Below are 56935 nucleotides of genomic sequence, written 5' to 3'. Positions count from 1 at the left end.
GGTCGGCACGCTGCTGATGCCCGTGCTGTCGGCATTCATGCGCGAGTATCCCGACGTGCAGCTCGACATCGACTTCAGCGACCGCATGGTCGACGTGATCGAAGATGGCTTCGACGTCGTGCTGCGCACCGGCGACGTCGTCGATTCGCAACTCACGATGCGCACGCTCGGACACTACACGCATCTGATTGTCGGCTCGCCGCAGTATCTGGCGCGGCACGGCGTGCCGGCCGCGCCCGAGGCGCTCGCGGCGCACGCGTGCCTGCAGCATCGTTTTCCGCGATCGGGGCGCTTGAGGCGTTGGGCATTCGTCCGCGAGGGGGCGGTATTCGACGTGGAGCTTCCGTCCACCGCGATCGCAAGCGCGGTGGAGCCGCTGATCGCGCTCGCCGAGCAGGGCCTGGGGCTGACCAGTGTGCCTGATTTCGCGGTGCGCACCCAACTGGCGGACGGATCGCTGGTGGCCGTGCTGCGTGAATTTACCGCCGACCGGATTCCGGTTCGCGCGCTTTGGCCTTCCGGGCGGATGACGCCGCCGAAGGTGCGAGCGTTCGTCGATTTCGTGAACCAGCATCTGTTTCCCACGGCGTAGCGCGGGAAAGCGGGATGGGGCGGATACGGAAGTTGATTTGATGAATCCGGCAGGCAGGCAAGCAGGCCGGTGGTCGAATCAGTGTTGTTCGACTTCGGCAACGACCGGCGGCCGCATCGCCGGGCCCGGCTCGGCATCGAAGTACAGGCGCACAGGCCGGTAACGGCGCAGCAGGCCGGCCATGCCGCGCAGGCTCAAGCGCACGCCGCCGTACGCGATGACAAGCCCGATCAGCACGGCCGCAATCGCGTCGAGACGCGACGACCCGAACCAGACGCTCGCGATGCCGACGGTCGCGACCAGCGACGACAGCGCGTCGGCTCGCACATGCCACGAAGCGGCGGTGAGAACGGGCGAGTCATTGCGTCGTGCCTGCTGGGCCATCCAGCGGTACAGCAGGCCGCGGCTGATCAGCGAGAAGATAGCGATGCCGAGCGCAACCAACGCTTGCGGCCCGGCAACGGGCTGCCAGTCCTGCGTACACAGCGCGATGTCGATGCCCGCCGCGATCAGCACCATGCCGACGCCCGATAACGTAACGTGCTCGATTGCGTCGCTCTTCCTCGCGCTGCGGGAAGAAACGTTGAGACGGCACAGCCAGCACGCGGCGAGGAGCATGACGTCGACACCGATGTCGGTCATCGCATGGACAGCGTCGGCCAGCAATCCGGACGAGTGGGCGGCATATCCCGCGCTCCCCTGCACGATGGCAAGAATCGTGTTGAGCACGGCGCTCGCCATGATGACGCGTGCCGTTCCGTCACGCGACCCATGCCCGGCTTCACGCATCGTCTCTCCAGCTTGGGGCGGAAAGTCGCTACGATAGGGCCGCTATATTTCTCTGATGTGACGGCCGTTCAGACCCCTGGCCGGATGGCGGCGAGATTCCGGCCGGTCGGGCACAGCGATCGATGCTTTTGCCGCGCCCGGTATTTTCGCGAACGTCGCGTCGCTAGCCGATACTTAGTTTGAATGTTCGTGACGCTCCGGCTGCCGCAAATCCATTGAACTTGCGACAGCCGGAGCGGTGAATCGGGGGCGGCAGTCCAAACGAAGCGGTGTCGGACGAATAGCAGCCGCGGTTTTTCAACATGTCGAAGCACTGCAACCGCGAACGCTAAAGCGCAAACCATTCAAGGCCCGAAAAACGGCACGCAAAAACTTGCGGGGCCGGTGCAGCCGGGTTCCCAGTTCGCGCGTTGCGGCGGCGCGGGCGTCGTGCCGCATGCGCCGAGTTGCAGCAATACGGCGCAGGCGAGCAGGGGCGGGAACACGCGTATCGGGTGGCGACGGCCGTGCATATTCCACGTGGTCAGCAGGAAGAACCCGCGTGATGCGGTCGGGTGATGCAGCGCGTCGTTTGCCATGATTGCCTCGCTTGCGGGCGGCCATGCGTGATCGATTCATCTTAGGCCGCGGCGCTTTCATTGAAGGTCTCGTTGCAAGTGCTCCGCATGCGTTTGCGGAGCCGCTGAAACCGGCGATAGCCGCCCGAATTCGGGAAAAACTCCTGCCTGGTTTCGTTGTCAACCTTGACCACAATGCGCACACTTGATTGGGGGCGTGCGCCGCGGATGTGCTGCTGCGCGTCAAGCCGGCCGAGTCGTTGCGGCTGGCGTCCCGCTCCAAGAACAACCGCTGGAGACACTTCAATGCATCGCACAACAAAAAGCGCGGCTGCCGCGCTATGCGCCATGACCGCGCTCGCCGCGGCCGCGGCCTACGCCTCCGCTGCGCCGATTGCGTACGTCACGAGCGAGACGAACGGCGTCGGCGTCATCGATCTCGGCAGCATGGCGCTCGAAAAAACCATTCCGCTTGGCAACAGCGGCCCGCGCGGCCTGAGCCTGACGGCCGACGGCAAGCGTCTGCTGGTCGCGGGGAAGACCGGTGAACTGATTGTGATCGACACGTCGACCGGTGAAGTGGTCGAGCGCGTGAAGATCGGCAAAAACCCTGAGTTCGTACGCGTGCACCGTGGCTTTGCCTACGTCACGTATGAGCCGGGCGAAAGCGGTCCGCCGCCCGAAGCGACGCAAGGCGGCAAACCCGCGCAGGAAGGCGGCAAGCAGGCAGGCAAGGGCGGCCACGACGATGACGACGCCAACAGCCCACCAGCCGAGATTGCGATTGTCGACCTGAAGACGATGAAGGTGATCCGTTCCGTCGTCAGCGGCCACGAGACCGAAGGCGTCGAATTTTCGCCGGACGGCCGCGAGATGCTCGTGACGAACGAGGGCGACGACACCGTGTCGGTCTATCGCACCGGCACCGGCAAGCTGCTGCGTGCGCTGAAGCTCGATGCGGGGTCGCGCCCGCGCGGTATCAAGATGTCGCCGGACGGCAAGCAGTATGTCGTGACGCTCGAGAACACCAGCAAGTTTGTCGTGCTCGATGCGGTGAGCCTCAAGCCGGTGAAAACCGTCGACACCAAGCTCGGCCCGTACGGCGTCGCGTTCGATCCGAGCGGCAAGCATCTGCTGATCGCGGCCGCGCGGGACAAGACGCTGCAGGTGTTCGATGCGAAGACCTATGAGCACGTCGCCGATGTGCCGGTCGGCCAGCGGTGCTGGCACTTCAGCTTCACGCCGGACGGCAAGAAGCTGATGCTCGCGTGCGGCCGCTCGAACGCGGTCTATGTGCTCGACGCGACGAACTATCAGACGGTCGGGCAGATCGGCAACTTGCCGCTTGCGTGGGGCATCGTCACGTCGCCGCCTAGCTCGGGCTCGATCGAATCGACGAGATAAAACCTGTGATGCGGGCGGTCGCGCCGCCGCCCGCTACGCTTTCGTCAAAGTCTGCTTGTCGCGTCAATCCCACGCGTAGCGCATGCCGACCCAGAACCCGCGCGGTGCGCCCAGGCCGAGAAACTGCTCGTTGGTGATGTCGTCCGGGCTGAACGTATGGTTCGGCCCGTTGAAGAAGTTCTGGCCGAGCACCGCGAAGGTCGCATAGCGTTTGTTCAGCAGGTTCTGGATCGAGCCGAACACCTGGAAGTGTTTCGTGATGTTGTAGGTTGTGTCGAGATCGATCAGAAAGTAGCCGGCAATCGTGCCGTTCACATCCTGATTGTCTTCGTCGCCGCGCGCGAAGATGTTGCTGCGGTAACTCAGATTGGTGCCGATATTCCACTTCGCCGTTGCCGCATAGTCGAAGCGAACCTTCACCGTGTTCTGCGGAATGCCCGGGATGCGGTCGCCAGAGTGCACGGTGATGTTGCCGTCGCCATCGGCGCTGGAGTTGCTCGCGCTGCTTTCGGTCCACGTCGAGCGGTAAGTCGCATTCACGTAGCTATAGCTCGCGCTGACGCCCAGCGGTCCCCATTGCGTGCGCCCGGCCAATTCGAAGCCTTGCCGGCGCGTCTTGCCGACGTTCTGGAAAAAGCCGAGCGTGCTCGATGCGCCTTCGCTGCTGACGAACTGGATATCGTCGTCGAGCGTCGTGCTGAACGCGGCGGCGCTCCACGATGTATTGCTGCCGAGGCGTCCGCGCGCGCCGACTTCGAAAGTCTTCGAAATGACCGGCTTTAACGACGGGTCCGCAATGAAATCGTTCGGCAGCGAGCAGGGCGCCGCCGGGTCCGCGCACGCGAGCTCGATCGAGGTCGGCGTGCGCATCCCCTCGTTATAGGTGAAGTACGCGGTGAAGGCCGAAGTCGGGTTCCAGTTGATGCCGACGGCGGGGTTGAAGCGCGAGAACGTATGCCGGCCGTCGAGCAGCGGCTGGATGCCGCTTTCGTCGCCGATCACGGCGCGCGCCCAGTTGTAGCGGCCCGCAAAGGTCATCGACCATTCATCGGTGAACGAGAAGGTATCGGTGAAATAGACGCCGTAGTTTTCGTTGCGCGTCTTTGCGTCGGTCTGCTGGACGAACGGCCCGTCGCCGATGGTGGCGCGCGTGTCGGTGAAGAACGCGTCCTGCGCCGACTGCGTGAAGTGCGAGTTCGCGAGATCCGCGGCCGCGCCGACGACAAACTGGTTGTTCTTGCCGAACAGTTTCTGCAGAAACGTCATTTGCAGGCTCGCGCCGTAGCTGTCCGTGACGATCACCGATTGCGCATTGGTGGCCGGCGGTTCATCGTCGTCGTCCGGGTCGAAGTCGTCGTTCACGTTGCTGCTGGTGTTCACGTTCCGATAGTGCCGGTAGTACAGGTTGCCGCTCAACTGGATGTCCGGCGTGAAGTAGTGCGAGCCGTTGATGGTCAAGTAGCCGAGCTGGTTTTCGTTGGTGTCCGGGAACGTGTACGCCTGCGACCAGTTGCTCAGAAACGAGCGCGGAATGGTCTGCGAGCCGTTCAACGTGTTGTCGGCGCCGCCGGCCGATACGGAGATTGTCGTCGACGAATCCATGTAGCGCAGCTTGCCGAACGCCTGGCGCAAGCGGCTCGAGTTGTGGTCGGCCCAGCCGTCGTCGTTGGTGAGGTTGGCGGTGAAGTAGTAGTCGAGAGGCGAGTCGCCGATCACGCCGCCCTGCTGGATCTGCGCGACTTTGCGGCCCCACGAGCCCGCCTGGATTTCCGCTTCGCCGCCGGGGTTCGACCTGCCGTTCTTGGTCGTCACCGCGATCGCGCCGCCGAGCGTGTTCAGGCCGAAGGTCGGATTGGAGCCGGGAATCAGCTGAATTGTCTGGATCGCGGCCTGCGGAATCAGGTCCCAGTTCACGACGTCGCCGAACGGTTCGTTGACGCGCACGCCGTCGAGAAACACCGACAGTCCTTGCGGTGTGCCAAGCACCGGCGACGCGGTGAAGCCGCGATAGTTGATATCGACCTGCCACGGGTTGCCTTGCGCGTCGTTGATGTCGACGCTTTGCAGGTTGCTCGCGAAGTAATCGGTGAGCGTGTGCGAGTTCTGCTGAACGAGGTCGCTGCCGCGGATCGTCTGCACGTTCGCCGGCACCAGCTGGAGCGGCGTGCCGATGCCGACGAGCGGTGTCGTGCCGATCACGAGGATATTCGGCAGGACCGTTTCCTCGGTCGAAGACGCATCAGCTTGCGCGGTTTGCTGCGGTGCGTTCTCGACCGCTTGCGCATTCTCCGGCGCGTTGCCGCTTTGCGCAGCCGCAGCCGCAGCGCTCGCCGCGGCGGACCCGGTTGTGCCGCCTGCGGCGCCTTCCGTCTGTGCCCATGACGAGCTTGCCGCGAGCGCGGCGAGCACCGCGCCCACCGACAGCCGCAAGGCGGCTCGGGGTTTTAACGTCTGCACGCGCGGCACTTTACGTGGCATGGTGGTCATCGTTGCCGTCTCCAGCATTGTTCTTTTGAGCAGGTATTGCACGCGTCACGAAGACCGGTTGCGGCGCCATCGGATTGCCTCGGCACATGGACCGCGCTTCGTTGCATCAAGCGTCGCACGGCTGCGCGCGAATGCGCACGGGAAGATTTCCCGAAACTTTCAGGAAGCCTTCCTGAACGTCAGGATTGCAGTGCGCAGCCCGTCATACGATGAGTAGAATCGGTTTCTGATACCACCCGGCACAGCAATGCATCCCGTGAAAATGGTTCGCTCAGGCGTGTCACGGTCGTCCCTTTCCTCGTCGCGGTTCAACTCCGCTACGTGGCGCGATAGTGCGTGTGTGCTCGTGCTCACGATGCTTACCGCGGTGCTGTGTTCGCTGTTCGATGTCAGCGAGCTCGCGTACCGCTGGACACGCCGCGCCGAGCGCTTCCAGCTCGATGAACTGCCGGTCACGCTTTGTGTGCTGGCTGCGGGGCTTGCGTGGTTTGCGTGGCGCCGCTATCGGGAATCGCAGCGGGAACTCGCGCACCGGCGTGCGCTGGAAGAACAGGCGGAGCGGCTGCTCGCCGAGAACCGCCGTCTCGCGACGCAGGCGATCGAAGCGCAGGAAGCGGAGCGCCGGCATCTCGCGCGCGAGTTGCACGACGAGCTTGGTCAATATCTGAACGCGATTACGCTCGATGCGGCGCGCATCCGCGATCTATCGTCGGCACGCGAGCCGGAAATTCACCGGGTCTCGCTCGCGGTGATGCAAAGCGCAAGCTTCGTGTACCGGCAGATCGGCGGGATGATCCGCCGGCTGCGTCCGATCGGCCTCGACGAACTCGGCTTGCCGAGCGCGGTCGAGCACTGTGTGGACGGTTGGCGCACGCGGTTGCCGCATGCATCGTTCGCGTTGACCGTCGACGGCGACTTCACGGGCCTCGCGGATGCGCTGAACGTCACGCTCTACCGGCTCGTGCAGGAGGCTTTGACGAATGTGTCGAAGTTCGCGCGTGAGTCGCGAGTCGAAATCTATCTCGTGCGCACGCCGGCCGATGGCGAGCGTCACGGCGAAATCGTCGTCACGGTTGCCGATGATGGACCGGGCGCCGACTTATGGCAGCCGCGCGCGGGGCTGGGGCTGATCGGCATGCGCGAACGCGTCGAGTCGCTCGGCGGCGAGTTTCATCTCGCGAGCCGTCCGGGCGACGGCTTTATGCTCTGCGCGCGCCTGCCGTGTCAGGCCGGCGTGCCTGAACCGAGCGGCGCACCCAGCGACGAGCCGAGTGCGCCGATCGAACCTCCGGACGCGGTCAGATCGGAGAACTGAAGGCCGAGCCGGCTCGCCATTTGCGCGAGCTGCACGCCATTGTTCGCTCCGAATTTCTGGCGAATTGCCGACTGGTGGTTCGCAACGGTTTTCTGGCTGAGCCCGAGCCGCTCCGCGATAACCGGCAGCGTATAGCCCTGCACGAGCAGCCGCAGCACCTCGAACTCGCGCGCGGACAACTGGCGTCCAGGCGGCCCTTCGCTGAACATGGTCCGCAGTGCGAGCGTCTGCGACACGTCGGTGCTCAGATAGCGCACGCGGCGCGCGACTGCCCGCACCGCTTCGACCAGCACCTCCGGCGCGCTCGCCTTGGTCACGTAACCGCTCGCGCCGGCGTCGAGTGCACGGCGTACAAACAGGCTTTCCTCATGCACGCTGAAAATCAGCACGCGTGCATCGGGCGTGCGCGCGATCATCCGCCGCATCGCTTCGATTCCACTCGCGCCGGGCAGCGCGAGGTCCATCACCACCACATCCGGTTGCAGCGTGCAGAAACGCTGATACGCCTGCGCGGCGTCGCCTGCCTCGCCGGCCACGCGCACGTCGGGGCTCAGTTCGAGCAGGCGCCGATAGCCTTCACGCACGACGGCGTGATCGTCGACAAGCAACACGGAGATATCGGTGGGGGTCATCTGCGCGCTCCCTGATCGCTGGTTTTATCCGTCGCGGCGGGCGTTGGTGTGTTCGGTTGGCCGCTTATTTGCCCGCTTATTTGCCCACTGAGTTTTCGCGAATTCGCGTCGTTGCGGAAAATCACCGGCTGTTCATCGGGCGCGAGCGCCACGCCGCCGCCGGCGCCACGTTGGGCGGCTTCGCGCACCACACGCACGACCGATTCGTGATGCGGAGATTTGTCGCATACCGGGTCCGCATTGGCCGGATCCTGCGTCAGCAGATACGCCTGGCAGCGGCAGCCGCCGAGGTCGAGGGTCTTCTCCTCGCAACTGCGGCACGGTTCCTTCATCCAGTCGAAGCCGCGGAATCGATTGAACGCGTCGCTTTTGTGCCAGATATCGGCAATCGACATGTCGCGCACGTTCGGGAATGTGAGCCCCGGCAGCGAACGCGCGGAATGGCAGGGCAGCGCGGCGCCGTCCGGCGCTACGCCGAGAAACACCGACCCCCAGCCGTTCATGCAGCGTTTCGGCCGCGTTTCGAAGTAGTCGGGCACGACGAAGAAGATCTTGCAGCGGTTGCCGATCTCCTTGCGATACCGTTCGACGACCGCTTCGGCTTCGCGCAACTGCTCCTCGGTCGGCATCAACTGCGCGCGGTTCGTGTGCGCCCAGCCGTAGTACTGCGTGTTCGCGAGTTCGAGATATTCGGCGCCCATCGCGAGCGCCATATCGATGATCTTGTCGACGTGCGGCAGGTTGTAGCGGTGCAGCACGCAGTTGAGCACCATCGGAAAACCGTGTGCCTTGATCGAGCGCGCGACGCGGTTCTTCAGGTCGAAGGTGCGCGTGCTGCTGAGGAAATCGTTGAGTTGCTGTGTCGAGTCCTGAAACGACAGCTGGATATGGTCGAGGCCGTTGTCTTTCAGTACGCCGAGCCGCTTGTCGGTGAGGCCGACGCCCGATGTGATCAGGTTCGTATAGAACCCGAGCTGGCGCGCCTCGGCGACCAGTTCTTCGAGGTCGTCGCGCAGCAGCGGCTCACCGCCGGAAAAACCGAGTTGCGCGGCGCCGAGCGCGCGCGCTTCGCGCAATACGCGCAGCCATTGCGCGGTATCGAGTTCGCTCTGCTGGTCCGTGTAGTTCACCGGGTTGTAGCAGAACGCGCAGTGCAGCGGGCAGCGGTACGTCAATTCCGCGAGCAGCCACAGCGGCGGCCCGATGCCGGACTGCGCGGTGTGCTCGGGCATATGTTGCGCCGCAACCGAAAGATCAGTCATGCTGCTGCTCCAGCCAGCCGCGCTCGACGGCATGGGTGATAAACGTCTCGACCTCGGGCGCGATGCCGGTCGTGTTGAAGGTGCGTTCGAGATCGGCGACGATCGCCGCGACGTCGCGCGTGCCGTCGCAGCGCCGCAAAATCTCGGCCGCGCTTTGATTCAGTTTCACCATCCCTTCCGGATAGAGCAATACGTGCGCGTCCTGGGCGGGTTCCCACTGCATGCGGAACAGCCGGTTCAGTTTCAGGCGCGCGGCGCCTTGCTGCGAGTCGTGTGTAGCGGGGTTCGCGGGGTTTGTGTCGTTCATACCGGAAAGGCCTTTTCGATCGCGTCGAGCATCGACCACAGAATGTCGAGCTTGAATTGCAGGATGTCGAGCGCGCGTTCCTGCTGCTCGCGCGTACGGAAATAGTCGAGCGTGACCGCCAGCCCGTGTTCGACGTCGCGCTGCGCAAGCGAGATGCGCGAGCGGAAATAGCTGAGGCCGGACGACTCGATCCATTGGTAGTACGTCGGCCACGTCGACAGGCGGTCCTTGTGAATTTGCGGCGCGAAGATTTCGGTGAGCGACGAGCACACCGCTTCCTGCCACGGCGCGCGGCGCGCGAAGTTCACATACGCGTCCACCGCGAAGCGCACGCCGGGCACCACATGTTCGAGCGACCACAGTTCGTCGCGCGACAGGCCGACCGCGTCGCCAAGGCGCGCCCAGGTCTCGATGCCGCCTTCGTCGTCGCCATAGCCGTCGTGATCGAGAATGCGCAATACCCAGCGGCGCCGCGTTTCGCGGTCCGGGCAGTTCGACAGCACCGCCGCGTCCTTCAGCGGAATGTTGATCTGGTAGTAGAAGCGGTTCGCGACCCAGCCGCGAATCTGCTCGCGCGAGCAGCCACCGCTATTCATCTTCACGTTGAACGGATGATGAATGTGATAAGCCTGCCCTTTCGCGCGCAACTGCGCTTCGAATTCGTCGCGGGTCCATGCCGCGCCGGAATCAGGTGTGCGTGGGTGGGGGGCGCGTGTTGCGCTTGTGCTGTTCATCCAGGGTACCCTTGCTTCGTCTGTTCAGAGTTCGAAAGTCATGCCGTCGCGCGCGACTTCGATGCCGTGCTGCGTGAGCGTGTGCCGCTCGGGCCCGTCGTCGATCAGAATCGGGTTCGTGTTGTTGATGTGGATCAGCACCTTGCGCGCGCCGGGGCGATCGAGCGCATCGAGCACGTCGATCATGCCGCCCGGGCCGGATTGCGCGAGATGGCCCATATCGGCCGCGGTCTTCTTCGAGAGGCCGAGTTCGATCATTTCGTCGTTGGTCCACATCGTGCCGTCTACCAGCAGCAGGTCCGCGCGGCGCATCGCGTCGCGCACATGCGGTTCGAGCGCGCCGAGGCCGGGCGCGTAGAACGCGCGCTTGCCGGAATCGATGGCCGTCAGCAGCAGGCCGATGTTGTCGCCGCGTTCCGGCGCGGTGCGGTGCGGCGAATACGGCGGCGCCTTGCTCGATAGCGGCAAGGCTTCGATGCGCACGCCGGGCAGCGCGGCAATTTCGAGCGGCGCCGCATCGAGCGCGATCGTATGGCGCTCGATGCCGCAGTAATGCGAGAGAATCGACGCGACCGGAAAGCCCGTCGACAGGTCTTGCCAGACCGCGTCGGTCGCGTAGATGGGCAATGGCGCGTTGTGTTCACGCAGCATCAGCAGGCCTGTGACGTGATCGATTTGCGCGTCCATCAGCAGCACCGCGGCGATGCCGGTGTCGCGCGCATGACGCGCGGGCTGCAATTCGGGATTCGCGGCGAGCTGCGCGAGGATGTCCGGCGATGCGTTGATCAGCAGCCACGCGTCGCCGTCGACGCTCACCGCAAGCGACGACTGCGTGCGCGCCTGCGCCGCAATCGTGCCGTTGCGCACGCCGGTGCAGTTACGGCAATTGCAGTTCCATTGCGGAAAGCCGCCGCCCGCCGATGAACCGAGCACTCTGATTTTCATCGTCCGTTCCAACGTTCGTTGTGTGCCCAACCAGGCGCAAACGTCATATCTATCAAGGTAGCATTCTCCGCATCAATCCGTCTTTGTCGACCAGCTGGTGCTTGAGCGCGCCGGCGATATGCAGCACGACCAATGCGATCAACACCCACGCGGCGATCTCGTGAATCGTGAACCAGAAATGGCGCAGTTCCTTGTCGTCCCATCCCCACTGCGGCAGCAACACGCCCCAGAAACGCGTGCCGTATTTGTTGAACGACGAGCCCAGATAGCCGGTCACCGGCATCACCACCATTGCGACGTATAAAAGGCCCTGCGTAGCGCTCGCGGCGGCGCGTTGCCACGCTCGCATCGGCGGCATCGGCGGTCTGCCATAGACCATCCGCGCCACGATGCGAATCAGCACAAGCAGGAAAATCGTCATGCCCAGAGACTTGTGAAAGTTGATCAGCGACGACTTGAAAGCCAGGCCGCGCGGCAAACCGACCATATACAGCCCGATTGCGATCATCGCGATGATCGCGACGCCGATCAGCCAGTGCAGCACGATCAACGGCCGCGAGAACCGTTCGCTCGTGGCGCTGCGCGTGTGTACCGCGTCGCCCGTCTGTGTTGCGTTCATTGTTTGTCTCCCAGCCATACCGCTTTGTTCTTTGCTGTTTTGGTGCATTGCGGGGCGCCGGAGTTCATTTCCGGAGCGCGATCCTGGGGTTCATCCTTTGTGTTCAGTGTGCCCCCGACCCGCGTGTGCTTGCGATCAGCAATTCCCCGCGTCCGTCTACCGCAAGATCGCCCGACAGGCGGCGCGGCAGCGCGCGCGCATCGAGCGTGAAAAACGGCGCGAGCGCCGTGTTCAGCGCCGCCGCGCCTGTCGTCGCGAGCGGTTCGCGCAGTGCGGCGAGCGCGCGTGCGAACAGCGCCCAGAACACGTCGAAACCGCGGCCGCCCTCGGCAAACGTGGGCGGCATGCGTTCCGGTTCGCGCAAAAGGAACAACGTGCCGCGCCGCATGCCATACGCATGGTGCGCGCCGATGCGGCCTGCAATACCGATCGTTCCGGCGACGAGACGCGAGGCGGCAAAATCCCCCGCATCGCCGCCGACCAGCACGACACCGCGCCGCATCCGGTCGCCGAGGCGCGCGCCGGCATCGCCGCCTACCGCGAGCGTGCCGCCGGTCATCCCTTCGATATCGCCGGGCAGCGCGCCGGCGGCAAAGTCGCCGGTGCTGCCCGCGACGCCGAGCTGCCCGCCGCGCATCTCGCAGCCGGTAAATGCGCCCGCGCTGCCGCCGATATGCAACGCGCCGCCCGTCATGCGCAAGCCTGTGTAGTCGCCCGCGGCGCCGGTCACGTGCAGGTGTCCGTCGGCGAGCTGCGCGCCGATGCGGTCGAGCCAGCCAGCGTCGCCGTCGATGACCAGCGTCGCTTTCGCGCCGTTTGCCGCGTCGCGATCGCTGCGCGATATGTCGAACAGATCGCCGGCTGCGCATGTGTCATTGCCTGCACGCAGCACGATACGGGCCACGTCCGCCGTCGATTGCGCGGCGAGCGCGGCCGGCAGCAGCGCCGAGCCGTCGACGCGAAAGCCCGGCGCCGCTTTTATGCGCAGCGTCGTGGTGCTCATCGGGTGCTCCCGCCATCGTCGGGCCCGGGCGTGCCGTCGCCCGCTTGGGGGCCTGACGGAGGGTCTGACTGCGGACCTGACTGGGATCCTGCTCGAGGCCCCGCTGCCGCCACCGCTGCCGCCGTGCCGATCGACGCGGCCAGTTCACGCAAATGAAAGTGATACGGCCCAAGCTTGCCGCCATAATTTCCGGCTGAAATGCGCAGCACGCCGCCCGCGCGGGAGGCGGCTGCGATGCCGGCCGTCATTGCCGCGCCGACGTCGGCATCGGTGAGGCCGTCGATCACGATCTCGAGCACGCAACCGACCTCGGCCGTCAATTCGGTGCGCTTCGCGACGCCGACCAGCGTCGGGCAAAACGGGTCGTTGGTCGACGCGACCGCGCCCGCATACTTCGAGCCGATCTTCGACCCCGACCGCACGACGCCACCCGGAAACGGCGTAATCACATTCGGCAATTGATGCATTGCGGCAACCGCCGCTTCGGCTGCGGCGAGCGCGTGGTCGATATCGCGCGCGAGCAGCAGCAGATTGCCGCCGCCGACGGCTTTCACGGTCACCGTCGATTCCTCGCAGACAAACTCGCCGTCCATCACCGGCACGCGCCAATAGCGCGTGTCGCCGAGCATTTTTGCAATCTGCCAGCCGTCGCCGAAAAAGCGCAGCGCGCCGCCGAGCGGCGCGAGGTCCGACAGCGGCGCGCGGCTCGTGTGCGGATCGATGCCGCTATAGACCGCGGTGGTCGGGCAGGTCAGCACGCATTGGCCGACGCGCCGCATGATCTGCTTCGCGAGCTCTTTCGACGACACCGCGAACATCAGCACCGCAATGCCGGGCCGGCCGTCGGGCGTGTCGGCCGCGTCGATCTCGCGCTCGATGCCCGCTTCGCAGCCGCAATCGATCACCGATGTCGCGAAGCCGCACAGCGACTGCGCGGCCGCGCGCGCCCACGTCGGCGTATGCGCGGTGATCACGAGCCGGGTCGCCTTCATCGGGAAGGCTTCCGCAAAGGTGTCGTCGATCAGGGTGCCGTCGATCCGCATGATGTGCTCGCTCGCGATCAAGGCTTATGCTGCGCCGGCGACGGCGGCGCGGAGGGCGGCGTGGCAACCCCGGCGGCGCGCACGCCGTGCGTGAAGCATTCGACCGGCAGCAGCCGGCCGCCGCGGCAGCATGCGCAGATCTCGTCATCGCTGATCGCCGCATGCGCGAAGCCGCCGACGAGGTTCGCGTCGCTGTAGGCGCGCACCGTCTGCGCGATGCCGCGATCGAAGTCCGGCGACACGTAGTGAATGCCGCCCGTCGGCGTCGCGACGAGCGTGCCGTCGCGCGCGACGAGTTCGCCGTCCTTGAACACATAGGCGGGCGACGTGAACATCCGCTCGCGGTCCGCATCGTCGCGATAGACGGCGATATCCGCCGCGGCGCCCACACCGAGTTGCCCGCGATCGGCGAGGCCGAGCAGCCGCGCGGGTCCCGCGCGCGTGATGATCGCGATTTCATACAGCGAGAGCTCGCGCTTCAGTTCCGGCAGCGCACTCGCGATTTTCGCTTCAGGATGAAGCCGGTCGAGCTGCGCATCGCGGAACGATTTGTCCATCAGCAGCCGGATCAGATGCGGATAGCTGGTGAACGGGCCGCCGTTCGGGTGATCGGTGGTCATCGAGACGCGCCACGGGTCGTCGACCAGCAGGAAAATCTCGAGACCGATAATCCATTGCAGCGCGTTCACATAGCTCTGCTCGCGATAGCGGAACGGCACGACGCCGCAGCCCGCATCGCATTCGATGTCGCCCAGCACCCATTTGCGCGGATTCGCGAGCGGCGCGTTCCGGAACTGCATCATCGTGTCGCCGGACGCGGTGACCGTCTGCCCGAAAATGATCTGCCCGACGTCGATCGACACATTGGGCCGCGCATTCACCGCTTCGGCAATCGCGCGCGCGCCCGACGAAAACTTGCGCGGCCCTTCGGTGCCGTAGCTGTGAAACTGGATATGCGTCAGATGGATCGGCAGGCCGTCGGCGGCATCCATGGTCGCGATGGTCGACGCGAGATTGCCGGGTACGCCGAGATTGCTCGCATGCACATGCAACGGATGCGGCACGCGCAATTCGGTAAGCGCGCGCGTCAGCGTGCGCAGGATGTCGCGCGGCGTGATGCCGTAGTGCACATGCGCTTCGTCGACGTCGAGCGCGCGCTGGTTGAACTTGAACGCCGAGATGCCGCCCGGGTTCACCACCTTCACGCCGAGCGCGCGGCTCGCATGCATCGTCCAGCCGACGTAGTCGCGCACGCGCTCGAAGTCTTCCTGCGCGGCGAGCATCTGCAGCAGCAGTTCGTCGTTGCCGAGCATCACGTAGGCACCGTGATCGATGATCGGCGTGTCGCCCATCTCGAGATGCGCGTGGCGCGCGTTCGACGCGATCATCGCCGGCTCGAATGCTGCCGTGTAGCCCATTTCGGCGTAGCGGTAGCCGGTGGCAAGCGTGCCCGGCGCGCAGACGCCGCAAGACGGCATGCGCAGATAGCGGCCGTTCGCATCGCGTACGGCTTCATAGGCGGCTTCGCGCGGACGGTCTTCGCGATGGTCCTCCGGCAGCAGCAGGCGCGACAGATTCGTCTTGCCGCCGCCGATATGCGAGTGCAGATCGATGCCGCCCGCCATCACGATCATGCCGCGCGCGTCGTAGTCGTGGTCGACGACAGCGTGATCGGGTGCATCGACGATGCGGCCGTCGCGGATATAGATGTCGCGGCGTAAGCCGTTTACGTCGTTGGCCGGATCGTAGATCGTGCCGCCGGTCAGCCGCGTGAGACTCATGTTGGCCTCCGCGCGTCGGCGACGCGTTCCGCGAGGTCCGTCGCCAGCGCGGCGACGGTGCGCAGGTTCGTTTGACGCGCCGCATGCAGCGGCGTCACGATGGACGTATCGAGCCGGAACAGATGACCGTCGCTGTCGATGCCGGGCGTGGCGACCGGAATAAACACGGTGCGTGCGGCGCGCGGCGAGATGGTGCTCGCGAGCGACGGCGGTCCGAACACGATGGCCGGCGCCTGGGGATCGAGCGCGGCGGGCAGCGCGTGCGGCGCAAAGCTCGTGACCCACAGCAATGCGTCCACTTCGCGCGCGTCGAGCAGACGTTCGGCGCGATAGCGATACGGATCGTGGTCGAGCGGCGCCGCGCCTTCCGGCCGATCGGGGCGGGACACGTGCGTGCGCAGCGGCAGGCCGGATAGCCATGTGACGGTCTGGCTGACGGTCAGTGCGCCGTCCGCTCCACCAAGCGCGAGTGCACCTGCGCGGCTCGTGCGGTTGATTGCCTTGACGATGCGGTGCAGCGCCTCGATCAGCAGCGCGGCGTGAGGTTGCGGCAACGCGGCGGGTTCGTAGATGAACGCCGTATAGCGCGCGGCTGCGATGCGTTCCATCAATGTGGCGAGCTGCGTCGCTAGCTGTGCGGTTTGCGGCATGCCCTTTTCGAAGACGCTTGCGGGGCGGCCTTCCGCGATGGCGGACCACAATGCGAGCAGATCGTGCGGCGACGCATCGGCAAGGATGGATTCGCAGCGTGCGTCAGCAATAGGGGGCGCGGCGGGATCGACCGGGCAGCCGACGAAACAGATCGTGCGTGGCGCCGTGGCCGTTGCGGATGCCGCGACGCTAGCGCTATCACCGTCACCATTGCCGGCCAGCGCGCGCTCGTAAAACCGCGGGTGATGCTGCGCGGGCGCGCAGCCAAACACAACCAGCAAGTCCGCCCGCGAGCGCACTTCGGATAGCGTCGTGAAGAACGCGCCGCGATCCTGCATCGCGAGCGTCGCCGCGCTCAACGCGTCGCCGTGCAGCGTATCGAGCGTCGCGCCGCACGCGGCGGCGAGCGTGTACAGCGCGCGCGCGCCGGCGACATCCGTCGCGCATGCGCCGAATAGCGGGCGATGCGCGTGCGAAAGAATATCGGCGGCTTCAGCTAATGCGGTATCGAGCGTGACCGCCTGGCCGTCGATCGAAGGCGGGCAGTTCAGGTCGGCAGACCCGTAATGCGTGAGCGCGGCGGCAAGACGCGGGCAATCGGTCGCCGGAGCGGTGATCGTCGCATCGTCGGCGACGTGAGCCTCGATGTCGTCGCACAGCAGCGGGCAGAACGGACAGGCCCAGTCGCGCGTGACTGAAGACGACACCGAGGACGACACCGGCCGCGCCGCGGACGCGGCCGCCTGGCCGGCAACCGGCGCGGGGGAGGTGGGATCGTGCATGACGCCCGGTACAGCAAGCTCCATGCCGATTGCGCGGTGCATGCACGATGCGCCGCATCGCGCCGCGTGCTGCGCGAAGTCAGCGCACGCAACACAGTATGTGCGTCGCGCTGGAACACAGTGTCACCTGCGCGAGCCGCGCCGGGCTTTCCTTGCGAACAGATTGCGGTCCATCCGCGCGCGGCCGCTTGGCATGGATATTGTGTTTGCGATTCACCTGACAGCGTGCGGCGTGGCAGCGAGTTTGCCGTCTTGCAGCGCCGAACCGATCAGCCACGCATGCGCGCCGCTTTGCGCAGCGGCGTCGAGATCGGCGCGATCGCGAATGCCGCCGGCGCCGATCAGCATGCGTTCGCTGCCGGCGCGGGCGCGGATCGCATCGAAGGCGGCGAGATCGGGGCCTTCGTATGCGCCGACGCGGTCGAGCGTCATCACGATCACGCGGGCCGGCCAGCACGCAGGCGTGTCGTGCAGTGCGGTGGTGATGGGGGTAGCGGTGAGCGGTCGGCCCGCGCGCCGATCGAGCGACAGGATCGGCTGATAGCCGGCCCGTTCGGCGTCGTGCAGCGCGTCGGGCGTGCGCAGCGTCTCGGAGCCGAACACCGGCACCAGCGTGCCGTGCGGCGCGCCGATGCGCATCAGTTGCGCGCGCATCGATGCGTAGTCGGCAAAGCCCGCGTCGAGCCAGATCTGCACACGGCGGCCGGGTTCGGCGCCGGTCGGGTTCAGGCCGGCGCACAGTGCGGCGAGTGTTTGCGTAGCGGCGTTCTGCGCGACGATCGCGCCGAGGTCGGCGACGTACAGCGTATCGGCGCCGCTCGCGGCAAGCAGCGCACGCGCGATGGCGAGCGGTTCGCTCGTCGCGCACAGGGTTGACTGGACAGGACGGTAATTCGCGCGGTCGCCCCGCACCGCGCGCACCGCGTGCCCGTCGAGCAGATCGAGAACCGGTATTACGCGCATCGGAGAGTGTCCTTTGATCAGCCTGTTTGTGTACGAGTATCTCACCGGCGGCGGCATCGACCCCGAGCTCGCCGGCGAAAGCGGTCTTGCGGACCTGAGCGCGCTGATTGTCGAAGGACGCGCGATGCGCGATGCCATCGTGCAGGATGCGCGCGCGCTCGACGACGTCGAAGTGAGTTTCGCGAGTTCGCGCTTCGAAGCCGCCGCCGCATCGCGCAGTCCGCTGCGGCATTATTGTGCGGCACCGGGCGAACCGATGATGGACTTCGTCGCGCGCGCGGCGCGGGCGCACGATTATGCGTGGATCGTCGCGCCGGAATGCGACGGCCTGATGCTGCGGCTGTTCGATGCGGTCGGCGCGAGCCGCTGGCTCGGCTGCGCGCCGGAGGCGATCGGCCTCGCGTCGAGCAAGCGCGCGACCGCGGCCGTGCTCGCGGCCCGCGGTATCGCGACCACGTCCGCGCTGGAGCCGCGCACGCTCGGGATGGATGCCGCGAGCGGCGCGGCGCGCGCCGCGTCCGGCTGGGTGGTCAAGCCCGACGATGGCGCAGGCGGCCTCGACACCTATCGCTACGAGAACCTGCGCGAAGCGTGCGACGACTACGCCGCACGCGAGGCCGACGGACGCAAGCCCGTGTTGCAGCAGTGGGTGGAGGGCGACGCGTTGAGCCTGTCGCTGATCTGCGGTGCAGCGGGCGCGCGGCTCGTCAGCATCAACCGGCAGCGGATCGGCGTGGCCGACGCGGCGTCGGTGGCGCACGCGGGGCGCGTGATCGAATTCGATGGTGTGGATATCGACCAGATCGACCGGCGCAGCCCGGAAGGCCGCGTGCTGGAGGCGCTCGCGCTCAACACCGTTGCGGCGCTGCCGGGCTTGCGCGGATTTGTCGGCATCGACGTGGTTTGGCACCCGCAGCACGGGCCGGTCGTGATCGAGGTCAATCCGCGCGTGACGATGGCTTACGTGGGCTTGTCCGCGCGACTCGGACGCAACCTTGCCGCCGATGTGTTTGCCGCGCACGGCGTGCGTACTGGCAGCCCGTTGCAGCCGCAGAGCGCGGCGAATGCGGCGGCGCCGCTCTTCACCGGCAGGAATCTGCGATGAGCGGCTTGCACGATCGCACGGGAACGACGGAGCCTGCAGACGCGGTGTTCGGCTGGGATGTCGGCGGCGCGCATGTGAAGGTGTCGTGTGTGGACGCTGCGGGGGCGCTCGTCGATGTCGCGCAGTGGGCTTGTCCGTTGTGGCAGGGACTCGTGCATCTCGAGCGCGTGATCGACGGCGTGTTCGCGCGCTGGCCGGCCGCCGGCGCCGCGGACGCGCGTCACGCGGTGACGATGACCGGCGAGATGGTCGACCTGTTCCCGGACCGCGAGCAAGGCGTGCGCGTGCTGGTGCAGACGCTCGCGGCGCGCCTCGACGGTTCTTCCGTGCGTTTTTTCGCGGGCGCGTGCGGCTGGCTGATAGCCGCCGATGCAATCGGGCAGTGGCGCGCGGTCGCCTCCGCGAACTGGCTCGCGACGTCGCGGTGGGTCGCGACGCAACTGCCCGATGCGCTGCTGATCGACATCGGCAGCACGACGACCGACGTCGTGCCGATCGTCGATGCGCGTGTGGCGGCGCGCGGCGCGAACGACGCGGCGCGGCTCGTGACCGGCGAACTCGTTTATCAGGGCGTCGTGCGCACGCCGCTGTGCGGGGTCGCGCACCGTATCGCATTTCGCGGCGAGACGACTGCCGTGATGAACGAATGGTTCGCGACGAGCGCCGACGTCTACCGCGTGACCGGCGAGCTATGGCCGCCGCACGATCAGCACCCGAGCGCGGACGACGGCCCGAAAACCGTCGACGCGAGTTGCGCGCGGCTCGCGAGGATGATCGGGTGGGACGCGGCGGATGCCGGCGCCGACGCATGGCGCGCGGTGGCGCAGAGCTGGCGGCGCGAGCAGTTGCGCGCGATCGGTGCAGGCGTCGCGCAGGTGTGTGATGCGCATCCCGCGCTGGCGGATGCACCGCTGGTCGGCGCCGGATGCGGGCGCTTCCTGGCGGCCGCGCTGGCGCGCGACATGTCGCGCAGCTACGTCGATTTCAGCGCGCTCGCCGGTGCCGGTGGGCGGTCTGCGGGCATGCCGCAGCCGGACACGCACGGGAGGAACGAGCGGGATCAGCGCAACGAGCGGGATGAATGGATCGCGACTTGCGCGCCGAGCGTCGCGGTCGCGTTGTTGATGGCGGCGGACGATGCACGACGGCCTGCCGACAGCGAACCGCACGCCGCGCAGACCGGGCGGCCCGCACGTGCGGCCTGACAACGGCGGCCGGAGATGAGCGTCACGCACCTGACGAACCCCACGCGGCGCGCGACAACGCCGAGCGTTGCAAGCGGCAGGACGCAGCCGGCCAGCAAACGGAGATAGCGGAACCACGAGCGACACATGCAGCACCCATCCGGCCGCCGACCGGATGCGCGCAAGCCGGTGAAGTCGGAACAGAGCGAGGGAAGACATGTGGGTGGTGAAAATCGGGGGCAGCCTGAGTCACGACCCGTCGCTGCGCGATTGGCTGACGCAGCTTTGGGAAGTCGGCGGCGGGCGCGTGGTGATCGTGCCGGGCGGCGGCGATTTCGCGGACCGGGTCCGGGTCTATCAGAAGGAATGGGAGTTCGGCGATCTGGCCGCCCACAACATGTGCCTGCTCGCCATGACGCAATACGCGCTGATGATGCAGGGCGTATTGCCCGACCTCGTGCTCGCGACCAACGAGGACATGATCCGGCGCGCACTGCGCAACGGCCGGGTCGCGGTATGGATGCCGATCGGCCTGCTGAGCGCGACGCCGAACGCGATGACGAACTGGGACACGACGTCGGACAGCCTCGCCGCGTGGCTGTCGACATCGCTCAATGCGGAGCGGCTGATGGTCGTGAAGTCGTGCGCGGTCGATTCAGGCAGATCGCTCGACGTGCTCGCGTCCGACGGCGTACTGGATGCGCGGTTTGTCGAATACGTGAACGACGCGAACTACGTGGTCGAACTGTTCAATAAGGGTGATATCGGGTTGATGCGCGAGCGATTGCTCAATTCGCCGGCGGCTTAGATAATGTTTCATATACGATACTTTAAGCGTATAAGTACGTGTTATGTATCGTATACAGCACATTACTTGCTGAATGAGAATGTTCTGTATAGAATGCATTAATCATGTTTTGACTGATAATGTAACGTATACCGAACATGAACCTTGCCGAACTGGGTGAAGCGTTGCGCCAGGCGCGCATCGCGGTGAACCTCACGCAACAGCAGGTCGCTGAGCTAAGCGGCGTGCCGCGCGGGCGCATCAGTCTGTTTGAAACCGGCATGCTGCCCGAATTGGGCGCAGTCAAGATGCTCAGCCTCTTCGATGTCGTCGGCCTCGAAATTTTTGCGCGCCGGCGCGGGCACCAGCGCACCCTCGACGATGTCCTGATCGACCCCGAAGAGCAACCGGATGGCTCGGATACGCGTAGGCGCGTCCGGCCGCACGCCGCGCGGAAGACAATCGGGGGCAAGCCATGAGCCGCGATTCACTCGACGTCTATGTTCGCGGTCAGGCGGTCGGCACGCTCACGGAAGAAGCCGGCCAATACGTTTTCACCTACCTGCCCGACGTCGCGGACGAGAACCAGGTTTCGCTGCTGATGCCCGTGCGTGCGCAGTCGTATGTCTGGTCGCGCCTTCATCCGTTCTTCCAGATGAATCTCCCCGAGGGCGTCAAGAAGGAGATCATGATCCGCCACCTTGGCCCGCACGCCGACGTCAGCGACTTCGGCCTGCTCGCGCTCACGGGTGCGAACACAATCGGCCGGGTGCAGGTAGTACCGCGCGGCACGACGCCAGAAGCCGCCACCAGGGCCGATATGGCGGAGTTGCTCGCGTCGGCCGATTCGCGTGGCAATCTCTTGCGCCTGCTCGAGACAGGCGTAGCCGAGGGTGTGTCCGGGGTCATGCCGAAGGCGCTGATGCAGTCGGGTGGCAAGGCCACGACATGGACAGAAGATTTCATCCTGAAGACCGGCTTTGACCTGCCCGGCCTTGCGGTCAACGAATACCTGTGCCTCGAGGTCGCGCGCCACACTGGCCTCGAAGTTCCGGGCGCACGGCTGTCCGATGACGGACACGTATTGGCCGTGCAACGTTTTGATCGCACGGCCGATGGCCAGAAGCTGGCGGTGGAGGACTATTGCGCGCTGAAGGGTCTCGACGCCGTCAACAAGTACAAAGGCTCGCTCGAGGACCTCGCAAGCTTGACCGCGACATACATACCGCGCCACGCCCTCAAGGAGAATGCACGGCGCCTGTTTACGCTGTTGCTGCTGAACTATGCGGTTCACAACCAGGACGCCCATCTGAAGAATTTCGCGCTCCTTTACACCAACGCAGACGACGTGCGGCTCGCTCCTGTCTACGACATTCTGAGCGGCACCGTCTATCCGAAGTACGAAACGGCCATTCCGGCATTGACCCTCAAGGGCAAGAGAGTGTGGGCGTCGGGCGCATTGCTGCTGACCTATGGTGGCGCCCGGCTTGGCCTGAGCAAAACGGACATGGGGGAGGCGATCGAGCGGGTGACGGTCGCGATACACCGGGTTGCACCTACCGTGTCGGAGCTTGCGGACAAATACCCGGCGTTCCGCGAACCCGCCAAGCGCATGCTGGACGCGTGGGCACGCGGACTCGAAAACATCAAGCCGGATGCCAAGCCAGGCAAAACCAGGCCGGCGCCGCTGCGCCAGCAGGCGGGCATGTCGGAGGCCTCCCCGCGCGTCGCGCGCAGAGGGGCGAACCCCTATGTCAATCCTGATGGCGCTTTCAGCCACAAGTCCAGATAGCGGGTCGCGATCTGTCGCAAGCCCCTCACGCGTACTGAACCTGCGGTGCCCGATGCAACGCATTCGCCCATTGCGCGACACGCTGCGGGTCGAGGCGCGCAGTGCGACCCTCCGCGCACAGCGCGGTGCGAAAACCCGCGATATCCGGCGCATGCGCGCGAATCTTCTCCAACTGTGCCCAGCCGAGCGAACCGGCAAGGCCGACCAGCGCGCCTTTCGCGTGGATCGTGTCGATGCACGCGGCGAGTGTCGCTTCGTCGACGCAATCGAATAGTGTGCGGCCGTCTTTGATCGCGGTGTCGAAGATAATGCCCGCGAAGCCCAGACTGGCGGCGTGCTCGACCAGTTGCCGGTCGATGCCGTCGTCGCACAACAGGACCGGCAAGACCGGCGCGGGTAGCCCGGCCAGATGCGTGAGGCACGCGCGCGCATGCGGCCCTGCGCTGACGCCGACCTTCACGTAATCGACGCCCGCATCGCCGGTTTCGATCACCCGTGTGGCGATTTCATCGAGCGCGTCCGCGGCCACATCGCCGATCGTCGCGCTGATCGGTTTGACCGGGTAGCGTGCCCGCAACGCGCGCGTGATGCGCGCGACCTCGCCGGTCGCGACGCCGCCCAGTGCGCCGCCATGCGGCTCTTTCAGATCAATCAGCTCGGCGCCGGCTTCTACTGCATCGAATGCTTCTTCAGCCGAGCGCACGCTCGCTAGCAACGCGGTCATCGAGGTCTCCGGAATAGTCAGGAAGCAATGGAACGAGTGGGCGATTGCGATCGCATCCGCTATGGCGCGCCGCCGCATTTTCCATGCCGGGCCGCCATGAAGAACGGCGACTCAAGGCGTTTCATGCATCGCGTGCGGTGCATCGGAAGACGACCCCGATGCATGTCCGCTGCTGCCTGGCTGTTGCGCGGCAGTTGCGCGATAGCGGTCGATCGCAGCGAGGATCCACGACCAGGCGGTCAGTTCATCCGGGCCGGCGGTCTTGTCGATTGCAATCCGCAGATACGCGACCTCGCGGTCGACCTTATCGGCCGGCAGCATGAACAGACGGCTGACCAGAATCGCGCCTTCGATTACCGCGGCCTGCGCGCGATTGAAGCCGCCAAACGGCGCGTGCGTTTCGCTGTGTACGCAGCGCATTTTCAGCGTCGGACGCTGCGCGTCCTCGAGCGTTTCGGCTAGCGCGAGTTCGGTATGCGCGAGCGGCTGCGCGAGCCGGACAGACGGCACACGGGTCGCGGCAACGGTCGGCCAGTCGCGTTGCGTCCCGGTGACGCAGCCGGCAAAAACCCTGACATCAGTCGTGAAATTGATGACCGCGGCTTGCGTGGCAAGGATGTTATCGAGCGTCGTGGACGGGCGAAACGGGGCAAGGATCGCAAGGCCCTGTTCAAAGCGCACGCCCATTGGCGCGATGTGAGGGGTGCCGTCGCGTGCCGCAGTCGTAATGATCGTTTCGTGAATCATGGCGAACAACGCTGGTCGGGCGACGCGCGATACACCGGCGCTCTGCAGGTGAAAAAACGGGGAAGTTCGGGAAATGCCGTGCTGCGAGGGTTAACGGGGTCAACGCAGGGGTCAACGCAGGGTCGACGCAGGGTTAACGCAAAGCTTGCTGCGACAGCTGTGCTGCGAGAAAGCGGGGCTGCCCGAAGGAAGCCCCGCGGGTTCGGCGCTTTTAGCGAGTCGCGATGTACATCGTGACTTCGAAGCCGAGACGCATATCGGTATAGCTTGGGGTCGTCCACTGCATAGTTGTCCTCCTTCAGAGAGAGAGCGATCGCCTTGGCAACCAGCGCAGGGCGCCGATCGCGTCGACCCGTATCGTGACGCAAGCTGCGTGCCACAGACCCTATCTTGTGCATGAATCGCGTTCAGGCAATCCAGGGTTTTCGCTTACACGTCTTACTGTCGCGATATCGCAGCAAAGTGTTGCACCAGCCGCGTCACTCATTGTGAGCGCATTTGGTTGCGTCGTCACCTGTCTTAACGCATGACTTAAGTCAGTGGAAGTAAATCGTGAATTCACTTCGCCGCTGGTCGCGCCTACATTGACCTTCATGCAGCAAGGCAATAGCAAGCGCGATCTGCAAGCCGTAACGGCGAGCCGTGACGGCAAGCGCATTTCCCCACGACGTATCGGCGCATCGCATGCGCCCAGTCATCGGAGGGCAGTGATGAACGATTTCACTCAGGCGGCCATTGCACCCGCATCCGAGCCGACACGGCGCTCGCGTTACGACGCGGGCGTGCTCAAGTATCGCGAGATGGGGTACTGGCAGCCGGACTACGAACCGAAAGAGACGGACGTGATCGCGCTGTTCCGCATCACGCCGCAACCGGGCGTCGAACCCGAGGAAGCGGCCGCGGCGGTGGCGGGCGAATCGTCGACGGCGACGTGGACCGTGGTGTGGACCGATCGCCTTACCGCATGCGACATGTATCGCGCGAAAGCGTATCGCGTCGAGCCGGTGCCGGCATCGGGCAGCGGTCATGGCGAGCCGCAGTTCTTTGCGTACATCGCCTATGAGCTGGACCTCTTCGAAGAGGGTTCAGTTGCGAACCTGACCGCGTCGATCATCGGCAATGTGTTCGGCTTCAAGCCGTTGAAGGCATTGCGGCTCGAAGACATGCGCATTCCGGTCGCGTACCTGAAAACGTTTCATGGGCCGGCCACCGGCATCGTCGTCGAGCGTGAACGACTCGACAAGTATGGGCGGCCGCTGCTTGGCGCGACCGTGAAGCCGAAGCTCGGACTTTCCGGCAAAAACTATGGACGCGTGGTTTATGAAGGCCTCAAAGGCGGTCTCGATTTTCTGAAGGACGACGAAAACATCAACTCGCAGGCATTTATGCACTGGCGCGACCGCTATCTGTTCTCGATGGAAGCGGTGAACCGCGCGCAGGCGGAAACCGGCGAACTGAAAGGTCATTATCTGAACGTCACGGCCGCGACGATGGAAGACATGTACGAGCGCGCGGAATTCGCGAAGGAACTCGGCTCATGCATCGTGATGATCGACCTCGTGATCGGCTGGACCGCGATTCAGTCGATGGCACGTTGGGCGCGCAAGAACGACATGATTCTGCATTTGCACCGCGCGGGACACGGCACGTACACGCGTCAGCGCAATCACGGCATTTCATTTCGTGTAATCGCAAAGTGGCTGCGCATGGCCGGCGTCGATCACGCGCATGCGGGCACGGCGGTCGGCAAGCTCGAGGGCGATCCGCTGTCGGTGCAGGGCTATTACAACGTGCTGCGCGAAGCGCGTAATCCGGTTGATCTGTCACGCGGTATCTTTTTCGATCAACCATGGGCCGGTTTGCGCAAGGTGATGCCGGTCGCGTCCGGCGGCATTCACGCGGGACAGATGCATCAGCTGCTCGACCTGTTCGGCGACGACGTGATCCTGCAGTTCGGCGGCGGCACGATCGGGCATCCGGCGGGCATCCAGGCGGGGGCGACCGCGAATCGCGTCGCGCTCGAAGCGATGGTGAAAGCGCGCAACGAAGGCCGCGATATCGCGCACGAAGGGCCTGAGCTGCTCGAAGCGGCCGCGCGTCACTGCCTGCCGCTCAAGCAGGCGCTCGATACGTGGCGCGATGTCACGTTCAACTATGCGTCGACCGACACGCCCGATTTCGCTGTGACGCCGAGCGTCGCGTAACCGAATCACCTGCTTTGCAACGAGGGGTATCGCCATGCGTATCACGCAAGGGACGTTTTCTTTTTTGCCTGAGCTGACCGACGATGAAATCCGCCTGCAAATCGACTATGCGCTGGCTCAAGGCTGGGCGTGTTCGATCGAATTCACCGATGACCCGCACCCGCGCAACACATACTGGGAGATGTGGGGGTTGCCGATGTTCGATCTGCGCGATGCGGCGGGCGTCATGCAGGAAGTGAACGCGTGCCGCACCACGTACCCGCAGCATTACATCAAGGTCAATGCGTTCGACTCGGTGCGCGGCTTCGAGACGATGCGGCTGTCGTTTATCGTGAACCGGCCGGATGTCGAAGCGGCGTTGTGGCTCGAACGTGAGGAAAGCGAAGGACGTGTGCAGCGTTATGCGCTCAGGTGCCGCGCCGGTGGCGCGCGACCCGATGCGCGCGAGCGAAGCTCAGTGGACTGAAGCGCGAGCAGGGCGTCGAGCGCCGGATATTGCGCGCTGCGCGTTGCACTCGCATGACGCGTGACGTCGCGTCGAAACCCGCTCGTCGGTCTTGCGCGGCTTCGAATGGGCTCGCACGCGTAGGCGCCCCACACGGCGCCCCGTACCGGATTACATCGAAACGGAGACGACCATGACTGCCGAAACGCTTGAATTGCCAACCCGCCGCGACGCGCCGCCCGGCACGCTGCCGCATGCGGCAGCGCATGCATCGGACAACGCGCTGCCCGACGCGCCGCATGTGAATCTGCTCGCGCTGTACCGCGAATCGGGTATCGCGGGGGTGATGAGCGAACTCGATCGCGACCTCGTCGGCCTCTCGCCGGTCAAGACGCGTATTCGCGAGATTGCCGCGCAGTTGCTCGTCGAGCGCGCCCGCGCGACGCTCGGCATCGCGACCGGCGCGCCGACGTTGCATATGTGTTTTTCCGGCAACCCCGGCACCGGCAAGACGACCGTCGCGTTGCGCATGGCCGACGTGCTGCACCGGCTCGGCTATATCCGGCGCAACCACCTGGTGTCGGTCACGCGTGACGATCTGGTGGGCCAGTACATCGGCCATACCGCGCCGAAAACGCGCGACGTGCTGAAGCGCGCGATGGGCGGCGTGCTGTTTATCGACGAGGCGTACTACCTGTACCGCCCCGAGAACGAGCGCGATTACGGGCAGGAGTCGATCGAAATCCTGCTGCAGACGATGGAAAACCAGCGCGATGACCTGGTCGTGATTCTGGCCGGCTACGCCGCGCGGATGGATACGTTCTTTCAGAGCAATCCCGGCTTTCGCTCGCGGATCGCGCATCACATCACGTTCCCCGACTATGGCGCGGAAGAATTGCTCGCGATTGCCGAGCGGATGCTCGATACGATGCACTACCGCTTCGATTGCGATTCTCGCCGCGCGTTCGAAGACTATCTGGACCGGCGCGTGAAGCAGTCGAACTTTGCGAACGCGCGCTCGGTGCGCAATGCGCTGGACCGCGCGCGACTGCGCCAGGCGAACCGCCTGTTCGCCGCCGCGCTCGACGGCGCGCAACCGGCGGACCCGGCGGCGCTCACGCTGATCACCGCGGGTGACATTCGCGCGAGCCGCGTGTTCGACAGGCTCACGCCCGGTCCGCAGCGTGCGGCCGACCCCACGGCTTCCTAGGAGCGCGCGATGCGAGACGGACGAACGACTCTCTCGAAGTTTCTGATCGATGCACTCGACCGGCAATGTCCTTCGCGGCGCGCGAGCGGGCTGTCGGCCTTGCTGATCGACGTCGCCGCGTCGATCAAGACAATTGCCGCGACCCTCACACGCGGCGCGCTGGACGGCAACTATGGTTCGGCACGCACGGCGAATGTGCACGGCGAAGATCAGAAAAAGCTCGATGTGCTGACCAACGATATCTTCCTGCAGCATTGCGAATGGGACGGTTTGCTGGCGGGCATGGTCTCCGAGGAGATCGAGCATGTGTACCAGATTCCGCCGGGCTACCCGCGAGGCGAGTATCTGCTCGCGTTCGATCCGCTCGACGGCTCGTCGAACATCGATATCAACGGTGCGGTGGGGTCGATCTTTTCGGTGCTGCGCGTGCCGCAGGATGGCGCTGCCGCGAACACAACCGCCACTTCACCTGCGGCGGCGGACCGCTCGGCATTCCTGCGGCCGGGCCATGAACAGGTGGCGGCGGGCTACGCGATTTACGGCCCCGCGACGATGCTCGTGCTGTCGATCGGCAACGGCACGCATGGCTTCACGCTCGAACGGGACGTGGGCAACTTTGTGCTTACGCATTCGGATATCCGCATTCCCGAAGATACCGACGAGTTCGCGATCAATGCATCGAACGAGCGCTTCTGGGAGCCGCCGGTGCGCCGCTATGTGCAGGAATGCAAGGACGGCAAGAGCGGTTGTCGAGAACGCGACTTCAATATGCGCTGGATCGCGGCGATGGTGGCCGAGGTGCATCGCATCCTGATGCGCGGCGGCGTGTTTATGTATCCGCGCGACTTTCGCTCGGCGGGCCGGGTGCAGGGCCGCTTGCGTTTGTTGTACGAAGCGAACCCGATGAGCTTTCTGATCGAGCAGGCGGGCGGCGCGGCGATTACCGGACGCGAGCGGATTCTCGACGTCGTGCCGTGCGACCTGCACGAGCGCGTGCCGGTCATCCTCGGTTCGAAGAACGAGGTGACACGTATCGGCCGCTATCACCGCGAACATGATCTCGGTACCGATCGGCCGTTCTCGTCGCCGCTTTTCAGGGAACGCTCGCTCTTTTTGCCTGAGACGCCGGCATAAAGCGTGCATGGCTGAAGTCCGCGTATCGATCAAAACATCGCAACGGATTGGCGAAAGGGAGAAGCGCGTATGTCAGTCAAACATCCGATTATCGCGGTCACCGGATCGAGCGGCGCTGGAACGACCACTGTGATGAAGAGCTTTCAGCACATTTTCCGGCGCGAGAAGATCAACGCGCAGATTGTCGAAGGCGACGCGTTTCATCGCTATGACAGGCTCGGCATGCGCGAAGCGCTGAAGCAGGCCGAACGCGACAACGTGCATAACTTCAGCCATTTCGGCCCGGACGCGAATCTGCTCGAAGAACTCGAGCAGCTGTTCGCGAGCTATGCGAAGTCCGGCTCGGGGAAATTCCGGCGCTATGTGCATGATGAAGCGGACTCGGCGAAGTTCAAGCAGCCGTCCGGCACATTCACGCCCTGGGAGGAGATCGACCCGGGCAGTGCGCTGTTGTTCTACGAGGGGTTGCACGGCGCGGCCGTGACCGATCGCGTCGATATCGCGCAGCATGCGGATTTGCTGGTCGGCGTGGTGCCGATCATCAACCTCGAATGGATCCAGAAGCTGCATCGCGATCAAAACTTGCGCGGCTACTCGCATGAGGCGGTGGTCGATACGATCCTGCGGCGCATGCCCGATTACGTGAACTATATCTGCCCGCAGTTTTCGCGTACGCATGTGAATTTCCAGCGCGTGCCGACTGTGGACACGTCGAATCCGTTTACCGCGCGCGAGATTCCGCAGCCGGACGAGAGCTTTGTGGTGATCCGCTTTGCGCGGCCCAAGGGCATCGACTTCCCCTATCTGCTGACGATGCTGCACGACTCGTTTATGTCGAGGCCGAATGTGATTGTCGTGCCGGGCGGGAAGATGGGGCTGGCGATGCAGTTGATTTTTACGCCGATGATTTTGCAGTTGAGGGATCGGTGTGCGCGGGCTTGAGGTGTGTGAATGGAAGCTGTCGATCCACGGCGGTGTTCAGATTTCGATTCTGTCTTCGCTGCGTGAACGGCTCGTTTTTTTGAACGATGGGCCGCACCTTCGTTCAATTTTTGACATTGTTCACGCGTCATATACAATGCAAATAATTGAACGAACCGTCGAATCATCGTGCCCTCTTTTACACCGTCTCCCATCATCGAAGCGGCCACGCTGGCGTTCAGCGGCGAGACGGGCGTTCCGACCAGTATCGGGCGACCCGCACCGGATACGCCATACGATGCGATCGTCGAATTCGATTTCGACACACCGGTAGCCCGGCCGGTCATCGTGGTGCCTTCGATCGACAGACAGGAGCGCCTCGCTGCGGTCTCCGCTACGGCGAAATTGCAGAGCCAGGATCGCTTTCTCCTCGTGACCTCGTATCTGACACCTGCACTCGTAGAGGCGTGCCGCGACCTCGATCTCGACGCGATCGATCTGTCTGGCAACGCCTTCGTGAAGGAACGGAAGAATCTGGTATTTGTCGCCGGCCGCCCGCGTGCGGTGGAGGCAAGCAGGAGCCGGCTGAGCATGTGGACCAAGCGTTCAATGCAGGTCATTCTTGCGCTTCTCGTCCGGCCAGACCTCCTTAACGCAGGTCGACGGGATGCGGCCATCGTGGCGAACGTCAGTACCGGGACGGCGCACACCACTATCCAGACTCTTCTCAAACGGCGAGATCTTGTCGAGCGCGCAGATGGCACGCTTGCCTTCGCCAACTTCGAGCGTCTGCTCGACGAATGGGTCACTTTATATCCTTCGATATTGAGGCCGTCGCTGGGCCTCGGTCGATATCGCGCGACAAAGGTCGACTGGTGGGCGGACCTGACATCGGCGTCCTCTAACTGGATGTTGGGTGGTGAGGCCGCCGCGGCGCTACTCACTCGATATCTGAAGCCGGCGGTCGTCACCGTTTATTGCAAGAACGACGTCCCCAAGGAACTGGTTCGACATGGACGCTTACGGCCTGACCCGTCCGGCGAGGTAGAGTTTTTGACTGCACCCATCGAACTGCGTCCAACTCCCAATCTTGTCGACAACGTAGTTAGCCCGGTGCTTGTCTACGCAGACCTTATCGCGAGCGGTGATTCCCGAAATGTTGAAACCGCCAGGATGATTCGTGAACAATTCATCGCCCGTTAAACTGCGCGCGGACCGCCCATTCCCGCAACTCGCCGCTAATGTATTGCGGGACGTCGCTACTGCGGCATCGGCGGCTGGCGCCCCCTGGTTTGTCGGAGGCGCCACCGCCCGGGACATCCTGACGACGCACAGGTTCGGCATCGAACAGTCGCGTGGGACCCAGGATATCGACATAGGCGTGTCCATCGGAAGCTGGCGGGACGATCGCGCACTTCGTCATGCTTTGATCGCTACCGGCCGTTTCATGCAAAGCGAAAGGGAGGCTCAACGGCTCGACTATTGCGCCCCGGCGGCGCAGCCGACCTGGCTGGACATTGTGCCGTTCGGCGGCCTTGAACTGGAGGGTGAGCGCGCCATTGCATGGCCGCCCGACGGGGCCTTCCGGTTGAACGTGAAAGGCTTCGAAGAAGCATTGGGCGCAGCCCTGCCTGTCGAACTCGAGCCGGATCTGGTGGTCCTTGTCGCATCATTGCCCGCACTTGCGATGCTCAAGATCGTGGCGTGGCTGGATCGGCACAAGGACCACAACAGGGACGCAGTCGACCTGCGATTCTTGATGGCGACTTATAGCGCAGCGGGCAACATGGACCGTTTATACGACGGCGATGGGATAGATCTGCTGGACGCGTGGGATCACGACCCCGACATGGCCGGTGCTGCATTGCTTGCCCGGGATATGATGCGACTGGCCACACCCGCCGTTCGAGATCACATCCTCGATGCGCTTGCGCCAGCGCAGCCGTATCCCTCGATACTCAACCAGATGATGGGCGGTGGGCACCGCGTTCTCGATTTTGGCAACGACAAGCCGGGATCGACTGAGAAGCTGTTCAACGCGTTTAGATCAGCCGCGGTAATGGCCTCGAATACGCACCGTCATTCATAGCCGCAGACTGCGTGGCAGGCTCGCCGCCACCGTGAACCGTTCACACCGCGCTCCTGACCACTCGCCCGCCAACTTGCACCGCCCCGTCCGCATACCGGGCCATAAGCGAACACGGCTGCCCGAGCGCATCACCCTGCAACAACGTAATACTCCGTTCAAGCGCCAGCGCGAGTGCGCCCGCCGCCACCCCCGTTGCCGCATCTTCCAGATGCGGTTCCAGGTGATTGAAATTGCGCCCCGCATAGATATCGTCATGGAGGTGGCAATATGCATACACACCCGACACGCCTTGCTTGCGGCTCCAGGCCGCAATCGCTGCGAGATCGGGGCGCAACGCGTCAAGCGCGGATTGATCCTTCATCTGTACCAGCAGCTTCGTGCTCCCAACCGATGCAAGCCTGGGCATGCCAATTACAGCCGCCGGTTCCGCGCGAAGCAAACGCGCTGCTTCCGCGACGTCAATATGTAATGCCGGACACGGTTGCGGCCGCACGCCAATGAAAATACCCTGATCGACACGCTCGACCTCCAGCGTCTGACGATGCATGCCCGTCACGAACCGAATCCGTCCACTGTCCGGCTGACGCTCGAAGAAAACAGCGCTCGCTGCCAGCGTCGCATGCAGGCAAAGTGGGCTGCGAGCGTGGGGGTAGTAATAATCGAGTAGCACGCCAGCGGCATCGGTCTGTACAAACACCGTCGCGTTGGCTTCTAGCTGCTGGGCAAACTTCAGCCGTTCCGATTCAACCAGGTGTGAGTCCTCGACGACGACCGCAGCGTTTCCGCTCTTGTCATGACGGCCGAAGCAAAGAAAGCGATGAATTTTCATTGCGGTTCGTGTGGACGACATTGACCATACACAGAAAGAATCTGCGCTATAGACCTATTTAATCGGGGATTGTCGCCGAAACAAACGGTTTTGTGGAATGCCTCGTGGGTCACCCGGCATCCGACGATGACGGCACGCCTACCGCTCGAGCTCGACATCGCCAGCACGACAACACGAGCATCAGGCCGTAACGCACCCTTCAGCGTGCATCGAGCAGCAAGTCGCGGATGGAGCGCCAGATGCGCGGCACGACCCGCAGTCCCGCGGTCATGCCCGGATCGAAGTAATGCACGATCAACGTACGGCGTTCGCCCTGCTCGACATGAAGGTTCGCGTGACGCGTGACGAAGCCGTTGAACGCATAGACATTACCCGGCACGCACGCGATCCGATCGCAGCGCTGCCGCGACAGGTCGCGCCGGGTCTGCGCGCGACGCATCGCGAGCGGCAAGCGACGCAGCGCGATGAGCCATGACTTCGCCATCACGTTGGTCACCGCCGACAACTGGTGGCGCGGCCGGCGGTAGACGATCAGATCGCCGTTTTCCTCGGCGTTGTGCGCCGACTGCAGCGGAATCAGCAGCGTGAGGATATGCGAGTCGTAATGCCGCAGATGGCTCTGAGCGGGCAGCGTCCGGTTGATACAACGCAATACGTAAAGCGGCTCGCCATCGATCTTCAGCCCTTTCTGTGCGGCCCAGCGTTCAGAGAGGGTGCGCGCCTGCTGTTCGACGCTCCGGAACTCGCTGTGCTGCCGGAGCAGTTCGACGACGAGCGCGGTTGTCTGCGTCGCGCGCCGGCCGTCGGCCGGTCGCCAGGTGTCGCGTGTCTCGTCGATGGCCGCATTGATCTGCGCGATCAGCGCGCGCGGCACCACGCCCTCGAACAGGCGCACGCCTGGCGGCACGATCTCGCCGTCGCGCTCAAGCATCGCCGGGTACTCCACGCAGGGCCGCCCTACGACGCCGGGCAGGTCTGAACGAAAGCCATCGCAACGCAGGCGTCCGATGCGCACCGCATGCGGCAGACGCGCAGATACGCACGTGTTGCGGGCCGGCCCGGTTCGCAAATAGCGCGGGCGGCCGGACGGGCATCGGGTTTCGGTCGAAAGAGGAGAGCGATGGGCGAAGCAAAACTGTCGGAAACCGGTCGGGGAGTGTCATTTGCCACCTTAAGTCAAGCGAGCGTCGCCGAATGGACAAAATATCTCCCCGATCCGCCACATCACACCGCATATTGTTCTGCATCGGTGTTTCATGCGCACGAAATGACCGATAGGCTCCTAAGCTTCACAGTCACACTTCGTGGGTCGACAACCCGGCTGGCTTGCGCCGCACGCGTGCGCAACTCGCACACGATGCAGCAACTCGCGAACCCGCCATTCCGGCAGCGATGTATCGAGCGCAGCGAATCCAACCCGGCGTCGAACAACGTTCGGTTGAGAAAGAGAGAAAAAACAGCGACCGGCGTAAAGCAGGAGCAGAAGGGGACCGCTGTTATAAGCGGGGCAGCAGCACGGCGACGCGGCATTGCACAGTAACGGGGGGACTCGGGCACCCCCGCCGCCTTTACGCGATCACGCGGCCTTCACGAAGTAGGCCCGGCTGTTCTCATGCACCGCTTCGTCGCGCGCGATATCCTCGGCGCTCGCCCAGCGGTAATCCGAATGCTGGTCGAGCGGCAGGTGGGGCGGGCGCTGCGGCAAGCGGAAGCGATAACCGAGCACGACGTAGTGCGTCGATATGCCGTCCTTGCCGCTGAAGTTGTCGTCGTAGAAATGCTCATAGACGCCGATCAGTTCGGCGCCGGAACGGTCCACGCCATGGAGGCCCAGTTCTTCACGCGCGAGACGTGCGAACGCGTCGTCGAGACGTTCGTCCTTGCGTACGCGGCCGCCTGGGACGAACCATGCACCTTGCGCGGGCCGATTCACGCGCCGTCCGAGCAGATAGCGGCCTTGCTCGTCAGGAAGAATCAGGTCCAGCGCAATCAATGGTGTGTTCGAGACGACACTTAAAAATTCCGTATTGCCGAGTTTTGCCATAGGGGCGAGGTTGACTGGAGACTGTAAAGCGGTAATCACAGGTCGCGCTGACGCAGCCCGGGGGCGCTACCCGCCGGTTCGATATCGGCGCAGCGCGCGCGCAGGGTCGACTCGAACTCGCCGAGCACACTTTCGCGCGACAGCGTGGCGAGCGCATAGTCGCGGCCTGCGCGGCCCAGGTGTTCGCGCCGCGCCGGATCGGCGGCGAGCGCATCGATTGCGGCAACCAGCGGTTCGAGCGCCTCAGGCGGCACGACAACGCCGCGCGGCGCAACCGTGTTGAACAGTTCGGTTCCTTCGTGGGCCATCGCGATCACGGCACGGCCGCTCGCGAGCATGCCGGTCAGCTTGGACGGCATCACGAGGTCGGCCGCGTCGGCGCGTTGCGGCAGCAGGTGGATGTCAGCGAGATTGAGCAGGTCGTTGAGTTTGTCCATCGGCTGCAACGGGATGAAACGGGTATTCGGCAAATCGCCGCATACGGCGATCAGGCGCTCCTTGGCCGGTCCCTGGCCGCAGAACACGAAGACGAGATCGCGGCGCGCGGCGAGCGAGACCGCGGCGGTCGCCAGCACCTCGAGTCCCTGCTTGGTGCCCATATTGCCCGAGTAGAGCGCGACGGTCGCATCAGCGGGAATGCCGAGTTCGTCCCTGAGCGGAATCTTCGCACCGGCCTGCGCGTCGAGCGGATGGATCGCCGAGGTATCGACCCAGTTCGCGAAGTGGACGACCTTGTTGCGCGGCACGCCTTTGCGCAACGCGTGTTCGATCATCTTCGCGGAGATCGTCGAGACGGTGTCGAAGCGGCGCAGCAGATTGCGTTCGATCGCGAGGGCCATGCGCTTGCGCCAGCTGCCCTTGAGCATGCCGAGGTTGAACGCCGCATCGACTTCGTAGTCTTGCACGTGCAGCCATGCATGGGCGCCGCTCAAACGCGCGACGAGCCAGCCGGCCGGCGCATTGAGCAGGCTCGGCGCGATGCTGAGCACCGCGTTGGGCCGCCAGAAGACGTGGCGCAGCAGCACTGGAAAGCTCGACAGCGCAAAGCTCGCGAGATGCACGAGACGGCGCGCGCCCTTGGGCCGGGTCGGCACCCACAGCGGGGCGCGCCAGATATGCACGCCTTCGCTGCGCTCCTTCGCATAGCGTTTCGACGAGTATCCCGGCGCAACCTGCCAGGCGGGATAGTACGGGGGGGCGCAGACCACGCGCACGTCGTGGCCGGCGGCGGCAAGCGACGCGGCCATGTCGGCGGTGTAGCGGCCGATCCCTGTGAGTTCCGGTGCGTAGTTGATGCCGTAGACAAGAATCTTCATCAAACCTCGCGGCGTGTCGACGCAAAGACGCATTGGATATGAACGGCATCTTGCCCGCGCCGCATCACCGCGACCCGCCAGGATATCGCCGTGCGCCGCCAATCGCGAAGTCTGGGTGGCCGGGCCGCTTGACAGCGCCAAACTACCGCCGCTATCCGCCAAAAAAATTAATGCGCTTGCGTTGTGTTTCGTCGTGGCGCTTTACTGATGTCACGCACCCCCATTCACTTGCGAGACCTCTCAATGTCGAAGACTGCGTTGATCACCGGTATCACGGGCCAGGACGGTTCCTACCTGGCGGAATTCCTTTTGTCGAAGGGCTATACCGTCCACGGCATCAAGCGACGCACTTCGCTGTTCAATACGGACCGCATCGACCACCTTTACCATGACCCCCATGAGGCGGATCGCCGTTTCATCCTGCACCATGGCGACATGACGGATTCGTCGAGCCTGATCCACATCATTCAGTCGGTGCAGCCCGACGAGATCTACAACCTCGCGGCGCAGAGCCATGTGGCGGTGTCGTTCGAGGAACCCGAGTACACCGGCAATGCCGACGGCCTCGGCACGCTGCGCATCCTCGAGGCGATCCGCCTGCTCGGCCTCGCGAAGAAGACGCGCTTCTATCAGGCATCGACCTCCGAGCTCTACGGCAAGGTCCAGGAAATTCCGCAAAAGGAAACCACGCCGTTCTATCCGCGCAGCCCGTATGCGGTCGCGAAGATGTACGCGTACTGGATCACGGTCAATTACCGTGAGGCCTATGGCATCTATGCGTGCAACGGCATTCTGTTCAACCATGAATCGCCGCTGCGCGGCGAGACCTTCGTCACGCGCAAGATCACGCGCGCGCTAGCCCGCATCTCGCTCGGCCTGCAGGATCGCCTCTATCTCGGCAATCTCGATTCGCTGCGCGACTGGGGTCATGCGCGCGACTATGTCGAGATGCAATGGATGATGCTCCAGCAGGACAAGCCTGAGGACTTCGTAATCGCGACCGGCAAGCAGCATAGCGTGCGCGAGTTCGTCGATCTCGCGGCGCGCCACGTCGGCATGGAAATCCGCTGGGAAGGCAAGGGCGACAAGGAACGCGGCATCATCTCGGACGTCGGCCTCGATCCGCGCGTGAAGGTTGGCGATGTCGTCGTCGAAGTCGATCCGCGCTATTACCGCCCGACCGAAGTCGAGACGCTGCTCGGCGACCCGACCAAGGCGAAGGAAAAGCTCGGCTGGGTGCCGCGCACCAGCTTCGAAGAGCTTGTGCGTGAAATGATCATCAGCGATCTGACCGAAGCCCGCAAGGACACGCTCGTGCAGCAGCACGGCTTCCCGGTTTTCGAGCGGCAGGAGTAAAGCCATGGTGCTCTCCAAGCGCAAGCGCATCTTTGTCGCGGGGCATCGCGGCATGGTCGGCTCGGCGATCGTGCGGCGCCTCGAGGCTGAAGGCAACGTCGATGTCGTGAAGCGCAGTTCGTCGGAGCTGGATCTCACGAACCAGTCGGCGGTGCGCGATTTCTTCAGTGCGCAGCGCATCGACCATGTGTACGTGGCCGCGGCGCGCGTCGGCGGCATTCACGCGAACGATACCTACCCGGGGCAGTTCATCTACCGCAACCTGATGATCGAATCGAATGTGGTTCATCAGGCCGCGCAGACGGGTATCGAACACGTGCTGTTTCTCGGCTCCTCGTGCATCTATCCGAAGCACGCGCCGCAGCCGATCGTCGAGGAAGCGCTGCTGACCGGCCCGCTCGAGGAAACCAACGAGCCGTACGCGCTCGCGAAGATCGCGGGTATCAAGCTTTGCGAGTCGTATAACCGCCAGTACGGCGTCGACTACCGGAGCCTGATGCCGACCAATCTCTACGGGCCGGGCGACAACTATCATCCGGTCAACAGCCACGTGATTCCCGCGCTGATCCGCCGCTTCCACGAGGCCAAGGAAAACGGCGCGGAAAGCACGGTGATGTGGGGCACGGGACAGGTGCGCCGCGAGTTCCTGCATGTCGACGATCTCGCGGCAGCCTGCGTACTCGCGATGAATGTGCCGAAGAGCGTCTACTATTCGGTCGCTTCGCCGCGCTGTTCGCATCTGAATGTCGGATCGTCGACGGACTATACGGTGCTCGAGATCGCGCAGATGGTCGCGCGCGTGGTTGGCTACACGGGCCGCATCGAGCACGATCTGTCCAAGCCGGACGGTACGCCGCGCAAGCTGATGAGCAGCGAGAAGCTGGCCTCGCTCGGCTGGGCGCCCAAGGTGGGTCTCGAAGAAGGGCTGCGTGGCGCGTATGAAGCCTTTCTCGAGTCCGAGGCATTGGCCGTCGCGCAATGAGTGTGCGGGGACAGGCGGTGAAAAGCGGTGGCGATGCGTCTCATCTGCACGCGCTGCGCGGCGCGCCGCCCACGCCGCCGCCGCCAACCGGCCCGGAAGTCGACGCGATCACGCAACCCGGCCGCTATCTGGACCTGTCGCTGTTCAAGGTGCCGGCCGGCTTCCGCGGCCGGCCGGGCTGGTATGTCCAGCTCTGGTGGATCGTGCAGGCGTTGCTGTTCCGGCCGTCGCCGCAGATCGCCTATGGCTGGCGGCGCCTGCTGCTGCGTTGCTTCGGCGCGCAAGTCGGCGTCGGCGCGATTATCCGGCCGACGGTCACGGTAACTTATCCGTGGAAAGTCACGATCGGCGATCACGCGTGGATTGGTGACGACGTCACGTTGTATTCTCTCGGCCCGATCGATATCGGCGCGCATTCGGTCGTTTCGCAGAAGTCGTATATCTGCGCGGGCGACCACGACTACGAGTCAGTCGATTTCGCGATTCGCGGACGGCCCGTGCGAATCGGCACGCAGGTCTGGATCGCGTCGGATGTCTTCGTCGCGCCTGGCGTGACGATCGACGATGGGGTGGTCGTCGGTGCGCGCAGCACGGTGGTGCGCTCGTTGCAGAAGGGGTTTGTCTACGTGGGCAACCCTGCGCGAGCGGTGAAGCCACGCAACGTGAACGCGTGAAATCGGTCAATCAGGCATTTTGGTTTCGGCGTTCGGCGAATGTGAAGTTGTGGGTCGGCGCAACGCCGGCTCGCGATTGATTGATACGCTGCATGTCGACGACGAGTCCTCATGCACGACCAGGCCGAAAATCATGGCCTCTGTCGGCAAGCTGTACGCGACCCGACCATCCCCAATGCATGACTCCCCGGCGGCGCGAACCTTGCCGCTTCAATGACCCGCAAATCATCGCAAATGCCAGCCTGCTGAGGCCGGGGCGACCACCGGCGGGCGACTCTTTCTCACCAACCGCCCAAAATCCCAACCGCACGGCATGCAAACGCGACGGCTGCCCCGCCCCCACACCGAGAGCGAAAAGTCACAGCGCCACTCGTATCACTCGCCGGGAACGCGGCTAACAGCAGCGAAGACGAAGAGAGCAACGAAGGCCCAAAAACACAGAGGCCTTTTGCGCCCAGACGCAAAAGGCCTCTACCGTGCACAAAGAAGAAACAACCCCAAGCCTACGGCGTAGCCCCGGTCACATCCTCGATAGCAGGAGCCTTCCGCTTTGCGGGAAACAGCGCATCCCGGATCTTGAGAAAAGGAAACTCGACGGCCCGCGTGGTCACGTATCCCAGCACGATGGCAATCGCAAACTGCGCCGCCATGATCGCCGCCCACGCGGGAACGGCCGGCAGATGCATCGCGGTAGCCTTGCGAATCAGCATATCCGCCGGCGCGAGCGCCAGTGAATGCCACAGGTAGATGCCGTAGGAATACACGCCGACCCAGCCAATCATCCGATAAAGCTTCGAATCACGGATCGGCCCGGAATACTCCACCGTGAAGACGATCAACGCGCAAAATCCGATCGCCTGAATCGTGTAACCGATGCTTTGATCGAGCGGCACGATGCGCGTGCCGAAGACGAGCCACAGCACCAGCCCGGCCACCATCGCGATCAGAAGACCCTTGCGGTCGGCAATCGCGCGATACGTCGCCGGCTTCATCCAGTACAGCGCCGCGAGCATCACGCCGAACAGCAGGCTGTCCATGCGATATTGCGTGTAGACGGCCGCCTCGTGACTCTGGCCGCTGTGGACCGCGAAGCTGCGCGCAATCAGCACCGCGACGCAGATCGACGCGAGCACCGCCAGAATGGTATTCACGCGCGTCTGAAAGCGTCCCAGCACGATCAGCAGCAGCGGCAGAAACAGATAGAAATGCTCCTCGACGGCAAGACTCCATGTCTGCGTGATCGACGAGCCATAGTAGTTCTGCATGTGCGTCAGGTTCTGCACAAGGAACGTGTCGAGCGGATGCCGCCCCGAGATTACGTGAAACAGAATCAGCACGTAATACGCCGGCCAGATCTTGAAGATGCGTCGCACGATGAAGCGCGTCGCATCGATACGCCCTTCCTGCGCGTACTGCTTCAGCAGCAGGCCGCCGACCAGAAATCCCGAGAGCGTGAAGAACAGGTTTACGCCTTCCAGCCCGAAACTTTTCAGCGGGTACTCGATCGCGGCGACTACCGCGCTGCCGGTCGGAAAAGAATGAAAGTGAAATCCCATCACCGCGATGATCGCAATTCCCCGAATGAAATCGAGTTCGATCGATCGCTTGGCTCCCGGAACGTTTGACGCACCGAATAGGCTCATGGCCGCTCCTTACGAAGGTCTTGATGGCTGTCGATGCTTCGCGGCGCCGCGCATCCCCGCACAGGTCGCGCACGCAGGGTCGCCTCGAACTCGCCGGGCACGCTTGCACGCGAGGGCGCAGCGAGCGACGCGGGCACGTCGACGATGTAGCGGCCGATTCCTGAGCGTGCCGGCGCGTAGTGGATGCCGCGAACAGGAATCTTCATCGAACCTCGCAATGTGTCGACGCAAAGACGCAATGAGTATGAACGGTATTGCCCGCACCAAAATCTCCGTCACCCGCCAGGATATCGCCGTGTGCCGCCAATTGCGCATGCTGCCGCGTTGCTTCGGCGCACAGGCCGGCGTCGGCGGCGGCGCGATCTTCCGGCCGACTGTCCGCGCGCGCAGTGAAATCACGCAAGGTAAGCATGTGACACCCGCTTATTGAGTATTGGTTGCGCCGAACGTGTAGTTGTCGGTCGGCGCGACATCGGCTGGCGATTTATAGATCGAATCCCCGTTGCGTCCGATGTTGTCGGCGCCAAAGGAGTAGTCGTACACGCTATGTGTCTGCGACGAGGACGCCGCTGCTTCGCTTGCCGGCTTCAGCTTCAGTTGCGACGCCTTGTTGCCGGATGCTCCCGTCTGCGAACCCGACGAACCGGCATGATTGCCCCCCAGGCCGCTCGAGCCTTGCGAGCCGCCCGCACCGGAACCCATCGACGAACCGCCGGAACCGTGCTGTCCGAATCCGCCGCCCGAGCTGCTGCCGAAGCCGCCGGCCGACGAGCCGGATGAGTGGCCGAAGCTGCTCCCTTGCGACGACAGGCCCGTGCCGCCCGATGAACCCATGCTCGACGACGAGGACATGCCGCCCATACCACTGAAGCCGCTCTTGTGGCTTTGTCCGAAGCTCTGGCTTTGCGCAACCGCACTCGCGGGCACGAGCGACGCCACCGCGGCCAACGCGCATGCGAAACCGACACCTGATATCGCGGCCAGGGTGATGCGCAAAGTCATCGCTTTCATAGGGCTAACGCTTCCTGGAAGAGGACACGAGGCTCACGCTGCCGACCAGTTGACGTGCGGCCGTCTCGATCCGGAAATGACGCTGATAGCAGGCGAGCGCCGTGTCGCGCATCGCTTCGCGTGTGCTTGCCGTCGTATCGAGCGCCCAGCGCCGCAGCGCGTCGGCCACGCTGTCACGCGTATCGTCGCAGACCCAGCCGCCGCCCGACGCTTCGATCTCGCGCCAGATATTGACCTTGTTGGTGATGATCACCGGCGTGCGCGAGGCCATCGCCTCGACCACCGCGATGCCGAAATTCTCCTGGTGCGACGGCAGCACGAACACCTCCGCCGTGCGCAACGCGCTCCACTTGAGCACGCCGCCGAGCATGCCGGTCCAGACAATGCGGTCGGCGATGCCGCGCGCCGCGGCCACGCTTTTGAGCTGATTGAGCAAAGCGGGTTCGCCGGGCCCCGCGATCACGAGGCACAGGTCGCGGTCATGGGCCGCGATATCCGCGAACGCGTCGATCAGCAGGTCGCATCCTTTCTTTTCGTGGATGCGTGAGAGGAACAGCAACACGCGTTTGTCGCGGACCTCGGGAAACGCGTCGCGGAATGCATGCGCCGGAACCTCGTCGTCGTCGGGCACCGAGTCGATGCCAAAACCGTTGACCGCGAGCCGGTGCCGGTCGTTGAGAAACGGCCGGCGTGCGAGCTCGAGTTCGGTCTCGCAGGTGAACAGCACACGTTCGGCGCGATTGAATACCCACTGTTCGAGCAAGGCCCAGTAGATGCGCTTCTTGAGGTGCTTTTTCGGGTAGGTATGCTGGAACCACGGGTCGAGCATGCCATGCGGGAACACGAACAGCGGCGTGCGCGAGCCGACCACGCCGGACCACGCGGCGACGCTGTGAAATTGCCAGATGCCGTGCACCACGAACGCATCGAAGCGCGCGCGGTTGGCGCGCAGCCAGCGCACGAGCGGCAGACTCAGGCCATAGAAGCCGCGACCCGGCCCGACGCGATGCACCGGCGCCTCGACGCGGTCGAAAGCGGGCCCATCGGGGGCATCGAGCGTCACGACTTCGCTCGCGCAGCCAAGCGGCGTCATATGCCTCACGAGCTGCACGACCGCTTCGGCGACGCCGCCCAGGCGCGGATCGAGCGACGGCAGGATATGCAGCACGCGCAGCGGGCCGCGGGTCGCGGCTGACGCAGTCGCGAGCGGCGGCACGGAAGAGAGCGGAAGCGAAGACACGGGTCCGTGAGGCAAGGGCGGCGCCGCATACGGGCGAGCCGCGTCGGCATCGCCTGCATCACGCTGCCGGTCATGTTGGACAGGCGAATCGAGTGGCTTCACAGATAGAACTCCTTCGGCCGCGGCGCGCCGGCGATCCGATGCCGGACGATCTGTTCGAAGTACGACGCGCCGGCGTGCGCCGACAAACGTTCGCGCGCCCATTGCATCCGCCTATGACGCGAGCGCGGCGACAGCGCGCCGCTCGCTTCGAGGTCGTTGATTGCGGCGGTGATCGCGCGACTGTCGCCAGGCGGCACGACGCGGCCGTTGTCCGGACTGTCGAGCAGGATCGACGCGCCGACCCAATGCGTGGCGACGACCGCCGCGCCCGCCATCATCGCTTCGCTGACGACCGCGCCCCAGCCGTCCTTGCAGATGGATACCAGCACGAGGACATCGAAATCGAGCATGCGGCGCTGCACCTGTTCGATCGGCAGCACGCCGCAGAACTCGGTCTCGACGCCGGCCGCGCTGGCCTCCGCGGCGATGCGCTCGCGCAGGTCGCCGTCGCCGATCAGCGTGAGGCGCGCGGGACGCCCGAGTTCGCGCATCGCCGGCACCAGCAGGTGCGCGCCTTTCTTCTCGCTGAGCCGGCCGACGTAGGCGATGCGCAATTGCGCATCGCTCGCGCGCGGCGCGTCGAGCTCCGCCGGCTCTGGCAGAAAGTAGGCGAACGGAAACACCCGTTCGCGCCGGTAACCGACCGAACGGAACCACGGCGGACCGTGCCGGCCGATCGCGAGCACGAACTGCACGCGGCGGCGCAACGCGGCTTCGGTCAGCCAGGACTGGATGTAGCGGACCGCGCCCGCGAGACCTTCGTTCTCGCGCGGCTCCGACATGATCGCGAACGCGCGCCGGTCGCGTTGCACGATGGCGAGCGCGGTGGTCAGCGTGTGAAACCAGCGAATGCCCGAGAACACGTGCAGGCAGCGGTCGCCGCCGCGTTGCACGATGCTGGCGATCTCGTCGTCGGACGGCGCGACCACGGTCGGCGGCAACGCCGCCGAGCCGTCGCCCCAGCCGAGCGCCTTGCGGTCCTCGGGCACGCCTTCGTGCGCGACGCAGCTGACTTCGACGGCGGGCCCGAAGCGCTCGGCGACCGCATTGATAAACGCCGACTTATGCGGCGAGACGCACGGTTCCCAGAACACGATTCGCGAATAGACGGGTGCTGGCGCGTTCATGTGAGTGCCCTCTTGATCGTCGCCGGGCAGCCGGCGAGCAGGGTATCGGCCGGGTAGTCGCCGGGCAGCAGCATCGCACCCGCTCCGAGAATCGACGCGCTGCCGACGGACGAGCCGCCGAGCAGCACGGAGCCGGTGCCGACCCAACTGCCGTCGGCGACCGTGATCGGCTGCGAATAGCCTTCGCCTGCGCGCCGGCGCCGGTCGCCGATCCGGTGCGAACCGGTGTGAAAGATCACGCGCGGCGCGATGTCGCAGCGCGCGCCGATCACGATGGCCGCATCGGGCGCGACGATAAACAACGTACCGAGTCCGATCCAGGTTTGCTCGCCGATCGCGATCCGGCCGCGGCCATAGAACTTGACGCCGCCCGTCAGCTTGCAGCCGACGCCGATCTCGAAGCCCAGCGCATTGAGCAAAGCGCGTTTGAACGCGAAGCAGTGCGTCGCCGGCAGGATTGCGAGTGCAAGGTTCGCCACGGGGTTGCGTAGCGCGTCGAGGATGCGTTTCATCGCGTGCTCAGTTCCGGGGTGACGTTGAGAAATTCGACGAGACGCCGTCCGACTGACCGGCGGCTGCACCGCTCGACAATCCTGCGCTGCCCGGCGGCGGCGATTTGCGCATACCGTTCGGGATCGGCGACGATCTCGGCAAGCAGGTTCGCGAGCGTTGCCGCCTGCGCATCCGGCAAGATCGCCGCGGTGTCGCGGTCGAACAGCAGCGGGATATCGCTGATGTCGGTGGTCAGCACGAGCAGGCCGTGGCTCGCGAGCTCGATCACCTTCGACGGGAACGTCGTCGCATTGAGTGCGCTATCCGGCAGCTTCAGCGACAGGCCGACATCGGCGCCCGCGAGAATCTGCTTGTATTCGTCGGGACCGGTGTCCTGACGCACGTCGAGCGTGAAACCGGTCGGCGCGAGTTCGCGCGCGAGCGCCGCAAGCTGTGCGCCGCCGCCGAAACCGGTGACCACGAAGTGCGTGCGCGCGGCAAGCTCGGGCCGCGTGCGCGCAAGCGTGCGCAGGGCCGCGGCGAACAGGTCCAGACCGGTGTCGATGCTGATCGAGCCGCCATAGAGGAAGGTGACGCGCGCGCCGAACGCCGGGCGCCGCGGCCCGATGTCGGGCGACACGCCGTTGACCACGCATACGTCGTCGATCTTCATCACGTTGGCGAGCTGCCGCGACACCACGATCGCGCGCGGGCTGCAGACGCGCGACAACAGGCGCAGGCTGAAACGGGTCAGGTAGCCGCGCAGGCTCTTTTCATCGGCGCGCGGACCGTCTTCGAGATCCATCACGATCTTGTCGCGGCCGAGCCGCCAGCGCAGGAAGAGTGCGACCGGCACGTATTCGGGAAAATAGTTGTAAAACACCACGCCGTCGCCGCGCTGGATATGCCGCAGCGCAAAGCCCAGATAGACGAGCGCGGCAAACATGCGGTTCAGTCCGCGCGCGCTGATCGCCGGCAGATAGGCGCAGGCGAGCTGCTGGTCGCGGCAGACGAAACCGCCGAAGTAGCGCCGGCTCGCGCTCGCGGTGACGATCGGCGAGCTCACGATAAACGACGCGCGCGCCTGGCTGCGGACTCCGGCCGTCATGCCCATCACCTTGTTGGAAGCGGCGTTGACGGGAAACGCGGTGCCGTTGACGCGGTTATAGCGGGACAGGACGACCGGCGCGAAGAAGAACTGGCGAGCGTTCATAGGTTCTGAACCGAAGGGTGGGACACGGCACGCCGGTCGCCGGCGCCGCGCATGCGCGGCTCCGTCAGACGGGTCAGCGCATGGAGATCGGTCGTCGTCGCGCGGACGTGGCGCGCGATATGAATTGCGAAAGTCACCATCACGATCTTGTCGAAGTCGAGCGATGCGCCGTTCTGGCAAAACAGCAGCAGCAGGAACAGTGCGTAGATGCCGCCGCCTGCTGTGCGCAGGAGCATCCACATCACCGCGAAGCCGAGCCAGCCGTACGCGAACAGCACATTGAATACGCCGTTCTGAACCGGCGCGTCCGCGAACCGCTCGGCGAGGCCATTGCGGATGAAGTACTCGAGCGACGTCGTCTCCGGCACCCCGAACGGCGCGTGGAACAGCACCTGGTTCAACACCTCGAACGGTTGGAATATGCGCAGGCCCGTCGATACGTCGTCGCCAGACAGAATCCGTTCGATGCGGCTCGGCTCCGCCGCGAAAATCGGCAGTGCGAGCGCCGCGAGCCCGAACGCCGCGAGGCAGAGCATCACACTTTTGTTGAGGTGGCGGTGGTAGAACGCGAACATGATGATCAGGTTTGCGAGCAGCCCGAACATGGTCTGCGCGATGAGGCAGGCGACCAGCGCCGTGCCGTTCGCGGCAAGCCGCGCGCGGCCGCGCAGCGTATGCAGGCAGATGAAGTTCAGGAACAGGCTGACGCCGCCGAGATACGACGGCTCGGAGAAGCTCGCCGTCGCGCGCAGCTTGAAGTCGTAGCCGTGCTCGCGCGCCTGTTCGACCCACGCGGACGCGAGCGCGGTGTCGTTGTCGTTGACGAAGAACTTGGTCGGCACGTAGAGCGAAATGCCCTTGCGGCCCGCGACGGACTGCAGCAGTGCCGCGACGGCCAGCGCGACCAGCATCAGCAGCGGCCACCAGCCGTTGAACTTCGCGATGTCGTGACGCGGCTGACCGGCCAGTCCCCACGCGAGCAGCAGCATGCCGACCACAAGCCGCGCTTCGCGCGGCATATTGGGAAAGTCGGGCAGGAAGAGCGTGTTCCAGATCAGGCTGAGCGACACGGCGATCATGACGATGCCGGTCGTCAGCGGCGTGATGCGCATGCGCATGTGCGCCGCGAGCGCGATGAACAGGGCCGCGGAAACCGACGCGAAATAGCTGAGCCCGAACTGGATCGCGGGCACCATCAGAATCAGCCCATGCGCGAACGGGTTCGCGCGCAGGTCCGCGATCATGTGCGCGCCGATGCGTTTCATCGCGAGCCTCCCGTTGAGCAACGCATGGCCGCGTTCATGCGGTGACCTCGACGGTCTCGACGTGCCGCATGCTGAGCAGCCGGCCGTACAGCGCCTTGCCGCCGCGCGCGCCGAGCAGGCCGATCGCGAGCCAGAACGCGGTGCGCCGCGAACCGCGGTCGGCGATCAGCGCGCGCGTGAAATAGTCGACCGCGGCGAAATAGCTCGTACCGAGCCGCGCCTTGCCGTTCGCGACCAGCGCGTCGACCTGGATGCGCCGCCGGAATGCCGCGAAGTCGGTATGCGCGTTCATCTCGGCGCCCCACTTCTTTTCGATCGCGGCGAGGCCGGCCATGCGCCGCTGCAGGTTCACGCTGGTGCGGTCGCCCGCGTGCTGGATGAAGGTCACGAGCGCGTCGTCGACATAGCCGAAATCGCCGAACGACAGGCAGCGCAGCCACATGTCGAAATCCTGGAAGCTCGGCAGCGTTTCGTCGAACAGGCCCGCGTCGACGAGCACGGCCTTCCTGACCAGCACGAGGCTCGTCGAGGTCGGGCACTCGCCGCCGAGCGCCTGCGTGCGCGTGAGCACCGGCGCGCTCGGGCGGCAGCGCCGCGCGTGATTGAACTCGACGTCGACGTCGATGTAGTGGCACAGCGCGGCGACGTAGGGCGTGCGTTCGAGCAGTGCGACCTGCTCGCGGATCTTGCCGGGCATCCACAGGTCGTCGTCGTCGAGGAACGCGATGCATTCGCCGCGCGCGCGCAGGATGCCGGTGTTGCGCGCGCCGCATGCGCCTTTGCTGCGTGCATTGGGAATCACGAGCACGTTTTCGCCGAGGCCGGCGAGCGCGTCGCGCACCGCCTGCTGCTCGGCCGGATCGGTGTTGTCGTCGACCACGATTACCTCGAGTGCCGGGTAGTCTTGCGCGAGCACGGTTTCGACCGCGCGGCGGACCATCTTGGCGCGGCGGTAGGTCGGGATGACCGCGGTTACCAGGGGTGAGTTCATCGATAAGTCCTCATGGTTCAGGCGAAGCGCAGCACGCGGCGCAGCACGAGCATCTGGTCGGGATTGAAACGGCTGATGTGCCAGAGGCCGTAGGCGACCCCGACGAGACCCGCGACAATCAAACGCGCGAGGGCCGGCCAGTCGAGCGGACCGATCGCGCGGCTTGCGACCGTCGCAAAGAGGCAGACACCGACGCCGAGCACGACCTGCCAGCGCAACGCGCGAAAGAGCGCGCTGAACGGCATGTCGAGCAACCGCGCGGTCACGCCGAGGTGGATCGGCGTACTCGCGAGCGAGGCGACCAGATAACCCGCGGCGATGCCCTGCAGCCCCCCGAAGTGCGCACCGATCAGCCAGCACGCGATATGCAGCATCGCGACGCAGAAATTGAGCATCAGCAGCCAGTCGGTGCGGCCCTTGACCATGAACACCGCGGGCGCGGTGCTCAATACCGACTGCACGAAGCCGACCGGCGCGAGCCAGACGAGCAGCGGCGCGACGCTCGCCCATTTGGCGCCGAGCGCGACCGCGATGAACGGCTCGCGCAGCGCGACGAGGCCGCCCATCAGCGGTGCGGTGATCAGCGCGACGAACGACACGCTTTGCAGATAGCTCGCGCGCTGCTTGTCGGGATCGGTCTGATTCGCGCTGAGCACTGGATAAAGCGCCTTGGCGGCGACGTATGCGACGCTCTGCAGCGGGTAGAGCATGATCTTGAACGCGAGCGAGTAGGGGCCGAGCGCGACCGCGCCGAGCACCTTGCCGACGATCATCGAGTCGGTGTTGCGGTTCAGGTAGATCACGAAGTTCGACAGCGTGAGGTTCGACGAGAAGCCGAAGATCTCGCGGACTTCCTTGAGGTCCCAGCGCAGCGTCGGGCGCCACGGCGACGCGAGGTACATCTGCAGCGACGACATGCTCGACTGCACGAGCGCCTGCACGACGAGGCTCGTGAGCCCGAGACCGAAATACGCGGAGACGATCGCCGCGACCATGCCGCTCGTGTACGAGAGCACGTCGGAGCGTGCGACCGTGCGGAACTGCGACGCGCGTTCGAGCAGCGCCTGGTGCGCGGCGCCGAAGCTCATGATCGGGAAGGTCAGCGCCAGCCAGCAGAGCACGTGGCTGAGCGAGCCCGAGTTGAACAGCCGCGCAAGCGGCACCGAGAACGCGACGATCGCGAGCGCGATCGCCGTGCCCGCGCCGATGTTGACCCAGAACACCGAGTTCACGAGCGTCGGCGACATGTCGCGGCTGCGGATCAGCGCGGGACCCGTGCCCATGTCGCGCAGCAGGCCCGCGAAGTTGGTCACGATGGTTGCAAGCGCCATCACGCCGAAGTCGGCCGGGCTCAGCAGACGCGAGAGGATCGCGAGACCGATGAGCTGGATCACGCTCCTCGCGATCTGCGCGGTGGCGAGCCAGCGCGCGTTGCGTCCTACCGAGGGTTGGGGAGTGGACATGGTCGAATCAGCTCGCATCGAAAAGTGGGCGGAACAGCGGGCTCAGCCGCCGGCTGCCGCGTGCGCTCAGGTGGTCGCCGTCGACATAAAGCGGAATCAGCGCCTGCGAACCGTAGCAGCGGCCATCGCGGCATAGATAGGGCAGCGGGTCGAGCGTCCTGACGCCGCAGTTCGCCGCGGCATCCTCGATCGCCGTGCGCGCGACGGCATTGCGCTTGTAGTAGTCGGTTTCGGCGATCGACACGTCTTCCGTGTGCTTGCCGAAGATCATCGACTTGGCGAGCGTGTTCGGCACGTTCTCGTCCATCTCGGGGATCGGCATCAGCACATAGACCGGCCGGCTCTTCGCGAGTGCGCAGAGATCGTTGGTCAGGAAACTTGCATAGCGCAGGCGGCGCTGGACGGGGTCGCTCAGCGGCCGTTCGCCGTCATAGCCGATCAGGATGGTCGGGTCGGCGCCGAGGTTCTTGCCGTCGACATACATCGAGAACCGCGCGACGACGATGACCGGCACGTTCGGCGCGTACTGCTTGAGGTCGCCGGCGACGCGCTTCGCGAAGAGGCGGCACGGCTCCTCGGTGTACTTGCCGAACAGGCTCGCGCCGACCAACGGCGGGCAGCCGGATGTGCCGTAGAACATCACGCTCTCGCGGGCATCCGCCGCCGCCGCGACGACACCCGGAATGATCGCGTTGCCGTGACTGTCGCCCCAGACGATCGCGCCGATCTTCGGCGATTCGCCGTATTTGCAGCCGATCTCGCCGGCGCCGTCCTGCATGCGCTGCACGCTGTCCATCAGGCACTCGGTGCGGCGCGGATCGATATCGGTGCTCTCGGCGGCGACCAGCCTGACCTGATTCGGCAATCGCAGGGCCGCGCCGTTCGCGAGGGTGACGCCCGCGCAGGCGAGCACCACCGCGACCGGCACCGTGGCGAGCGTACCGAGGCCGCGCAGGCCGAAACGTTCGCGCAGGCCCGCGGCGCGGCGTTCGACGAGTTCGTACGAGACGAAGCCGAGCAGCACCGACAGCGCGAGTCCGATCGTGATCACCATCGGGTCGTGGCTCGGCAGGTCGAGGTAGCGGATCAGCACGGTCAGCGGCCAGTGCCACAGATAGATCGAATACGACCAGCGGCCGAGCAGTTGCAGCGGCACGAACGACGAAAACACACTGTCGTTCGCGGCCGCGAGAATCACGAGCGCCGCGCCGAGCACCGGCACGAGCGTCATGACGCCGGGCCAGTCGTAGCCGTCGGTGAAGCGGAGACCCGCGAAGACGATCGCGGCGAGACCGATGGTCTGCAGTGTCGCGGCGGTGCGCGCGCCGAACGCGAAGCGCTGGGCGTTGAGCATCACGAGACCGCCGGCCACCATTTCCCAGGCGCGCGTCGGCAGCAGGAAGAAGTCGGCTGCGGGGTTGTTGCGCGCGACCACCGGGGCGAGCGCGAACGAGACGAGCCCGATCAGCACGAGCAGCACCTGGTAGACGCCGCGCTTGTTGCCGAACACGCGTGCGGCGAGCATCAGGATGATCGGATACACCATGTAGAACTGCCACTCGACCGCGAGCGACCACGTATGCAGCATCCACTTGGTCTGCGAGGAGACGTCGAAATAGCCGGCTTCGCGCCAGTACACGGCGTTCGCGATGAAGGTCAGCGCCGCGCCCACATGTTCGGCGAGGTTCTTGTACGCACGCTGGTCCAGATAGAACCAGCCGAACACCATCAGCACCGCGCCGAGCACCGCGAGCGCGGGCACGATCCGCGTGAAGCGCGCGACGTAGAAATCCCAGAGGCTGAAACGCGCGTTGTCGAGGCGGCCGACGATGATCGCCGTCATCAGATAGCCGGAGATGACGAAGAACACATCGACACCGATAAAGCCGCCGTTGAAGCCCGGCACGCGGAAGTGGAACAGCGCGACGAGCGCAACCGCCACTCCTCTTAGGGCATTGATGTCTTGTCTGAAGCGCATGATGTTGCGTGTCCCAAGTGAAGCCCCCTGCGGATCCCCCGCCGGTAAGGCGCGTCGTGCATCGTTGCTGCGTCCTGGGTGTTACTCGCTCCCTGCTGTCGATTGTTTGCGGGCACCCGTTGCGTCGATCGCGCGGAACGGCGACAACTGGAAGCCCTCGTGCAGCGCGGGCGAAGACGGTGCGATCTGCAGATCGGCGAACGTGCTGCGCTGTGCGTCGGACATCGCCTTCACGAACGTCACGTCGCTCGCGCCGAACACCGGTCCGACATCGATATACGGTGTTGCGCGCAAATCGATCGAGGTCGCCTTGCCGCCGATCACCACATTGCGGCGCAGCACATTGCCCTTCGGCGCGCCGGGCGCATCGTCGAGCAGCATCGCGAGGGCCGGGTAGCGCGTCGAGTAGGGCGGCTGGTTGTAGTGGACGACCGCGAGCTGATGCCGCAACTGCCCGTTCGGATCGTCCGCGAGGCCCTTCTGCCACGAGAGTCCGCGCGAATCGACATGAATCGCGGGCGTGCAGTTGACGAACAGATTGTCCTCGACGAGGTTGTCGCGCCCGCCGCCGATGAAGATCGCCTGATTCACCTTCGAGAACACATTGCGCCGGATCGTGATGCCGCTGCCCTGGTCGTCGAGATAGATGCCCATCGTCGCTTCCGGCTTCGCGGCGCTGCCGATGTCGTGCAGGAAGTTGCCTTCGATCAGCGTGCCGCGCGCGGTCCAGTCGCGGCCCGTGTAGATCGCGCCGGTGTCGTCGGATTCCCTCGCGACGTGGTCGACTTCGTTGCCGGCAATCACATGGTCGTTGCCGCCGAAAATGATCGCCGCGTGCGGACCGTTGTAGATATGGTTGCGCTCGACCCGGTCGCCGACGCCCGAGATGCCGATCGCGGGCCGGTACGCGTGCGAACGCAGCGCGTAGTCGTGGATCACGCTGTCTTCGATCGTCACGTTGCCGGCCGCGAGTGTCTGGCGATTGCCCGCGTAGATCACGAAGCCGCCGGTGCCCGTGTTCGACACGTTCATGAAGCGGTAGTGGCTGTTGCTCGCGGTCGACCAGACCGCGACGCTGCCTGCGTTGCGCACCGTCGCGTGATCGATCTCGACATTCTGGCCGCCGGTGATCTCGATCGCGTTGCCGCGCGTGTTCTCGAAGCCGAGGTCGTGAATGGTCAGGTTCGACGCGGACGTCGCGACCAGCAACTGGTTGCTGACCGACGCTTCGACGTCGCCGTCACGCAGCGGCGCGGGCGGCCAGAAGTAGACCGTCATCGTCGCGCGGTCGAGATACCACTCGCCGGGCCGGTCGAGTTGCGACAGCGCGTTCTCGAACACCATGCGCTGGCCGGTCTTCATGCCGAACGCGGGAGCCGGCGCGGCGAGCGTGACCGTGCCCGAGGCCGGATCGACCGATTCGACGGGCAGCGTCGTATCGGCCCAGTCGCGCGCCCAGTATCCCATCGCGCGCAGGTCGGGTTCGGCCTTGAGCGCATCGAGCGGCGCGCCCGCGACCGTGAAGCTCGTGCCCTTCTCGCCGCCGGGCAGCGACGCGATCGTCGCGAAACCCTGGTTCGGCCAGCGCGCGAGCGTCTGCGGCTCGCCGCGATAGTACAGGTCGAGCGGCGCGGGCGTCACGCGGATGCCGAAGCCCTGGCGCTCGAACGTGCCCGCATCGTCGATGCCGCTGTCCGCGAGTTTCGCGACGAGTACATGACCGCGCGCGGCGGCCGGCAGGCGCGCGGCCGCTGTGTCGTCCGCGCCCGGCGCATGAAAGCCGCGCACGATCTGCGCGCCCGACAGAATGGTGCGGCTTGCGCCCGCGCCCGACAGGGTCACGGGCGTGCCGTGCCAGCTCGGGTCCAGCTGGATCTGCAGCGGTTGCGCGAGCCGGTAGGTCCCTGCACCGAGCACGATGTCGACACGATCGACGTTGCCGCCCGTGAAGCGCGACTTGCGCGCGGCGAGCACGGCAACCGCTGCGCGCAGCCCGATGTCGCCGCTCGCCTGGGTGGGCGCGCTGGCGGCGTTCGCCTGCGCATCGGCTGGCGTATCGGTTGCGGCGGCGCTCACATGAAGCGTCAGCGCGGTGGCGACGGCCGGCAGCAGACACGCGCCGAGCCCGAACCAGCAGGCCGCCCGGCGCGCGGGGCGTGAGGTGCGAAGCGTCATGGGTCAGGCCTTTGCGTGGGCGCGTGCGCCCGGATAGGTGTACATGCCGTAGCCGTAGGTCTTGTCGCCGGGGCGCGGCTTCACGTCGTTGAGCACGAGCCCGTCGAGCGTGACGCCGACGTGCGCGAGACGCTTGGCCGATTCCTTGATCTGCGCGAGGGTCGTCGAACCCTGGCGCACCACGAGGAACGCTGAGCCCGCGAGCTGGCCGAGCGAACCGACGTCGGCGACCGCGAGCACCGGCGGCGTGTCGATCAGCACGACGTCGTACTGTCTCGAGATTTCGCTGACAAAGTGCGTGAAGCGCTTGCTCATCAGCATTTCCGACGGATTGCTCGGCGGCACGCCGCGGGCAAGCACGTCGAGGCGCGGCAGCACCGCGCGATGGACGAGCTCCTCGAACGGCTTGTCGTGCGCGATCAGATCGGCGAGCCCCGGGCCTTCGCGCTGGCCGAAATGGCGGTGCAGGTCGCCGTCGCGCATATCGGCGTCGATCAGCAGCACGCGCTGCTGCGAGTTCGCGAGCACGGCGGCGAGATTGGCCGAGGTGAACGACTTGCCGACGCCCGGAGTCGGCCCGGACATCAGCACGATATTGTTGCTTGCTTCGAGCAGCACGAACTGGAGCGCCGTGCGGAAGCTGCGCAGCGCCTCGATCGGCAGGCTGTCGCCGTCGGTATGCGCGAGCAGCGAAACCTTGCCGGCCTGCGCCGGCGTCCACATGCGCGTGTCGCGGGCGCGCTGCAGCTTGCTGTGCGGCACGCTCGCGTAGACCGGCAGGCCGGTATCGCGTTCGATATCGCGCGCATGCATGATGGCCTGCGCCAGTTGCCGGCGCAGCCACGCGATCAGGCAGCCGCCGAACAGGCCGACCGCCGCGCCGAGTATGACCACGAGCTTGCGGTTCGGCTTGACGGGAATCTCCGATACGACGGCTGTATCGACGAGCCGCGCGTTGCCGGTCTTGCCCGCGCGCGCGAGCCGCAACTGCTCGGCGCTGTTGAGCAGGCCCGTGTAGAGATCGGTGTTGACCTGCACGTCGCGCTGCAGACGCAGCTCGGTCTGTTCGAGCTGCGGCAGCTGGCGCGTCTTCGTGTCGATCTGGTCGAGCCGCTGTCTGAGCACGGCCTCCTGATTGAGAATCGCGATCACGGCAGGGTGGTTGTCGGTGAAGCGTGCGGTCAGCTCGTTGCGCTTCTGTTCGAGATCGGCGAGCTTGTTCTGCGCGTCGACCGTCTGCTGAAGCACCGCCGCGCCTTCCTGGGTGAGGTCGATCGTCTGGTTGTTCGCGCGGAACTGGTTGTACGCGCTCTCCGAATCTTCGAGCTGGCGCTTGAGCTGCGGCAACTGTTCGTTGAGGAACGCGAGCGACTTCTCGGCCTCGGCGGACTTGCGCTCGATGTTCTGCGCGATGTACTGGTGGCCGATCTCCGTGAGCACCGCGCTGGTCTGAGCCGGGTCGCGGCCCTGCAGGCTCGCCTGGATCACGTCTGAGTCCTTGCCGCTCTGCGCGACGCGCATTGCCCCTTGCAGCGTCTCGACCGCCGTGACTTCGGAGACGCGTGTGAGCATGAAGGTGCCGCCGGGCTGTGCGTAAATAGACGTGACGTCGGCCGTCAGCGGACCATCGACAGTCTGCACCGTGAGCGGCTGGCCGACGTGGCCGGTCACGCGGATGCCCGCGTGATCGTTCTCGATCGTGTACTGGCCGTTCGGACCCGCGATGAGTTTGAACGGCTTGCCGTAGAGCGCGGCCGGCGGATCGAAGGTCGCGACCGCCGCATGCTCCTGCGCCCACACGTAGCCGCCGTGCCCGAAGATGCCCGGCGTCGACAGGCCTTTCTGCATGGTCGACCACCAGCGGCCGAACACCGGAAAGCGTTGCGGCTCGACGTTGATCGTGAGTCCCTGGTTGCGGACCGTGGGCGTGAGCACGAGCCGCGACTCGAGGATTTCGACCTCGTCCGAGGCTTCGGACTTGATCGCGAACAGCTGCGACACGCTCGACAGCGCATCGTTCGGCGAGTTCGGATTGTCCTCGACCTGGATCAGGATGTCCGACTGGTACACCGGCGCGGCAAACACCGCATAGCAGATCGCGATCGCGGTCGTCAGGCACGTGAGCCCGGCGATCAGCCAGCGGCTCCCGTAGAGCGTGTCGATGAATGCGCTCGCATCGATGGGGCCGCCGGCCACCGGTTCGACGGTGGGCACCGTATTGATGCTGGCGACCCTCAGGCTGCGCCCTTCGTTACCGGGCTGCTTGTGAGACGGGTTAGACGGTCGATCCACAGTACGGCTCCTGCTTCAATGAGTTGCTTGCAACGCTTGGCGAAATGCGGGCTCGCCGGCAGCGCGCGCGAAGATTGCGACGACCATCGGACTGCGGCACTGACGGTCGGTGCATGGCACGAGGATCGTGTTCATTGCACGCCATACGCGGTTCGGCTGAAGTACGCGGCCTCCGCGCTCGGCAGCACGTTGTTGATGACACGGCTCCAGCGCACGACTGACGCCGTGTCGACGAACACGACGTCCTTCGCCTTCAGCTCGAAGTTCTCCGCGAGCGCGAGCGCGGTCGGATTCGATGCATCGAGATGGAAGACCTGATGCGTGTCGGCCGTGATGTTGCGCACGACGTAGACCTGCGAATTGCCCGACTGCTGGTTCACCCCGCCCGCATCGCCGAGTGCTTCGTTAAGCGAAAGTTCGCCATTGCGCAGGAACAGCGTGGTCGGATGCGAGAGTTCGCCGATCATGAATACCTTGCTGTCCTCGCGCGCGAACACGCGGACCATATCGTTGTTCCGCAGCATCACGTTTGAC

At 65.0% G+C, this 56935-nt stretch carries 53 protein-coding genes and 1 pseudogene (1 of these 54 cut by a window edge); 20 read left to right on the top strand and 34 right to left on the bottom strand.

The window, feature by feature from the left end:
* Positions 1-592 carry the 3' portion of a LysR family transcriptional regulator gene (locus HV675_RS09230; protein ID WP_217478084.1) on the top strand. Its footprint begins 299 nt before the window's first position, so 592 of the gene's 891 nt are visible here — the last part of the coding sequence; its start codon lies beyond the left edge, outside the window; its stop codon occupies positions 590-592.
* A 78-nt stretch (positions 593-670) separates the two neighbouring features.
* Here the strand turns inward: HV675_RS09230 and HV675_RS09225 are convergent, their stop codons facing one another.
* On the bottom strand, positions 671-1381 hold the full coding sequence (locus HV675_RS09225) for a cation diffusion facilitator family transporter (RefSeq protein WP_175110585.1): 711 nt from the start codon (positions 1379-1381) through the stop codon (positions 671-673).
* A gap of 344 nt (positions 1382-1725) precedes the next feature.
* Positions 1726-1959, bottom strand: coding sequence for a hypothetical protein (locus HV675_RS09220; protein ID WP_175110584.1), 234 nt, complete (start codon positions 1957-1959; stop codon positions 1726-1728).
* Positions 1960-2244: 285 nt separating this feature from the next.
* Here HV675_RS09220 and HV675_RS09215 point away from each other — a divergent pair, with 285 nt between their 5' ends.
* The gene (locus HV675_RS09215) at positions 2245-3342 is read left to right on the top strand and encodes a cytochrome D1 domain-containing protein (RefSeq protein ID WP_175110583.1); all 1098 of its coding nucleotides are present in this window, start codon (positions 2245-2247) and stop codon (positions 3340-3342) included.
* Between the two features lie 63 nt (positions 3343-3405).
* Here HV675_RS09215 and HV675_RS09210 read toward each other — a convergent pair whose 3' ends face one another.
* Entirely contained in the window at positions 3406-5829 is a 2424-nt protein-coding gene (locus HV675_RS09210; RefSeq protein WP_246270161.1) for a TonB-dependent receptor, read from the bottom strand.
* A 262-nt stretch (positions 5830-6091) separates the two neighbouring features.
* Here HV675_RS09210 and HV675_RS09205 point away from each other — a divergent pair, with 262 nt between their 5' ends.
* On the top strand, positions 6092-7144 hold the full coding sequence (locus HV675_RS09205) for an ATP-binding protein (RefSeq protein WP_175110659.1): 1053 nt from the start codon (positions 6092-6094) through the stop codon (positions 7142-7144).
* Here HV675_RS09205 and HV675_RS09200 read toward each other — a convergent pair.
* The 11 genes from HV675_RS09200 to HV675_RS09150 all read right to left on the bottom strand — a co-directional run bounded on the left by HV675_RS09200 (position 7054) and on the right by HV675_RS09150 (position 17866).
* Entirely contained in the window at positions 7054-7776 is a 723-nt protein-coding gene (locus HV675_RS09200) for a response regulator transcription factor (protein WP_246270160.1), read from the bottom strand. The genes HV675_RS09205 and HV675_RS09200 overlap by 91 nt on opposite strands.
* Complete coding sequence (pqqE, locus tag HV675_RS09195) at positions 7773-9038, bottom strand: pyrroloquinoline quinone biosynthesis protein PqqE (RefSeq protein WP_175110581.1); 1266 nt, start codon at positions 9036-9038, stop codon at positions 7773-7775. The genes HV675_RS09200 and pqqE overlap by 4 nt, the downstream gene beginning before the upstream one ends.
* Positions 9031-9345 carry a pyrroloquinoline quinone biosynthesis peptide chaperone PqqD gene (pqqD, locus tag HV675_RS09190; RefSeq protein ID WP_175110580.1) on the bottom strand — a complete coding sequence of 105 codons (315 nt, stop codon included), beginning with the start codon at positions 9343-9345 and terminating at the stop codon, positions 9031-9033. The genes pqqE and pqqD overlap by 8 nt, the downstream gene beginning before the upstream one ends.
* Positions 9342-10079, bottom strand: coding sequence for a pyrroloquinoline-quinone synthase PqqC (gene pqqC / locus HV675_RS09185; RefSeq protein ID WP_175110579.1), 738 nt, complete (start codon positions 10077-10079; stop codon positions 9342-9344). The genes pqqD and pqqC overlap by 4 nt, the downstream gene beginning before the upstream one ends.
* Positions 10080-10103: 24 nt before the next feature.
* The gene (gene pqqB / locus HV675_RS09180; RefSeq protein ID WP_175110578.1) at positions 10104-11024 is read right to left on the bottom strand and encodes a pyrroloquinoline quinone biosynthesis protein PqqB; all 921 of its coding nucleotides are present in this window, start codon (positions 11022-11024) and stop codon (positions 10104-10106) included.
* Between the two features lie 52 nt (positions 11025-11076).
* On the bottom strand, positions 11077-11643 hold the full coding sequence (locus HV675_RS09175; protein WP_175110577.1) for a cytochrome b: 567 nt from the start codon (positions 11641-11643) through the stop codon (positions 11077-11079).
* 103 nt (positions 11644-11746) lie between these two features.
* Positions 11747-12646: a formylmethanofuran dehydrogenase subunit C gene (locus tag HV675_RS09170; RefSeq protein WP_175110576.1), complete on the bottom strand. Its 900-nt coding sequence runs from the start codon at positions 12644-12646 to the stop codon at positions 11747-11749.
* On the bottom strand, positions 12643-13689 hold the full coding sequence (gene fhcD / locus HV675_RS09165; protein ID WP_175110575.1) for a formylmethanofuran--tetrahydromethanopterin N-formyltransferase: 1047 nt from the start codon (positions 13687-13689) through the stop codon (positions 12643-12645). The genes HV675_RS09170 and fhcD overlap by 4 nt, the downstream gene beginning before the upstream one ends.
* Positions 13690-13706: 17 nt before the next feature.
* On the bottom strand, positions 13707-15470 hold the full coding sequence (locus tag HV675_RS09160) for a formylmethanofuran dehydrogenase subunit A (protein ID WP_175110574.1): 1764 nt from the start codon (positions 15468-15470) through the stop codon (positions 13707-13709).
* A complete protein-coding gene (locus tag HV675_RS09155; RefSeq protein ID WP_175110658.1) occupies positions 15467-16903 on the bottom strand; it encodes a molybdopterin-binding domain-containing protein in 1437 nt (478 codons plus the stop codon). The genes HV675_RS09160 and HV675_RS09155 overlap by 4 nt, the downstream gene beginning before the upstream one ends.
* A 213-nt stretch (positions 16904-17116) precedes the next feature.
* Positions 17117-17866: a HisA/HisF-related TIM barrel protein gene (locus tag HV675_RS09150; protein WP_175110573.1), complete on the bottom strand. Its 750-nt coding sequence runs from the start codon at positions 17864-17866 to the stop codon at positions 17117-17119.
* 13 nt (positions 17867-17879) lie between these two features.
* Here HV675_RS09150 and HV675_RS09145 point away from each other — a divergent pair, with 13 nt between their 5' ends.
* The 5 genes from HV675_RS09145 (at position 17880) to HV675_RS09125 (ending at position 22734) form a co-directional block, all read left to right on the top strand.
* Positions 17880-18971 (top strand): ATP-grasp domain-containing protein, encoded by a 1092-nt coding sequence (locus tag HV675_RS09145; protein ID WP_175110572.1) that lies wholly within the window; start codon positions 17880-17882, stop codon positions 18969-18971.
* Positions 18968-20176, top strand: a complete 1209-nt coding sequence (locus HV675_RS09140; RefSeq protein ID WP_175110571.1) for a hydantoinase/oxoprolinase family protein — start codon at positions 18968-18970, stop codon at positions 20174-20176. The genes HV675_RS09145 and HV675_RS09140 overlap by 4 nt, the downstream gene beginning before the upstream one ends.
* Before the next feature lie 196 nt (positions 20177-20372).
* On the top strand, positions 20373-20963 hold the full coding sequence (locus tag HV675_RS09135) for an amino acid kinase family protein (RefSeq protein ID WP_175110570.1): 591 nt from the start codon (positions 20373-20375) through the stop codon (positions 20961-20963).
* Positions 20964-21100: 137 nt separating this feature from the next.
* On the top strand, positions 21101-21421 hold the full coding sequence (locus HV675_RS09130; RefSeq protein WP_175110569.1) for a helix-turn-helix transcriptional regulator: 321 nt from the start codon (positions 21101-21103) through the stop codon (positions 21419-21421).
* Positions 21418-22734 (top strand): type II toxin-antitoxin system HipA family toxin, encoded by a 1317-nt coding sequence (locus HV675_RS09125; protein ID WP_175110568.1) that lies wholly within the window; start codon positions 21418-21420, stop codon positions 22732-22734. Before HV675_RS09130 ends, HV675_RS09125 begins: the two co-directional genes overlap by 4 nt.
* A 25-nt stretch (positions 22735-22759) precedes the next feature.
* Here the strand turns inward: HV675_RS09125 and HV675_RS09120 are convergent, their stop codons facing one another.
* From HV675_RS09120 to pqqA, 3 genes are all read right to left on the bottom strand, one after another.
* Complete coding sequence (locus HV675_RS09120; protein WP_175110567.1) at positions 22760-23458, bottom strand: (5-formylfuran-3-yl)methyl phosphate synthase; 699 nt, start codon at positions 23456-23458, stop codon at positions 22760-22762.
* 111 nt (positions 23459-23569) lie between these two features.
* On the bottom strand, positions 23570-24205 hold the full coding sequence (locus tag HV675_RS09115; RefSeq protein ID WP_175110566.1) for a DUF447 domain-containing protein: 636 nt from the start codon (positions 24203-24205) through the stop codon (positions 23570-23572).
* Positions 24206-24416: 211 nt separating this feature from the next.
* The gene (pqqA, locus tag HV675_RS09110; RefSeq protein ID WP_175110657.1) at positions 24417-24491 is read right to left on the bottom strand and encodes a pyrroloquinoline quinone precursor peptide PqqA; all 75 of its coding nucleotides are present in this window, start codon (positions 24489-24491) and stop codon (positions 24417-24419) included.
* A 424-nt stretch (positions 24492-24915) separates the two neighbouring features.
* Between pqqA and HV675_RS09105 the strand changes: the two genes are divergently transcribed.
* From HV675_RS09105 to HV675_RS09075, 7 genes are all read left to right on the top strand, one after another.
* Positions 24916-26409, top strand: a complete 1494-nt coding sequence (locus HV675_RS09105) for a form I ribulose bisphosphate carboxylase large subunit (protein ID WP_175110565.1) — start codon at positions 24916-24918, stop codon at positions 26407-26409.
* Between the two features lie 34 nt (positions 26410-26443).
* A complete protein-coding gene (locus HV675_RS09100; RefSeq protein WP_175110564.1) occupies positions 26444-26875 on the top strand; it encodes a ribulose bisphosphate carboxylase small subunit in 432 nt (143 codons plus the stop codon).
* Positions 26876-27047: 172 nt separating this feature from the next.
* Positions 27048-28064, top strand: coding sequence for a CbbX protein (gene cbbX / locus HV675_RS09095; RefSeq protein ID WP_175110563.1), 1017 nt, complete (start codon positions 27048-27050; stop codon positions 28062-28064).
* Between the two features lie 9 nt (positions 28065-28073).
* Positions 28074-29198: a class 1 fructose-bisphosphatase gene (locus tag HV675_RS09090; RefSeq protein WP_175110562.1), complete on the top strand. Its 1125-nt coding sequence runs from the start codon at positions 28074-28076 to the stop codon at positions 29196-29198.
* Positions 29199-29267: 69 nt separating this feature from the next.
* Positions 29268-30140, top strand: coding sequence for a phosphoribulokinase (locus HV675_RS09085; protein ID WP_175110561.1), 873 nt, complete (start codon positions 29268-29270; stop codon positions 30138-30140).
* Positions 30141-30308: 168 nt separating this feature from the next.
* Entirely contained in the window at positions 30309-31322 is a 1014-nt protein-coding gene (locus HV675_RS09080; protein ID WP_246270159.1) for a type IV toxin-antitoxin system AbiEi family antitoxin, read from the top strand.
* The gene (locus HV675_RS09075) at positions 31300-32208 is read left to right on the top strand and encodes a nucleotidyl transferase AbiEii/AbiGii toxin family protein (RefSeq protein ID WP_175110560.1); all 909 of its coding nucleotides are present in this window, start codon (positions 31300-31302) and stop codon (positions 32206-32208) included. Before HV675_RS09080 ends, HV675_RS09075 begins: the two co-directional genes overlap by 23 nt.
* Positions 32209-32248: 40 nt before the next feature.
* Here HV675_RS09075 and HV675_RS09070 read toward each other — a convergent pair whose 3' ends face one another.
* Both HV675_RS09070 and HV675_RS09065 read right to left on the bottom strand, forming a co-directional pair.
* Entirely contained in the window at positions 32249-33037 is a 789-nt protein-coding gene (locus tag HV675_RS09070) for a PhzF family phenazine biosynthesis protein (RefSeq protein ID WP_175110559.1), read from the bottom strand.
* 199 nt (positions 33038-33236) lie between these two features.
* The gene (locus tag HV675_RS09065; RefSeq protein WP_175110558.1) at positions 33237-33968 is read right to left on the bottom strand and encodes a hypothetical protein; all 732 of its coding nucleotides are present in this window, start codon (positions 33966-33968) and stop codon (positions 33237-33239) included.
* 189 nt (positions 33969-34157) lie between these two features.
* Here HV675_RS09065 and HV675_RS09060 point away from each other — a divergent pair, with 189 nt between their 5' ends.
* Positions 34158-34577 (top strand): hypothetical protein, encoded by a 420-nt coding sequence (locus HV675_RS09060; RefSeq protein ID WP_175110557.1) that lies wholly within the window; start codon positions 34158-34160, stop codon positions 34575-34577.
* A gap of 36 nt (positions 34578-34613) precedes the next feature.
* On the opposite strand, the gene HV675_RS09055 is transcribed toward HV675_RS09060, so the two are convergent.
* Both HV675_RS09055 and HV675_RS09050 read right to left on the bottom strand, forming a co-directional pair.
* Positions 34614-35081 (bottom strand): GDP-mannose mannosyl hydrolase, encoded by a 468-nt coding sequence (locus HV675_RS09055; protein ID WP_175110556.1) that lies wholly within the window; start codon positions 35079-35081, stop codon positions 34614-34616.
* Positions 35082-35116: 35 nt separating this feature from the next.
* Entirely contained in the window at positions 35117-36397 is a 1281-nt protein-coding gene (locus HV675_RS09050; protein ID WP_175110555.1) for a glycosyltransferase WbuB, read from the bottom strand.
* A gap of 243 nt (positions 36398-36640) precedes the next feature.
* On the opposite strand from HV675_RS09050, the gene gmd reads away from it, so the two are divergent.
* The 3 genes from gmd to HV675_RS09035 are packed head-to-tail and all read left to right on the top strand — an operon-like array spanning position 36641 to position 39409.
* Positions 36641-37753: a GDP-mannose 4,6-dehydratase gene (gene gmd / locus HV675_RS09045; protein WP_175110554.1), complete on the top strand. Its 1113-nt coding sequence runs from the start codon at positions 36641-36643 to the stop codon at positions 37751-37753.
* A gap of 4 nt (positions 37754-37757) precedes the next feature.
* Positions 37758-38735, top strand: coding sequence for a GDP-L-fucose synthase family protein (locus tag HV675_RS09040; RefSeq protein ID WP_175110553.1), 978 nt, complete (start codon positions 37758-37760; stop codon positions 38733-38735).
* Positions 38732-39409, top strand: coding sequence for a putative colanic acid biosynthesis acetyltransferase (locus HV675_RS09035; protein ID WP_175110552.1), 678 nt, complete (start codon positions 38732-38734; stop codon positions 39407-39409). The genes HV675_RS09040 and HV675_RS09035 overlap by 4 nt, the downstream gene beginning before the upstream one ends.
* 503 nt (positions 39410-39912) lie before the next feature.
* Here the strand turns inward: HV675_RS09035 and HV675_RS09030 are convergent.
* Positions 39913-41052, bottom strand: coding sequence for an acyltransferase family protein (locus tag HV675_RS09030; RefSeq protein WP_175110551.1), 1140 nt, complete (start codon positions 41050-41052; stop codon positions 39913-39915).
* 238 nt (positions 41053-41290) lie between these two features.
* Between HV675_RS09030 and HV675_RS09025 the strand changes: the two genes are divergently transcribed.
* A complete protein-coding gene (locus HV675_RS09025; RefSeq protein WP_175110550.1) occupies positions 41291-41482 on the top strand; it encodes a hypothetical protein in 192 nt (63 codons plus the stop codon).
* On the opposite strand, the gene HV675_RS09020 is transcribed toward HV675_RS09025, so the two are convergent.
* The 12 genes and pseudogenes from HV675_RS09020 to HV675_RS08965 all read right to left on the bottom strand — a co-directional run.
* Entirely contained in the window at positions 41476-42063 is a 588-nt protein-coding gene (locus HV675_RS09020) for a hypothetical protein (RefSeq protein WP_175110549.1), read from the bottom strand. The two genes, HV675_RS09025 and HV675_RS09020, sit on opposite strands and share 7 nt — an antisense overlap.
* A 4-nt stretch (positions 42064-42067) precedes the next feature.
* Positions 42068-43303, bottom strand: coding sequence for a glycosyltransferase (locus tag HV675_RS09015; protein ID WP_175110548.1), 1236 nt, complete (start codon positions 43301-43303; stop codon positions 42068-42070).
* A 98-nt stretch (positions 43304-43401) separates the two neighbouring features.
* Complete coding sequence (locus tag HV675_RS09010) at positions 43402-44532, bottom strand: glycosyltransferase (RefSeq protein WP_175110547.1); 1131 nt, start codon at positions 44530-44532, stop codon at positions 43402-43404.
* Positions 44529-45044: an acyltransferase gene (locus HV675_RS09005; protein ID WP_175110546.1), complete on the bottom strand. Its 516-nt coding sequence runs from the start codon at positions 45042-45044 to the stop codon at positions 44529-44531. The genes HV675_RS09010 and HV675_RS09005 overlap by 4 nt, the downstream gene beginning before the upstream one ends.
* Positions 45041-46237 carry a glycosyltransferase family protein gene (locus HV675_RS09000; protein WP_175110545.1) on the bottom strand — a complete coding sequence of 399 codons (1197 nt, stop codon included), beginning with the start codon at positions 46235-46237 and terminating at the stop codon, positions 45041-45043. Before HV675_RS09000 ends, HV675_RS09005 begins: the two co-directional genes overlap by 4 nt.
* Positions 46234-47502, bottom strand: coding sequence for a hypothetical protein (locus HV675_RS08995; RefSeq protein WP_175110544.1), 1269 nt, complete (start codon positions 47500-47502; stop codon positions 46234-46236). The genes HV675_RS09000 and HV675_RS08995 overlap by 4 nt, the downstream gene beginning before the upstream one ends.
* A 34-nt stretch (positions 47503-47536) precedes the next feature.
* Positions 47537-48493 carry a glycosyltransferase family 2 protein gene (locus HV675_RS08990; RefSeq protein WP_175110543.1) on the bottom strand — a complete coding sequence of 319 codons (957 nt, stop codon included), beginning with the start codon at positions 48491-48493 and terminating at the stop codon, positions 47537-47539.
* Between the two features lie 17 nt (positions 48494-48510).
* A complete protein-coding gene (locus HV675_RS08985; protein ID WP_175110542.1) occupies positions 48511-49956 on the bottom strand; it encodes a lipopolysaccharide biosynthesis protein in 1446 nt (481 codons plus the stop codon).
* Between the two features lie 7 nt (positions 49957-49963).
* Positions 49964-51934 (bottom strand): acyltransferase family protein, encoded by a 1971-nt coding sequence (locus HV675_RS08980; RefSeq protein WP_175110541.1) that lies wholly within the window; start codon positions 51932-51934, stop codon positions 49964-49966.
* Positions 51935-52015: 81 nt separating this feature from the next.
* Positions 52016-54109: a right-handed parallel beta-helix repeat-containing protein gene (locus HV675_RS08975; RefSeq protein WP_175110540.1), complete on the bottom strand. Its 2094-nt coding sequence runs from the start codon at positions 54107-54109 to the stop codon at positions 52016-52018.
* Between the two features lie 3 nt (positions 54110-54112).
* Positions 54113-56401, bottom strand: coding sequence for a polysaccharide biosynthesis tyrosine autokinase (locus tag HV675_RS08970; protein WP_175110539.1), 2289 nt, complete (start codon positions 56399-56401; stop codon positions 54113-54115).
* Positions 56402-56532: 131 nt separating this feature from the next.
* Positions 56533-56935: pseudogene (locus HV675_RS08965) on the bottom strand (polysaccharide biosynthesis/export family protein); the annotation flags it as partial.

Origin of the sequence: Paraburkholderia solisilvae (assembly GCF_902859875.1) — a bacterium.
Lineage (GTDB): Bacteria > Pseudomonadota > Gammaproteobacteria > Burkholderiales > Burkholderiaceae > Paraburkholderia > Paraburkholderia solisilvae.
The sequence above is the reverse complement of the archived record's forward strand: the minus strand, read 5'-3'. Positions and strand labels throughout refer to the sequence as shown.

Bases quoted from the DNA above. Each gene is read 5' to 3' on its own strand.
- HV675_RS09225 (WP_175110585.1), bottom strand. From the start codon at position 1,381: ATGCGTGAAGCCGGGCATGGGTCGCGTGACGGAACGGCACGCGTCATC.
- HV675_RS09220 (WP_175110584.1), bottom strand. From the start codon at position 1,959: ATGGCAAACGACGCGCTGCATCACCCGACCGCATCACGCGGGTTCTTC.
- HV675_RS09215 (WP_175110583.1), top strand. From the start codon at position 2,245: ATGCATCGCACAACAAAAAGCGCGGCTGCCGCGCTATGCGCCATGACC.
- HV675_RS09210 (WP_246270161.1), bottom strand. From the start codon at position 5,829: ATGACCACCATGCCACGTAAAGTGCCGCGCGTGCAGACGTTAAAACCC.
- HV675_RS09205 (WP_175110659.1), top strand. From the start codon at position 6,092: ATGGTTCGCTCAGGCGTGTCACGGTCGTCCCTTTCCTCGTCGCGGTTC.
- HV675_RS09200 (WP_246270160.1), bottom strand. From the start codon at position 7,776: ATGACCCCCACCGATATCTCCGTGTTGCTTGTCGACGATCACGCCGTC.
- pqqE (WP_175110581.1), bottom strand. From the start codon at position 9,038: ATGACTGATCTTTCGGTTGCGGCGCAACATATGCCCGAGCACACCGCG.
- pqqD (WP_175110580.1), bottom strand. From the start codon at position 9,345: ATGAACGACACAAACCCCGCGAACCCCGCTACACACGACTCGCAGCAA.
- pqqC (WP_175110579.1), bottom strand. From the start codon at position 10,079: ATGAACAGCACAAGCGCAACACGCGCCCCCCACCCACGCACACCTGAT.
- pqqB (WP_175110578.1), bottom strand. From the start codon at position 11,024: ATGAAAATCAGAGTGCTCGGTTCATCGGCGGGCGGCGGCTTTCCGCAA.
- HV675_RS09175 (WP_175110577.1), bottom strand. From the start codon at position 11,643: ATGAACGCAACACAGACGGGCGACGCGGTACACACGCGCAGCGCCACG.
- HV675_RS09170 (WP_175110576.1), bottom strand. From the start codon at position 12,646: ATGAGCACCACGACGCTGCGCATAAAAGCGGCGCCGGGCTTTCGCGTC.
- fhcD (WP_175110575.1), bottom strand. From the start codon at position 13,689: ATGCGGATCGACGGCACCCTGATCGACGACACCTTTGCGGAAGCCTTC.
- HV675_RS09160 (WP_175110574.1), bottom strand. From the start codon at position 15,470: ATGAGTCTCACGCGGCTGACCGGCGGCACGATCTACGATCCGGCCAAC.
- HV675_RS09155 (WP_175110658.1), bottom strand. From the start codon at position 16,903: ATGCACGATCCCACCTCCCCCGCGCCGGTTGCCGGCCAGGCGGCCGCG.
- HV675_RS09150 (WP_175110573.1), bottom strand. From the start codon at position 17,866: ATGCGCGTAATACCGGTTCTCGATCTGCTCGACGGGCACGCGGTGCGC.
- HV675_RS09140 (WP_175110571.1), top strand. From the start codon at position 18,968: ATGAGCGGCTTGCACGATCGCACGGGAACGACGGAGCCTGCAGACGCG.
- HV675_RS09135 (WP_175110570.1), top strand. From the start codon at position 20,373: ATGTGGGTGGTGAAAATCGGGGGCAGCCTGAGTCACGACCCGTCGCTG.
- HV675_RS09130 (WP_175110569.1), top strand. From the start codon at position 21,101: ATGAACCTTGCCGAACTGGGTGAAGCGTTGCGCCAGGCGCGCATCGCG.
- HV675_RS09125 (WP_175110568.1), top strand. From the start codon at position 21,418: ATGAGCCGCGATTCACTCGACGTCTATGTTCGCGGTCAGGCGGTCGGC.
- HV675_RS09120 (WP_175110567.1), bottom strand. From the start codon at position 23,458: ATGACCGCGTTGCTAGCGAGCGTGCGCTCGGCTGAAGAAGCATTCGAT.
- HV675_RS09115 (WP_175110566.1), bottom strand. From the start codon at position 24,205: ATGATTCACGAAACGATCATTACGACTGCGGCACGCGACGGCACCCCT.
- HV675_RS09105 (WP_175110565.1), top strand. From the start codon at position 24,916: ATGAACGATTTCACTCAGGCGGCCATTGCACCCGCATCCGAGCCGACA.
- HV675_RS09100 (WP_175110564.1), top strand. From the start codon at position 26,444: ATGCGTATCACGCAAGGGACGTTTTCTTTTTTGCCTGAGCTGACCGAC.
- cbbX (WP_175110563.1), top strand. From the start codon at position 27,048: ATGACTGCCGAAACGCTTGAATTGCCAACCCGCCGCGACGCGCCGCCC.
- HV675_RS09090 (WP_175110562.1), top strand. From the start codon at position 28,074: ATGCGAGACGGACGAACGACTCTCTCGAAGTTTCTGATCGATGCACTC.
- HV675_RS09085 (WP_175110561.1), top strand. From the start codon at position 29,268: ATGTCAGTCAAACATCCGATTATCGCGGTCACCGGATCGAGCGGCGCT.
- HV675_RS09070 (WP_175110559.1), bottom strand. From the start codon at position 33,037: ATGAAAATTCATCGCTTTCTTTGCTTCGGCCGTCATGACAAGAGCGGA.
- HV675_RS09065 (WP_175110558.1), bottom strand. From the start codon at position 33,968: ATGCTTGAGCGCGACGGCGAGATCGTGCCGCCAGGCGTGCGCCTGTTC.
- HV675_RS09060 (WP_175110557.1), top strand. From the start codon at position 34,158: ATGGGCGAAGCAAAACTGTCGGAAACCGGTCGGGGAGTGTCATTTGCC.
- HV675_RS09055 (WP_175110556.1), bottom strand. From the start codon at position 35,081: ATGGCAAAACTCGGCAATACGGAATTTTTAAGTGTCGTCTCGAACACA.
- HV675_RS09050 (WP_175110555.1), bottom strand. From the start codon at position 36,397: ATGAAGATTCTTGTCTACGGCATCAACTACGCACCGGAACTCACAGGG.
- gmd (WP_175110554.1), top strand. From the start codon at position 36,641: ATGTCGAAGACTGCGTTGATCACCGGTATCACGGGCCAGGACGGTTCC.
- HV675_RS09040 (WP_175110553.1), top strand. From the start codon at position 37,758: ATGGTGCTCTCCAAGCGCAAGCGCATCTTTGTCGCGGGGCATCGCGGC.
- HV675_RS09035 (WP_175110552.1), top strand. From the start codon at position 38,732: ATGAGTGTGCGGGGACAGGCGGTGAAAAGCGGTGGCGATGCGTCTCAT.
- HV675_RS09030 (WP_175110551.1), bottom strand. From the start codon at position 41,052: ATGAGCCTATTCGGTGCGTCAAACGTTCCGGGAGCCAAGCGATCGATC.
- HV675_RS09025 (WP_175110550.1), top strand. From the start codon at position 41,291: ATGAGTATGAACGGTATTGCCCGCACCAAAATCTCCGTCACCCGCCAG.
- HV675_RS09020 (WP_175110549.1), bottom strand. From the start codon at position 42,063: ATGAAAGCGATGACTTTGCGCATCACCCTGGCCGCGATATCAGGTGTC.
- HV675_RS09010 (WP_175110547.1), bottom strand. From the start codon at position 44,532: ATGAACGCGCCAGCACCCGTCTATTCGCGAATCGTGTTCTGGGAACCG.
- HV675_RS09005 (WP_175110546.1), bottom strand. From the start codon at position 45,044: ATGAAACGCATCCTCGACGCGCTACGCAACCCCGTGGCGAACCTTGCA.
- HV675_RS09000 (WP_175110545.1), bottom strand. From the start codon at position 46,237: ATGAACGCTCGCCAGTTCTTCTTCGCGCCGGTCGTCCTGTCCCGCTAT.
- HV675_RS08995 (WP_175110544.1), bottom strand. From the start codon at position 47,502: ATGAAACGCATCGGCGCGCACATGATCGCGGACCTGCGCGCGAACCCG.
- HV675_RS08990 (WP_175110543.1), bottom strand. From the start codon at position 48,493: ATGAACTCACCCCTGGTAACCGCGGTCATCCCGACCTACCGCCGCGCC.
- HV675_RS08985 (WP_175110542.1), bottom strand. From the start codon at position 49,956: ATGTCCACTCCCCAACCCTCGGTAGGACGCAACGCGCGCTGGCTCGCC.
- HV675_RS08980 (WP_175110541.1), bottom strand. From the start codon at position 51,934: ATGCGCTTCAGACAAGACATCAATGCCCTAAGAGGAGTGGCGGTTGCG.
- HV675_RS08975 (WP_175110540.1), bottom strand. From the start codon at position 54,109: ATGACGCTTCGCACCTCACGCCCCGCGCGCCGGGCGGCCTGCTGGTTC.